At 73.1% G+C, this 49,418-nt stretch carries 44 protein-coding genes and 1 pseudogene (1 of these 45 only partly in view); 20 read left to right on the top strand and 25 right to left on the bottom strand.

Features of this window, described 5'->3' with window-relative positions:
* Positions 1 to 361 precede the first annotated feature (361 nt).
* The gene (locus tag ACFWUY_RS23715) at positions 362 to 631 is read left to right on the top strand and encodes a hypothetical protein (RefSeq protein ID WP_384112248.1); all 270 of its coding nucleotides are present in this window, start codon (positions 362 to 364) and stop codon (positions 629 to 631) included.
* On the opposite strand, the gene ACFWUY_RS23710 is transcribed toward ACFWUY_RS23715, so the two are convergent.
* Genes ACFWUY_RS23710 through ACFWUY_RS23700 form a run of 3 tightly spaced genes read right to left on the bottom strand, consistent with a single transcriptional unit; the run spans position 579 to position 6,895 of the window.
* Positions 579 to 1,346 (bottom strand): SDR family NAD(P)-dependent oxidoreductase, encoded by a 768-nt coding sequence (locus ACFWUY_RS23710; protein WP_384112245.1) that lies wholly within the window; start codon positions 1,344 to 1,346, stop codon positions 579 to 581. The two genes, ACFWUY_RS23715 and ACFWUY_RS23710, sit on opposite strands and share 53 nt — an antisense overlap.
* A 32-nt stretch (positions 1,347 to 1,378) precedes the next feature.
* Positions 1,379 to 2,185, bottom strand: coding sequence for a DNA-formamidopyrimidine glycosylase family protein (locus ACFWUY_RS23705; RefSeq protein WP_384112242.1), 807 nt, complete (start codon positions 2,183 to 2,185; stop codon positions 1,379 to 1,381).
* Positions 2,186 to 2,245: 60 nt separating this feature from the next.
* Positions 2,246 to 6,895, bottom strand: a complete 4,650-nt coding sequence (locus ACFWUY_RS23700) for a DEAD/DEAH box helicase (RefSeq protein WP_384112239.1) — start codon at positions 6,893 to 6,895, stop codon at positions 2,246 to 2,248.
* Positions 6,896 to 6,992: 97 nt separating this feature from the next.
* On the opposite strand from ACFWUY_RS23700, the gene ACFWUY_RS23695 reads away from it, so the two are divergent.
* From ACFWUY_RS23695 to ACFWUY_RS23685, 3 genes are all read left to right on the top strand, one after another.
* Positions 6,993 to 7,811 carry an AraC family transcriptional regulator gene (locus ACFWUY_RS23695; RefSeq protein WP_384112236.1) on the top strand — a complete coding sequence of 273 codons (819 nt, stop codon included), beginning with the start codon at positions 6,993 to 6,995 and terminating at the stop codon, positions 7,809 to 7,811.
* A gap of 125 nt (positions 7,812 to 7,936) precedes the next feature.
* Positions 7,937 to 8,677 carry an AzlC family ABC transporter permease gene (locus ACFWUY_RS23690; protein ID WP_384112233.1) on the top strand — a complete coding sequence of 247 codons (741 nt, stop codon included), beginning with the start codon at positions 7,937 to 7,939 and terminating at the stop codon, positions 8,675 to 8,677.
* On the top strand, positions 8,674 to 8,982 hold the full coding sequence (locus ACFWUY_RS23685; protein WP_384112230.1) for an AzlD domain-containing protein: 309 nt from the start codon (positions 8,674 to 8,676) through the stop codon (positions 8,980 to 8,982). Before ACFWUY_RS23690 ends, ACFWUY_RS23685 begins: the two co-directional genes overlap by 4 nt.
* A gap of 43 nt (positions 8,983 to 9,025) precedes the next feature.
* On the opposite strand, the gene ACFWUY_RS23680 is transcribed toward ACFWUY_RS23685, so the two are convergent.
* On the bottom strand, positions 9,026 to 9,955 hold the full coding sequence (locus ACFWUY_RS23680; protein WP_384112226.1) for a hypothetical protein: 930 nt from the start codon (positions 9,953 to 9,955) through the stop codon (positions 9,026 to 9,028).
* A 79-nt stretch (positions 9,956 to 10,034) separates the two neighbouring features.
* On the opposite strand from ACFWUY_RS23680, the gene ACFWUY_RS23675 reads away from it, so the two are divergent.
* On the top strand, positions 10,035 to 10,229 hold the full coding sequence (locus tag ACFWUY_RS23675) for a DUF3046 domain-containing protein (RefSeq protein ID WP_041662943.1): 195 nt from the start codon (positions 10,035 to 10,037) through the stop codon (positions 10,227 to 10,229).
* 280 nt (positions 10,230 to 10,509) lie between these two features.
* A complete protein-coding gene (locus ACFWUY_RS23670) occupies positions 10,510 to 11,643 on the top strand; it encodes an AI-2E family transporter (protein WP_384112273.1) in 1,134 nt (377 codons plus the stop codon).
* Between the two features lie 33 nt (positions 11,644 to 11,676).
* On the opposite strand, the gene ACFWUY_RS23665 is transcribed toward ACFWUY_RS23670, so the two are convergent.
* The 4 genes from ACFWUY_RS23665 to ACFWUY_RS23650 form a co-directional block, all read right to left on the bottom strand.
* Positions 11,677 to 12,456 (bottom strand): cytochrome d ubiquinol oxidase subunit II, encoded by a 780-nt coding sequence (locus tag ACFWUY_RS23665; RefSeq protein WP_384112217.1) that lies wholly within the window; start codon positions 12,454 to 12,456, stop codon positions 11,677 to 11,679.
* A 94-nt stretch (positions 12,457 to 12,550) separates the two neighbouring features.
* Entirely contained in the window at positions 12,551 to 13,852 is a 1,302-nt protein-coding gene (locus ACFWUY_RS23660) for a cytochrome ubiquinol oxidase subunit I (protein WP_384112214.1), read from the bottom strand.
* A gap of 134 nt (positions 13,853 to 13,986) precedes the next feature.
* Entirely contained in the window at positions 13,987 to 14,655 is a 669-nt protein-coding gene (locus ACFWUY_RS23655) for a response regulator (RefSeq protein ID WP_384112211.1), read from the bottom strand.
* Complete coding sequence (locus tag ACFWUY_RS23650) at positions 14,652 to 15,869, bottom strand: sensor histidine kinase (RefSeq protein ID WP_384112208.1); 1,218 nt, start codon at positions 15,867 to 15,869, stop codon at positions 14,652 to 14,654. The genes ACFWUY_RS23655 and ACFWUY_RS23650 overlap by 4 nt, the downstream gene beginning before the upstream one ends.
* Before the next feature lie 119 nt (positions 15,870 to 15,988).
* On the opposite strand from ACFWUY_RS23650, the gene ACFWUY_RS23645 reads away from it, so the two are divergent.
* A complete protein-coding gene (locus tag ACFWUY_RS23645) occupies positions 15,989 to 16,345 on the top strand; it encodes a hypothetical protein (protein WP_384112205.1) in 357 nt (118 codons plus the stop codon).
* Positions 16,346 to 16,360: 15 nt separating this feature from the next.
* On the opposite strand, the gene ACFWUY_RS23640 is transcribed toward ACFWUY_RS23645, so the two are convergent.
* A complete protein-coding gene (locus ACFWUY_RS23640; RefSeq protein WP_384112200.1) occupies positions 16,361 to 18,034 on the bottom strand; it encodes an IucA/IucC family protein in 1,674 nt (557 codons plus the stop codon).
* Between the two features lie 41 nt (positions 18,035 to 18,075).
* On the opposite strand from ACFWUY_RS23640, the gene ACFWUY_RS23635 reads away from it, so the two are divergent.
* Entirely contained in the window at positions 18,076 to 19,623 is a 1,548-nt protein-coding gene (locus tag ACFWUY_RS23635) for an IucA/IucC family protein (protein ID WP_384112192.1), read from the top strand.
* A 152-nt stretch (positions 19,624 to 19,775) separates the two neighbouring features.
* Here the strand turns inward: ACFWUY_RS23635 and ACFWUY_RS23630 are convergent, their stop codons facing one another.
* The gene (locus ACFWUY_RS23630; RefSeq protein WP_384112189.1) at positions 19,776 to 20,273 is read right to left on the bottom strand and encodes a hypothetical protein; all 498 of its coding nucleotides are present in this window, start codon (positions 20,271 to 20,273) and stop codon (positions 19,776 to 19,778) included.
* A gap of 306 nt (positions 20,274 to 20,579) precedes the next feature.
* Between ACFWUY_RS23630 and recA the strand changes: the two genes are divergently transcribed.
* Positions 20,580 to 21,725 (top strand): recombinase RecA, encoded by a 1,146-nt coding sequence (gene recA, locus ACFWUY_RS23625; protein ID WP_384112270.1) that lies wholly within the window; start codon positions 20,580 to 20,582, stop codon positions 21,723 to 21,725.
* Positions 21,613 to 22,296 (top strand): annotated as a pseudogene (recX, locus tag ACFWUY_RS23620) (recombination regulator RecX); the annotation flags it as partial. The gene recA and the pseudogene recX, both read left to right, overlap by 113 nt.
* 126 nt (positions 22,297 to 22,422) lie before the next feature.
* Here recX and ACFWUY_RS23615 read toward each other — a convergent pair.
* The 8 genes from ACFWUY_RS23615 to ACFWUY_RS23580 form a co-directional block, all read right to left on the bottom strand.
* Positions 22,423 to 22,830 carry a rhodanese-like domain-containing protein gene (locus ACFWUY_RS23615; protein ID WP_384112186.1) on the bottom strand — a complete coding sequence of 136 codons (408 nt, stop codon included), beginning with the start codon at positions 22,828 to 22,830 and terminating at the stop codon, positions 22,423 to 22,425.
* Entirely contained in the window at positions 22,827 to 23,423 is a 597-nt protein-coding gene (locus ACFWUY_RS23610; RefSeq protein ID WP_384112183.1) for a cysteine dioxygenase, read from the bottom strand. The genes ACFWUY_RS23615 and ACFWUY_RS23610 overlap by 4 nt, the downstream gene beginning before the upstream one ends.
* A gap of 97 nt (positions 23,424 to 23,520) precedes the next feature.
* Positions 23,521 to 23,592: a putative leader peptide gene (locus tag ACFWUY_RS23605; RefSeq protein ID WP_309544753.1), complete on the bottom strand. Its 72-nt coding sequence runs from the start codon at positions 23,590 to 23,592 to the stop codon at positions 23,521 to 23,523.
* Between the two features lie 48 nt (positions 23,593 to 23,640).
* Positions 23,641 to 25,365, bottom strand: coding sequence for an FAD-dependent monooxygenase (locus ACFWUY_RS23600; RefSeq protein ID WP_384112180.1), 1,725 nt, complete (start codon positions 25,363 to 25,365; stop codon positions 23,641 to 23,643).
* A 192-nt stretch (positions 25,366 to 25,557) separates the two neighbouring features.
* Positions 25,558 to 26,448: an amino acid ABC transporter permease gene (locus ACFWUY_RS23595; RefSeq protein WP_384112177.1), complete on the bottom strand. Its 891-nt coding sequence runs from the start codon at positions 26,446 to 26,448 to the stop codon at positions 25,558 to 25,560.
* Entirely contained in the window at positions 26,445 to 27,119 is a 675-nt protein-coding gene (locus ACFWUY_RS23590; protein WP_384112174.1) for an amino acid ABC transporter permease, read from the bottom strand. Before ACFWUY_RS23590 ends, ACFWUY_RS23595 begins: the two co-directional genes overlap by 4 nt.
* Positions 27,120 to 27,237: 118 nt before the next feature.
* Positions 27,238 to 28,059, bottom strand: a complete 822-nt coding sequence (locus ACFWUY_RS23585) for a glutamate ABC transporter substrate-binding protein (protein WP_384112171.1) — start codon at positions 28,057 to 28,059, stop codon at positions 27,238 to 27,240.
* Positions 28,060 to 28,112: 53 nt separating this feature from the next.
* Entirely contained in the window at positions 28,113 to 28,910 is a 798-nt protein-coding gene (locus tag ACFWUY_RS23580; RefSeq protein ID WP_384112168.1) for an amino acid ABC transporter ATP-binding protein, read from the bottom strand.
* Positions 28,911 to 29,214: 304 nt separating this feature from the next.
* Here ACFWUY_RS23580 and ACFWUY_RS23575 point away from each other — a divergent pair, with 304 nt between their 5' ends.
* Positions 29,215 to 29,928, top strand: a complete 714-nt coding sequence (locus ACFWUY_RS23575; protein ID WP_384112166.1) for a response regulator transcription factor — start codon at positions 29,215 to 29,217, stop codon at positions 29,926 to 29,928.
* Between the two features lie 18 nt (positions 29,929 to 29,946).
* Complete coding sequence (locus ACFWUY_RS23570) at positions 29,947 to 31,359, top strand: ATP-binding protein (protein ID WP_384112163.1); 1,413 nt, start codon at positions 29,947 to 29,949, stop codon at positions 31,357 to 31,359.
* A 93-nt stretch (positions 31,360 to 31,452) separates the two neighbouring features.
* Here the strand turns inward: ACFWUY_RS23570 and ACFWUY_RS23565 are convergent, their stop codons facing one another.
* From ACFWUY_RS23565 to ACFWUY_RS23550, 4 genes are all read right to left on the bottom strand, one after another.
* Positions 31,453 to 32,451, bottom strand: a complete 999-nt coding sequence (locus ACFWUY_RS23565; RefSeq protein ID WP_384112267.1) for a TAXI family TRAP transporter solute-binding subunit — start codon at positions 32,449 to 32,451, stop codon at positions 31,453 to 31,455.
* 796 nt (positions 32,452 to 33,247) lie between these two features.
* A complete protein-coding gene (locus ACFWUY_RS23560) occupies positions 33,248 to 33,892 on the bottom strand; it encodes a response regulator (protein ID WP_384112160.1) in 645 nt (214 codons plus the stop codon).
* Positions 33,877 to 35,121: a sensor histidine kinase gene (locus ACFWUY_RS23555; RefSeq protein WP_384112157.1), complete on the bottom strand. Its 1,245-nt coding sequence runs from the start codon at positions 35,119 to 35,121 to the stop codon at positions 33,877 to 33,879. Before ACFWUY_RS23555 ends, ACFWUY_RS23560 begins: the two co-directional genes overlap by 16 nt.
* Positions 35,122 to 35,213: 92 nt before the next feature.
* The gene (locus tag ACFWUY_RS23550; protein WP_384112154.1) at positions 35,214 to 35,876 is read right to left on the bottom strand and encodes a DedA family protein; all 663 of its coding nucleotides are present in this window, start codon (positions 35,874 to 35,876) and stop codon (positions 35,214 to 35,216) included.
* A 234-nt stretch (positions 35,877 to 36,110) separates the two neighbouring features.
* On the opposite strand from ACFWUY_RS23550, the gene miaB reads away from it, so the two are divergent.
* Positions 36,111 to 37,640 carry a tRNA (N6-isopentenyl adenosine(37)-C2)-methylthiotransferase MiaB gene (gene miaB, locus ACFWUY_RS23545; protein WP_384112151.1) on the top strand — a complete coding sequence of 510 codons (1,530 nt, stop codon included), beginning with the start codon at positions 36,111 to 36,113 and terminating at the stop codon, positions 37,638 to 37,640.
* A gap of 334 nt (positions 37,641 to 37,974) precedes the next feature.
* Entirely contained in the window at positions 37,975 to 38,727 is a 753-nt protein-coding gene (locus ACFWUY_RS23540; protein WP_384112149.1) for a class III extradiol dioxygenase subunit B-like domain-containing protein, read from the top strand.
* A gap of 88 nt (positions 38,728 to 38,815) precedes the next feature.
* On the opposite strand, the gene ACFWUY_RS23535 is transcribed toward ACFWUY_RS23540, so the two are convergent.
* Both ACFWUY_RS23535 and ACFWUY_RS23530 read right to left on the bottom strand, forming a co-directional pair.
* Positions 38,816 to 39,226 carry an antitoxin gene (locus ACFWUY_RS23535; protein WP_384112146.1) on the bottom strand — a complete coding sequence of 137 codons (411 nt, stop codon included), beginning with the start codon at positions 39,224 to 39,226 and terminating at the stop codon, positions 38,816 to 38,818.
* 69 nt (positions 39,227 to 39,295) lie between these two features.
* Positions 39,296 to 39,661 carry a hypothetical protein gene (locus ACFWUY_RS23530; RefSeq protein ID WP_384112143.1) on the bottom strand — a complete coding sequence of 122 codons (366 nt, stop codon included), beginning with the start codon at positions 39,659 to 39,661 and terminating at the stop codon, positions 39,296 to 39,298.
* A 139-nt stretch (positions 39,662 to 39,800) separates the two neighbouring features.
* On the opposite strand from ACFWUY_RS23530, the gene miaA reads away from it, so the two are divergent.
* The 6 genes from miaA (at position 39,801) to hflX (ending at position 48,298) form a co-directional block, all read left to right on the top strand.
* Positions 39,801 to 40,739 carry a tRNA (adenosine(37)-N6)-dimethylallyltransferase MiaA gene (gene miaA, locus ACFWUY_RS23525; protein WP_384112140.1) on the top strand — a complete coding sequence of 313 codons (939 nt, stop codon included), beginning with the start codon at positions 39,801 to 39,803 and terminating at the stop codon, positions 40,737 to 40,739.
* 108 nt (positions 40,740 to 40,847) lie between these two features.
* A complete protein-coding gene (locus ACFWUY_RS23520; RefSeq protein WP_384112264.1) occupies positions 40,848 to 41,354 on the top strand; it encodes a hypothetical protein in 507 nt (168 codons plus the stop codon).
* A 97-nt stretch (positions 41,355 to 41,451) separates the two neighbouring features.
* Entirely contained in the window at positions 41,452 to 42,360 is a 909-nt protein-coding gene (gene dapF, locus ACFWUY_RS23515; protein ID WP_384112136.1) for a diaminopimelate epimerase, read from the top strand.
* Positions 42,361 to 42,500: 140 nt separating this feature from the next.
* Positions 42,501 to 45,017, top strand: coding sequence for an HD domain-containing protein (locus ACFWUY_RS23510; protein WP_384112133.1), 2,517 nt, complete (start codon positions 42,501 to 42,503; stop codon positions 45,015 to 45,017).
* Between the two features lie 163 nt (positions 45,018 to 45,180).
* Entirely contained in the window at positions 45,181 to 46,671 is a 1,491-nt protein-coding gene (locus tag ACFWUY_RS23505; protein WP_384112130.1) for a M1 family metallopeptidase, read from the top strand.
* A gap of 133 nt (positions 46,672 to 46,804) precedes the next feature.
* On the top strand, positions 46,805 to 48,298 hold the full coding sequence (gene hflX / locus ACFWUY_RS23500) for a GTPase HflX (RefSeq protein ID WP_384112127.1): 1,494 nt from the start codon (positions 46,805 to 46,807) through the stop codon (positions 48,296 to 48,298).
* Positions 48,299 to 48,443: 145 nt separating this feature from the next.
* On the opposite strand, the gene ACFWUY_RS23495 is transcribed toward hflX, so the two are convergent.
* Positions 48,444 to 49,418: the 3' portion of a trypsin-like serine peptidase gene (locus ACFWUY_RS23495; RefSeq protein ID WP_384112124.1), read on the bottom strand. Its footprint extends 192 nt past the window's final position; 975 of the gene's 1,167 nt are visible here — the last part of the coding sequence; its start codon lies beyond the right edge, outside the window — the gene reads right to left on this strand; it ends in the stop codon at positions 48,444 to 48,446.

The following is a 49,418-nucleotide window of genomic DNA, read 5'->3' as shown; positions in this document are numbered from 1 at the left end:
AGGGCGGAAGGATTCCGGAATCCAGGAGGTCTCAGGGTGTATTGCGGCAGGTCAGAGGCTAGTCCGGGACAACACGCGTGGATGTTCACCGCGGAAAGCGCGTAGGGGTGTGCCCGTGACGGTCCCGGTGGTGGTGAGGGCGGTCGCGGTGAGGGCGGCGTCGGCGGCCCGGGTCGCGGACGAGGCGGCGCGGGCCGCGGCGGAGCTGGGGTCCGTCGCGGACGAGGTGACGCCGGTCGTGGCGTCCGCGGTTCCTGTAGTGCCTGGTGAGGCGATACGTACGGTGTGCGCCGGGTCTGCCTCCGGTGCGCCCTCCCGCAGGGTGATCCTGCCGGTCTAGCGTCGACGGCAGGAGGCGGCCATGGTACGGCGACGGGTACCGCCGGCGACGCTCGCGCTCATCGCGATCGGGCTGGCGGCCGGGGGGCTCTGGTGGTGGGCGGTGCTGCGCCTGGTGCTGGTACCGGGGGAGACCGGGCCGGTCGAGGGCGCGGTCGCCGCCGGAGGCTGGGGGCTGAGCCTGCTGCCGGTGCACGTGGCCGCCTCTTCGGGGCGGCCGGGCCTGGTGGTCCGGCGCGTCACCAGGGCATCGCGACGCCGCCGTTGGGGCGCAGGATCTGGCCGGTCGTGAACGCCGAGGCGTCCGACGCGAGGTGCAGGACCGCGTGGGCGACGTCCCCGGCCTCCCCGACCCGCCCCAGCGGTGAGTGACGGATCATCGCCGCCTCCGCCTGCTGCTGGGCGGCCGGCTCGTGGCGGTCCGTCATGGGGGTGCGGATCCAGCCCGGGGCGACCGCGTTCACCCGGATGCCGTACCGGCCGGCCTCCGTCGCCAGGGTCTTCGTCAGTTGGACGACCGCCGCCTTCGTGACGCTGTAACAGAGCAGTCCGGGGCTCGCCGCGTCCATCGCGCCCGAGGCCATCGTCACGATGGAGCCGGGGACGCCGGCGGCGATCATCGAACGGGCCGCCTCCTGGCAGGCGTACAGGACACCCTTGAAGTTGACGGCGAGGACACGGTCGAAATCCTCGTCCCGTGTCTCCAGGACCGAACTCGTGTGCATCACCCCGGCGACCGCGGCCATCACGTGGAGGGGGCCCGCCGCGCGGACGGCGGAGGCGAGGGCGGTCCGGTCGGTGACGTCGAGGGTGTGCGCGTGTGCGGTGCCTCCCTCTCGGGTGATCAGGGCCGCGGTCTCCTCGACGCCGTGCCCGTCCCGGTCCGCGCAGTGCGTCGTGGCGCCGGCCTGGGCGAGGAGGACGGCCGTCGCGCGGCCGATACCGCCGGCGGCGCCGGTGACGAACGCGGTGCGGCCGGTGAGGTCGTACGCCGGGAGAGTCGGCATGACCGGACCGTACGACCGGATCTGATGGGTCGTCAATCAGTGGGAGTCGTCTTGTCGTCAGGGCCGCGCTGACAGCCGGGGCACCAGTAGGTGACCCGGTCGCCGAGCTCCGCCTTGCGGATCCGGGCGCCGCAGCGCAGACAGGGATGTCCCCCGCGGCCGTAGACGTGCAACGGTGTGCCGGGGCGGCGCGTGGTGGTCGTGCGCCGGTCGGGGCGGTCCTTGTTCGCCTCCAGGAGGCGGTGCGCGGTCACGACCAGGCGGGCCGGGACGCCGGGATCGAGGTCGCCGACCGGCAGCCAGGGGGTGACGCCGGCCAGGAAGGCCAGCTCCGACTTGTACACGTTGCCGATACCGGCCAGGTTCCGCTGGTCGAGCAGGGCCTCGCCGAGCGTCCTGGCCGGGTCGGCGGTGAGCCGGCGTACGGCCTCCTCCGGGTCCCAGTCCTGGCCGAGCAGGTCCGGGCCGAGATGACCCACCACGTCGGGCTCGTCTGCGGTGCGGATCAGCTCGAGGACCGGGAGGCGGTAGCCGTACGCGGTGGACTCCGCGTTTCCGAGGATCGCCCGGATCTGGTGCTCGGGGCCGCCGCGCGGACGCTCCCCGGTGGCGTACACCCGCCATGCGCCGTCCATCCGCAGGTGCGAGTGGAGGGTGAGGCCGCCCTCGATCCGGGCGAGGAGGTGCTTGCCGCGCGGGGTGACGTCGAGGAGTGTCCGGCCGGTGAGGTCGGCGGTGGCGAAACGGGGCACCCGGAGATCCGAGCGGGTCAGGATCCGCCCGGCGAGTGCGGTGTGCAGGCGGTGGGCGGCCTGCCAGATGGTGTCGCCTTCGGGCACGGGTCCATTCTGCCGGGTCCCGGCGGCGGGTGCGGGGCCGCGGCGGATGTCGGACAGGTCCTATGGGCGGAGGCGGAGGCCTCTGGGGGTGGCCAGGAAGCCCGCCGCTTCCAGGGGGCGGGCCAGGGGGGACGTCAGGGCTGTCGCGCCGTTGATCCGCTCCACCGTGACCGTGCCCAGGGTGCCCGCCCGGGCCGACCCGGCCAGGGCCTCGGCCGCCGCCGTCAGCGCGGGGTCGTCCGGCTCCGTCGGCCAGCAAAGGAGCGTCTTGCCGCCACGCTCCATGTACAGCGCGAGCTCGCCGTCGACCAGGACCACCAGCGCGCCCGCCTTGCGCCCCGGTTTGTGTCCGGCGTCCGTCGGCGGTTCGGGCCAGGACAGGGCCGCCCCGTACGCGTTCGCCGGGTCGGCCGCCGCGAGGACCAGCGCGCGGGGGCCGGTCGCCGCCTCCACGCCCCGGTCGCGGGCGGTCGCCGCGGCCCGCAGCCGGTCCACCGCGCCGTCCATCGCGAACTGGGCCGCGCCGAGGCCCTCCACGACATAGCCGCGGCGGGCCTGACCGCTGTCCTCGAAGGCGGCCAGGATCCGGTACGTGGCCGAGAAACCGCCCTCCACGCCCTCTGCGGCGACCGCGCCCCGGGTGACCACCCCGTGCCGGTCGAGGAGAGTACGGGCCAGGGCGTGCGCCCGGTGCGTCGGTTCCGGTTCGAGCGGGGGCAGCAGCGACCAGCGGCCGGAGACCGTGGGCGGGCCCGTGCGGGAGGCGGGGCGGGCGGCCGCCGTCAGCGTGCCGTACCGGCCGCGCGGGACCGTGCGCCGCGCGCGGTGGGCGGTCGATCCGGCCGTACGGCCCGAGCCGAGGAGCGAGCGCAGCGGCGCCAGGGTGTCGTTGGTGAGCCGGCCCGACCAGGCGAGCTCCCAGACGGCGTCGGCGAGCTGCGGGTCGGTCGCGTCCGGGTGGGTGGTGACCCGGATCTGATCGGCGATCTGGCGGAAGAACAGCCCGTACCCGCCGGAGAGGGCGGTGAGCACCGACTCGTGCAGTGCCGACAGCTCCAGCGGATGCGGTGGCGGGAGGAGCAGCGGCGCCGCGTCCGCGAGGTACAGGGAGATCCAGCCGTCCTTGCCGGGCAGTGAGCCCGCGCCCGCCCAGACCACCTCGCCGGTGGTCGTCAGCTCGTCGAGGAGCCCCGGGGCGTAGTCCCGGACCCGGGACGGCAGGATCAGCTTCTCCAGGGCCGAGGCGGGGACGGGCGCGCCCTGGAGCTGCTCGATCGCGCGGGCGAGGCCGTCGATCCCGCGCAGGCTGTTGCCTCCCAGGTGCTGCCACTGCGGCAGGAAGGTGGCGAGCGCCGCCGGGGGCACCGGCTCCAGCTCGTGGCGCAGGGCGGCGAGGGAGCGACGGCGCAGCCGGCGCAGGACGGTGGCGTCGCACCACTCCTGGCCGATGCCCGAGGGATGGAACTCGCCCTGGACGACCCGGCCGGAGGCGGCGAGCCGCTGGAGCGCGCCGTCGGTGACGGCCGTGCCCAGACCGAAGCGGGCGGCGGCCTGGGAGGAGGTGAACGGGCCGTGCGTGCGCGCGTACCGCGCGAGCAGGTCGCCCAGCGGGTCCTTGACCGGTTCGGTGAAGGCCTCCGGCACGCCGACCGGCAGGGCCGTGCCCAGGGCGTCCCTGAGCCGGCCCGCGTCCTCGACGGCCGCCCAGTGCTCCCGGCCGCCGATCCGCACCCGGATCGCGCGGCGCGCGGCCCCGAGCTCGGGCGCCCAGCCGGCCTCGGCGCCGCGCTCGGCCAGCTCGGCGTCGGTCAGCGGACCCAGGACCCGCAGCAGGTCGGCGACGCCCTCCACGTCCTTGATCCGCCGGTCCTCGGTCAGCCACTGGAGCTCCCGCTCCAGCTCCGTCAGGACGTCCGCGTCGAGCAGCTCGCGCAGCTCCGCCTGGCCGAGCAGCTCCGCGAGCAGCCGGGAGTCCAGGGAGAGCGCGGCCGCCCGCCGCTCGGCGAGCGGGGAGTCGCCCTCGTACAGGAACTGCGCGACGTAGCCGAAGAGCAGGGAGCGGGCGAAGGGGGACGGCTCGGTGGTGGTGACCTCGACCAGGCGGACCCGGCGGGACTCGATGTCCCCCATCAGCTCCGTCAGGCCGGGGAGGTCGAAGACGTCCTGGAGGCACTCGCGGACGGCTTCGAGGACGATCGGGAAGGAGCCGAACTCGCTCGCCACCTGGAGGAGCTGGGACGCGCGCTGCCGCTGCTGCCAGAGCGGGGTGCGCTTGCCGGGGTTCCGCTTGGGCAGCAGCAGGGCGCGTGCGGCGCACTCGCGGAAGCGGGAGGCGAACAGCGCCGAGCCGCCCACCTGGTCGGTGACGATCTGTCCGATCTCGCCCTTGTCGAAGAGGGCGTCGGCGGCGCCGACGGGAGCCTTGTCGGCGTCGTACGCGGTGTCGAGGTGTCGGCCGGGGACGACCGGTTCGTGGTCGAGGAGGTCGAGGCCCATGTCCAGGCCCATCAGGTCGGCGTCCGGGAGGCGCAGCACGATGCCGTCGTCCGCGTGCATCACCTGCGCGTCCATGCCGTACCGCTCGGAGAGTCGCGCGCCGAGCGCCAGCGCCCAGGGGGCGTGCACCTGCGCGCCGAACGGGGAGTGGATGACGACCCGCCAGTCCCCGAGCTCGTCCCGGAAGCGCTCGACCAGGATCGTCCGGTCGTCCGGCACGTGGCCGCAGGCCTCGCGCTGCTCCTTGAGGTACGCCAGGACGTTGTCCGCGGCCCAGGCGTCCAGGCCGGCGGCGAGCAGCCGCAGCCGTGCGTCGTCGTCGGCGAGGGCGCCGACCTCGCGGAGGAACGCGCCCACCGCACGCCCCAGTTCGAGCGGGCGGCCCAGCTGGTCGCCCTTCCAGAACGGCAGCCTGCCCGGCGCCCCGGGGGCGGGGGAGACGAGCACCCGGTCCCTGGTGATGTCCTCGATCCGCCAGGAGGTGGTGCCCAGCGTGAACACGTCGCCGACCCGCGACTCGTACACCATCTCCTCGTCGAGTTCTCCGACCCTGCCCCCGCCCTTCTTGGGGTCCGAGCCCACGAGGAACACGCCGAACAGACCCCGGTCGGGGATCGTGCCGCCCGAGGTGACCGCGAGCCGCTGCGCGCCCGGCCGTCCCGTGACCGTCCCGGCGACCCGGTCCCAGACCACGCGCGGGCGCAGTTCGGCGAAGGCGTCCGACGGGTAACGGCCCGCGAGCATGTCGAGCACCCCCGTGAACGCCGATTCGGGCAGCGAGGCGAAGGGCGCCGCCCGGCGCACCAGGGCGAGGAGGTCGTCCACCGGCCAGGTGTCGAGGGCGACCATGGCGACCAGCTGCTGCGCGAGGACGTCCAGCGGATTGGCGGGGATCCGCATCGACTCGATCGCCCCCGAACGCATCCGCTCGGTGACCACGGCCGCCTGCACCAGGTCGCCGCGGTACTTGGGGAAGACCACGCCCGTCGACACCGCGCCGACCTGGTGCCCGGCGCGGCCCACGCGCTGGAGCCCGGAGGCGACCGACGGCGGCGACTCGACCTGCACGACGAGGTCGACGGCGCCCATGTCGATGCCCAGCTCCAGGCTGGAGGTGGCCACCACGGCGGGCAGCCGGCCCGCTTTCAGGTCCTCCTCCACCTGGGCGCGCTGCTCCTTCGACACCGAGCCGTGGTGGGCGCGGGCGAGCAGTGCCGGGGCGCCCTGCGCCGCCCCCGACTGGGCCATGATCTCGGCCGGGGGAATGGTGTCGGGCAGGGGCTCGCCGGTCGCCCGCTCGTACGCGATCTCGTTGAGCCGGTTGCAGAGGCGCTCGGCGAGACGGCGGGAGTTGGCGAAGACGATCGTGGAGCGGTGGGCCTGGACGAGATCGGCGATCCGCTCCTCGACGTGCGGCCAGATCGACGGCTTGTCGCCGCCGTCCCTGCCCTCGGAGGCGGGGGAGCCGCCCAGCTCGCCCATGTCCTCGACGGGGACGACGACGGAGAGGTCGAACTCCTTCCCCGACGGCGGCTGGACGATCTCCACGGCGCGCCCCGGCGACAGATAGCGGGCCACCTCGTCCACCGGGCGGACCGTGGCCGACAGGCCGATCCGGCGCGCGGGACGGGGCAGCAGCTCGTCGAGCCGCTCCAGGGACAGGGCCAGGTGCGCGCCCCGCTTCGTGCCCGCGACCGCGTGGACCTCGTCCAGGATGACCGTCTCGACGCCCGCGAGGGCCTCGCGGGCGGCGGAGGTCAGCATCAGGAACAGCGACTCGGGCGTGGTGATCAGGATGTCCGGGGGCCGGGTCGCGAGCGACCGGCGCTCGGCGGGCGGGGTGTCACCGGACCGGATGCCGACCCGCACGTCCGGCTCGGGCAGCCCCAGCCGGATCGACTCCTGGCGGATACCGGTCAGCGGCGAGCGCAGGTTCCGCTCGACGTCCACGGCGAGCGCCTTCAGCGGTGACACGTACAGCACGCGGCAGCGCTTCCTCGGCTCGGCCGGCGGGGGCGCGGAGGCCAGCCGGTCCAGGGAGGCGAGGAAGGCGGCCAGCGTCTTGCCCGAGCCGGTCGGAGCCACGACGAGGACGTCGGAGCCCGCGCCGATGGCCTGCCAGGCGCCCTCCTGCGCGGCCGTGGGCGCGGTGAAGGCCCCGGTGAACCAACCACGGGTCGCGGGGGAGAACGAGTCGAGCGCGGACCTGACCATGCCCCCCATCGTGCACCCGGCCACTGACAACCGCCCGGACCTGGGGAGATCCGATCCGGCGGCGGCGCCGCCGGGAGCCCTGTCGCAGAATGGAGGCATGGCGAGCGGGGAGCGGGCACGGTACTGGCAGTACGCCGAGCTGCCCGGGGTCGACCTGCTGCACGCCCGCTACATCCGGAAGGCCTTCGCCCGGCACACTCACGAGACCTTCGTCTTCGCCGCGATCACCGAAGGCGTCGAGGCCTTCCACTACCGCGACGAACTCGTCCACGCGGCCCCCGGGCAGATCGCCCTGGTCAACCCCGACACCCCGCACACCGGCCACGCGGGCGTGCCCGAGGGCTGGACGTACCGGACGATCTACCCCGACGCGGAGATCGTCCGGTCCATCGCCGCCGACACCCTCGCCCTGCGCGGCTCGGTCGGTTTCACCACGCCCGTCGTCGACGACCCGTACGCCGCCCGGCTCGTCGTCGGCGTCCACCGGGCCGCCGAGGAGGGCAACGCGCTCGCGGCCGACAGCCTGCTCCGGCTGGTCACGGCCCGCATGCTGCGCAGCCACGGCGGGATCGTCACCCCGCTCCCGGCCCGCTCGGCGGGCGCCCGGAACGCGGCACGCGCGCGTGCCGTCCTGGAGGACCGCATGGTCGAGCCGCCGACCCTGGAGCGGCTCGCCGGCGACCTCGGCACCAGCCCCTTCGCCCTGCTCCGGGCTTTCAGGAACGCGTACGGGATGCCCCCGCACACCTGGCTCACCGACGCGCGCGTACGGCGGGCCAAGCAGCTCCTCGACGCCGGCACGCCCCCGGCGGACGCGGCCGCCGCCGTCGGCTTCACCGACCAGTCGCACCTCAACCGGCACTTCACCCGCAGCGTCGGGGTGCCGCCGGGGGCGTACCAGCGCGCGCGGCGATAGGGAACGGTGGGGCAGGAACGCAGACGCGGGAACGGCGGCGCAGGGTGGCGGTGCGGGAACGGCGGCGCAAGGTGGCGCAAGAACGTACAAGACCGGGCCGCCGGCGCCGTCGTAACGTCCCTGACGTGGCAGAACAGACAGCAACCCCCGTCATACGCGACGGCACACCGGCCAAACCCGACGCGGCCGTCGTCCGCGACGCCCTCGGTGTCGGCGTGGCCGTCGGCCTCTCCGGCTTCGCCTTCGGCGTGACCTCGGCGGGCTCAGGGCTCAGCGTCCTCCAGACCTGCGTGCTCAGCCTGCTCGTCTTCACCGGCGCCTCACAGTTCGCGCTGGTCGGAGCGCTCGCCGCGGGCGGCAACCCGTTCACGGCGGCGGCCGGCGCCTTCTTCCTCGGCACCCGCAACGCCTTCTACGGTCTGCGGCTCTCCCAGCTCCTCGCCGTACCGAAGGCCGTCCGGCCGTTCGCCGCCCACTGGGTGATCGACGAGACCACGGCGGTCGCCCTCGCCCAGCCGTCCCGCCGGGCCGCCCGCGTCGGCTTCACCGTCACCGGACTCACGCTGTACGTCCTGTGGAACGCGACCACACTGCTCGGGGCGCTCGGCGCCGAGGCGATCGGCGACACCGCGGCCTGGGGGCTCGACGCGGCCGGTCCCGCCGTCTTCCTGGCCCTGCTCGCCCCCATGCTGAAGTCGGCGACCGAACGGGCCACCGCCGGGATCGCCGTCCTGCTCGGCCTCGGGCTGCTGCCCGTGCTGCCGGCGGGGGTCCCGGTCCTCGCGGCGGCCCTCGCCGCGCCCGTGGTGCTCTGGCTCCGGGGCCGCCGCGCGGCCCCGGCCGGACGAGAGGAGGACTCCCGATGAACGTCTGGATCGCGATCGGCCTGACCGCCGCCGGATGCTACCTCGTCAAACTGATCGGCCTGCTCGTACCCGCCGGAGCCCTTGAGCGGCCGCTCGTCCAGCGGCTCGCCGCCCTGCTTCCCGTGGCGCTGCTCGCCGCGCTCACCGCCCAGCAGACGTTCGGCGCGGGCAGCACCGTCGTCCTGGACGCCCGTGCCGCCGGACTCGCGGCGGCGGCCGTCGCGCTCGTCCTGCGGGCACCGTTCCTGGTCGTCGTGGGCGCCGCCGTCGCCGTCACGGCGGGAGTACGGGCCCTCGGCTGGTGACGGCCGCCCGCCGGGCCCCCGTCGTGGGCAGGAGGCCCGGCGTTCAGCCGACGGGGCGGCCGTGGGCGCGCAGGGTGCGCAGGGCCTCGACGGTGACGATCGGCCGCCACTCCAGGGCCGAGCCGGGGGCCCAGGCGCGCCAGCGGATCGGCCAGCCGCCGTCCTCCTCCTGGTCGGCCGCGAGCCGGTCGAGGGAACGGGCCATCTCCTCCGCCGTGAACCAGCGAGCGGCCAGCGAGTCCGGTACGCGCGCGTAGTCGTGCGGGAAGTGGAACTCGCCGGGCGCGTAGCCGTCGGCCAGGGGGTAGTCCTCCTGCCGGTCCGGGTCGAGGACGGCGAGCCGCTGTTCACGGACCAGGCGCCCGAGGCGGTCGGCGGCCGCCTCCGCCCGCGAGCGGTCGGGGGCCCCGTCCAGGAAGGCAACGGCGGCCTGGATCTCGTACGGATGGGACTTCTCCAGCGACTCCACCGCCGACCAGCAGAACTCGGTGGCCCGGAACAGCCACGCGTGCCACACCTGGTTGCGGTGCAGCAGCCCGACCACCGGGCCGGTCGTGAGCAGCGCGCTCGGCGGGGAGTCGACGACCGGGACGAACGGGGCGGACGGGTACGCGCGCTGGGACGGGTGGATCGCCGGGAGCGCTCCGTCATGCGTGGACACCTCGGTGAGGTACCGGCAGATCCGTTCCACGCGCAGCCCGCCGCAGCGGCCGATGGAATCCAGGACCCGCAGCGCGTGCGCGGTGTGCAGGGGCTGGCTGACCGGGCCGCGCAGATCGGGTTCGAGCGCGTGGCCGTAGCCGCCGTCCTCGTCGAGGTACGCCGCGAGGGCCGTTTCCACCTGATCCGCGCCACCGCGCAGGAAGTGGTAGGCGAACCTGCGCTGTTCGAGGACACGGGCCGTCAGCCAGACGAAACGCTCGGCTCGGGCCAGGGGGGTCGGGGGCGGGGAGGAGAGGGGTTTTTCGGCCATGCTCCGACGGTAGGGCGGAAAGACGCGGTGACAAGACCTTCGGAGCGGGCTGCACTCTTGGGAGCGGGATACTGGGGTCATGCGGTTGACGATTTTCTGGGAGCGGATGGCGGACCACTTCGGTGCGTCCTATGCCGAGTCCTTCGCGCGGGACCATGTGATGGCGGAGCTCGGGGGCCGGACGGTACGCGAGGCGCTGGACGCCGGCTGGGAGGCGAAGGACGTGTGGCGGGCCGTCTGCGCGGCCGTCGACGTACCCGCCGACAAGCGGTGACCGGCCGGCGCGGGGCGGAGTGACCGGAGGGGATGTGCGGGGTCCCGGGTGGAATGTCCGTGCGGTGCGCGAGACTGGCGGGGTGGCCCCGACTGACGACACCGAGACGACCGAGACAACGGACACGACCGAGACCTCGGCGACGACCGCCGCGACCGCATCGCGCGCTTCCGCCGCCGCGACCGCGCCGGCCGCTTCCACGGCCCCGGCCGGCGGAGGTGACGGCGATGGCGACGGCCCGGCGCCCGTACCCGCCGCCGAGGCCGCCCCGGACGCCAGGATGCCGCGCTGGCTGCCCCGCGCGCTGGTCCTCGCCCTCGCGCTCTACGCCTGTTTCCTGCTCGGCAGCTGGGCCTTCCACCAGCTCGTCGGCCTTCTCGTCAACATCCTGCTCGCCTTCTTCCTCGCCCTCGCCATCGAACCGGCGGTCGGCCGGATGGCGGCGCGCGGGATGCGCCGCGGCCTCGCCACCTTCCTCGTCTTCATCGCCGTCCTGATCTTCGGCGTCGGCTTCGTCGTGCTCCTGGGTTCGATGCTCGCCGGCCAGATCGTGGACATGGTCGAGAACTTCCCCCAGTACCTCGACTCGGTGATCAAGTGGATCAACCAGACCTTCCACACGGACCTGTCGCGGGTCGAGGTCCAGGACAGCCTCCTGAGCTCCGACTGGCTGCAGAAGTACGTGCAGAACAGCGCGTCCGGTGTGCTCGACGTCTCCGCCACCGTCCTCGGCGGCCTCTTCCGGCTCCTGACGATCTTCCTGTTCTCGTTCTACTTCGCCGCCGACGGGCCCCGGCTCCGGCGCGCGCTCTGCTCCGTCCTGCCGCCCGCCCGGCAGGCCGAGGTGCTGCGGGCCTGGGAGATCGCGGTCGACAAGACCGGCGGCTACCTCTACTCGCGCGGTCTCATGGCTCTCATCTCGGGTCTCGCGCACTTCGTGCTCCTCGAGATCCTGGACGTGCCGTACGCGCCCGCGCTCGCGGTGTGGGTCGGTCTGGTCTCGCAGTTCATCCCGACCATCGGCACCTATCTGGCCGGCGCGCTGCCGATGCTGATCGCCTTCACCGTCAACCCCTGGTACGCGCTGTGGGTGCTCTGCTTCGTCGTGGTCTACCAGCAGTTCGAGAACTACGTGCTCCAGCCGAAGGTCACCTCCAAGACCGTGGACATCCACCCGGCGGTCGCCTTCGGCTCGGTCATCGCGGGGACGGCGCTGCTCGGTGCCGTCGGCGCGCTGATCGCCATCCCGGCCGTCGCCACCCTTCAGGCCTTCCTCGGCGCCTACGTGAAGCGGTACGACGTGACGGACGACCCGCGCGTCCACGGCCACCGCAGATACGGCGAGGCGGTCGTGGCCCGGTTGCAGAAGGCCCTGCACCACAAGAAGGAGACCGGCGCGCCCGAGGATTCCTGAGCCCGCGGCCCAGAGGATTCCCGGGTCCCCGGCTCAGAGGTACGAGGGCCGGGTGACGCGGTGCCGGAAGGCGTGCCAGGTCCACGCCTGCACGGCCACGAGCAGCGGGGTGACGCACAGCAGGGCGGGTACGAGCAGACCGAGCGTGGAAGGGACGGCCGCCCGTTCGGCGAGCGGAAGCGCGGTCCCCGCCCAGAGCGGCAGCCCGCCCATCAGGACCGCGGTGAGCGCGAAGGACTGCCAGGGACGCCCGGAGTGTCCGACGAGTCGGCGGGCACGCTCGTACGGCGGTCCCGTGAGCCGGAGCGCGGCGAAACCCAGCCCGTGCGCGGCGAACAGGGCGGCCACGGCGAGCGCGGTGAGGACGCCCGTGGGGCCGGTCGCCGGCGCGTACGGCCGCCCGGTGAGGAGGGCCGCGAGCAGCCATCCCCAGGAGAGCGCGACGGTCCAGCTCCCGCAGGCCACGGCCCCGTCACAGGCCGCGCGCCAGCGCGGACCCGGGCCGCGGCCACGTGACCAGAGTCCCGCGTCCCGGACGATCCAGCCGGTCAGCAGGGCCACGAGGACGGGGAACTGGCCGCTCAGCAGGTCTCCTTCGAGGGCCGGGAAGCAGCCGACGAGGACGCCGACGGTGGCGACGAGCCAGACCTCGTTGCCCAGGAAGAAGGGCGCGAACGAGGCGAGGACGAGCCTCCGCTCGCGGTCGCTCCGGCCGAGCCAGGGGGTGAGCATGCCGGTGCCGATGTCCGCGCCGGCGAGGACGAACCAGCCCGCCGCGAAGAAGGCGAGCAGGGCGATGGCCAGAATCTCCACGGGGGCTCCTCGGGCTTCCTCGGGCGGGGTGCGAGCGGTGTGGGTGGGTGCGGGCGGTGCGGGCGTGGCAGGGGGCACGGGGGCGTGCGGGGGTTCAGTAGCGGGGTGCGGGGAGCGCGGCGGCCGGGTCGGGCGCGCCGCCCTCCTCCCCCTCGGCGGGGCGTTCGTCGTGGCCGAGGCCCGACTCGACGGGCCCCCGGCGGGCGTGCCGGGCGAGGAGCCAGGCGTTGAGGAGGGCGAGCAGGACGAAGACCGTGGTGAAGACGGTGAGGGAGAGGCGCATGGTGCCGACGGAGAGGTCCGAGACGGCGTCCTCCGTCTTCAGGAGCCCGTACACCACCCAGGGCTGCCGCCCCGATTCGCGGAAGACCCAGCCGCTGATCATCGCGAGGTACGGCAACGGCACGGCCGCCATCAGGACGAGATGCCAGAGCCGGAACCGGAAGACGACCTTCCTGAAGGAGGCGAGGATCACCCCGGCGAAGCACAGGTACATCATCAGGGCGAAGCTGATGAGCATCAGCAGCGCGCCGCCCCGGGTCCACGCCTCCGAAGGCACGTAGTCACCAGGGCCGAAGCGCTCCGTCAGCTCCGCCTGGACCCGCGCGATCTCGGCGGCCTTCCCGCTGAAAACGGCCGACTTCATCGGCTGGAAGGCGTCCAGGACGGCGAACTGCACTCCGCCGAAGACGGCGGTCACCATCAGCGCGGGCGCCGAGAGGAACACCCCGATCCGCAGGCTCCGGCCGAAGAACTCCCACTCGGGACCGCGCCGGAAGAGGTGGTACGCGCTCACCCCGGCCATGAAGAAGCCCGCCGTGAGCAGCGCCCCCGCCAGGACGTGCCCGAAGGCGAGCAGCGCGGAGGGGTTCGTCAGCACCGCGACCGGGTCGTCGAGGACCAGCTCGCCGTGCTCGGAGCCGTACCCCACGGGGTGGTTGAGGAAGCCGTTGGAGACGAGGATCCAGTACGCCGACAGGTAGGCGGTCAGGACGACGATCCAGATCGCGGCCAGATGGGCCCAGCGGTTGAGCCGGTTCCAGCCGAAGATCCACAGGCCGAGGAAGGTCGACTCGACGAAGAACGCCACGATCGTCTCGACGGCGAGCGAGGCACCGAGGACGTTCCCCGCCTCGTGGGTGAGTCCGCTCCAGGCCATGCCGAACTGGAACTCCATCACGAGACCCGTGACGATCCCGACCGCGTAGTTGATCACGTACAGCTGGCCCCAGAAACGCACCATGCGCGCGTCCAGCGGCTTCCGGCCGAACGTGGCCTTCGTCTGGAGCACGGCGACGACCGTCGCAAGGCCCAGCGTCAGGGCGACGAAGAGGAAGTGGCCGCCCGCCGTGAGGGCGAACTGCAGCCGCGCGAGATCGAGTACGTCCTGGTTCACCCGTTCAGCGTCGGCGTACGGTCAGCGGTCCGGCGTCATCCCCCGGTGGACACCCGACGTACCCCACCGGTCGCGCGGGTCCACGCGCGCGTACCCCAGGAGTTGTCCCCGCCGGGTCCCGCCCCTCAGGGGGGTCAGGCCAGCCAGCCCGGCGTGATCATCCCGGACTCGTACGCCAGGATCACCAGCTGCGCCCGGTCCCGTACCGCCAGCTTGGTCATGATCCGGCTGACATGGGTCTTCGCGGTCGCGGGCGAGAGCACGAGGCGGCCGGCGATCTCGTCGTTGGAGAGCCCGGCCCCCACCAGGCCGAAGACCTCGCGCTCCCGTTCGGTGAGGACGTTCAGCCGGGGGCTCGGATCCGGCTGCCGCCCCGCCCGGCCGGCGAACTCGGCGATCAGCCGGCGCGTCACGGCCGGGGCGATCAGGGCGTCACCGCGCGCCACGACCCGCAGCGCGTGCAGCAGTTCCATCGGCTCGGTGTCCTTCAGGAGGAAGCCCGACGCGCCCGCGCGCAGCGCCCCGTACACATGGTCGTCCGCGTCGAAGGTGGTCAGGATGACCACCCGTACCCCTTCGAGCCGCTCGTCGGCGGTGATGCGGCGGGTGGCTTCGAGGCCGTCGAGCACCGGCATGCGGATGTCCATCAGGACCACGTCCGGGCGTAGTTCGCGGGCGAGTCCGATCGCCCGCTCCCCGTCCCCGGCCTCCCCGACGACCTCGATGTCCTCCTCGTCGGAGAGGATCGACCGGAAGCCGGCCCGGACCAGGGTCTGGTCGTCGGCGAGCACGACACGGATCATCGGGAGTCCCCCTCGGACACGGTGGGTACGGAGAGCGGCAGCCGGGCGTCCACCAGGAAACCGCCGCCCTCCACATTCTCGGCGGTCAGCTCGCCGCCGAACGCGCGGGCCCGCTCGGCCATGCCCCGGATGCCGCTGCCCGGCGGCCGCCCCTCCGGCGCGCCCCCGCCGTCGTCCTCGATCCGCAGCCGTACCGCGTCCGCTCCCCAGTCGAGGGTGATGCGGACGGTCCTCGCGCCCGCGTGGCGGGTCACGTTCGTCAGCGACTCCTGCACGATCCGGTACGCGGCGAGGTCGACGGGAGGCGGCAGGGGCACGGGCGTGCCCGTGGTCTCCGTACGGACGTCGACACCGGCACTCCGGGCACGCCCGGCGAGGTCGCCGAGGAGCGCGAGGCCGGAGGAGGGGGCGGTCGGCGTGGGCTCGTCGGCGCGGCGCAGCACCCCGAGGGTCGCCCGCAGCTCGCGCAGCGCGTCCTTGCTGGTGGCCTTCACCGCCTCCAGGGTCTCGGTGGCGGTGGCGAGCCCGGCCTCGGGGGCGGGCCCCTTGCCGAGCCGGTGCAGCGCCGCACCGGACTGGACGTTGATCAGCGAGATGCTGTGACCGAGCACGTCGTGCACCTCGCGGGCGATCCGCAGCCGCTCCTCGGTGGCGCTCTGCCGGGCGCGGGCCTCCTGCTCCCGCTCGGCGGCGAGAGCCCGCTGCTCCACCTCGTGCAGATAGGCGATCCGGGTGCGCTGGGCCCGGCCCACCGCGACCAGGCTGATCAGCCAGCCCGCCAGCATCGCGAGCGAGGTGTCGTCGATCTGCCGGTGTCCCGGCTGCTGCCGGATCTCACCGAGCCCCACCGCGAGCAGGGTGACGGCGGCGAGCGCGACGGCGGCGGCGAACCGGCCCTCGGCCGCGGTCGTGTACAGCGCGAGCGCGAACGCGATCATGAGCGGGCCGTCCTGGGCGGACAGCGGGTAGTAGACGACACAGGCGAGCAGCGTGACGACGGCGACCGCGACCGGCTGCCGCCGCCGGAAGTACAGGGCCCCGCACCCGACCAGGACGAGCGCCCAGCCGAGCACCGTACGGACCACCGGCTCGCTCGCGTACCGCGCCGAGACGAGCGTCCACACGGCGACGACGGCCAGGACGGCACCCGCCACCAGGGCGTCGGCGGCCCGTGGCGAAAGACGTCCGCCGGGGGAACGGAGGGGGAGGGACATGCGTCGAAGGATAGGCGGAGGGCTGCAGCGGGGCGGTGCGCGCGGGAGGCTTCCCCGGCCGCGCGGGAGGCTTCCCCCGGGCGGGGGCGCGGGACAGGGACGGGCTCAGGGGGGCTTCGATGATGTTCGGGACATCGGACGAATGGTGGGTGCTGTTCCTCTTCCCCGCGGTGCTGTGGGTGCCGTGCGGGCCCTTTCTCATGGGGGCCATGGGGGTGTGGTGCGCCCGGCGGCCGGGCCGGTGGCCCCGGTGGTGGTCCGTGCTCCTGCCGCTCGTTCCGGTCGTGGCCTCCTCGATCGTCGTGATCATGCCCCTGGAGTCCTGGGACCGGCCCGGCAAAGTCGACGACGTCGTGGGCCATGTCCTCGTGTACGTCCTCGGCCTCACGGTGCTGCCCTGGCTGCTGGGGTACGGCGGTACGCGCGCGGTACGGGCCGTACGCGCGCGTCGTACCCGGCCTCGTACGGAACCCTAGGTCCGGGGCCCGGACCTATGGGAGGCGCTGGGCCCGGGCGTCCGTGAGGGGGTTGGGTACGGGGAGGTAGTGCGGGGCCGTCGCCTCCGCGCCGACCCAGCGGGAGAGCAGGTTGGCCTTGCCGGGGAGCGTGGGGGAGTCGAGCAGGCCCTTGACGTCGGGGAACGCCGGCAGCCTGCCGCTCCGCTCGAACTCGGCGCGGGCCAGGGCCCACAGGGCGGGCCCGGCGCTCCGGAAGCGGTGGGTGAGGGCGCCGGCGATCTCGGAGAGGTTGTTGACGACGAGGCAGTAGACGAGCCTCCGCCAGGCCTCCGCCCGGGGCATCCGGGGGACCGTCCTGGCGCCCTCCGCGTCGCGGAAGACGGACTGGACGGGGGTGCCCCGCCCGTCCACCGCGACCAGCGTGTTCTGCAGGTGGCACTCCACGACGACGCCGAAGCGGGCGAACGCCTCCAGGACGGGCGCCACGACACACCGCAGATAGGCCGACCACCAGGGCAGGGGATCGTCGATCCGGTCGAGGGGGTTGCCGTGGAAGCCCTCGGCGAGCGCGGCGGCGAGGACGGCGGTCGTACCGGGGGCCAGATGCCGGTCGAGGCCGTCGCGGACGACGACGGCACAGGTCTCGAAGAGGCCGTCCACCGTGCGGTAGCCGTGGTCGCTGAGCCAGGCCGCGGGGCCGTCCATCGCCGTGAAGGCGGCGGTGACGAGCGGATCGGTGCGGCGCACGTGGAGCAGTTCGTGCCGTCGCATCCGGCGGATGTCGTTGGTGATCCGGACGTCGAGGCTGAACTTCAGGAACAGGTCCCCGCCGTCCCGGGAGCCGTCCCCCGGGACGTGCAGCGTGCGCACCGAAGCCGTCGGCCGTGCGGGCCGGGGCGTGACGCCCAGGTGGACGAGGCGGCCCTCGGCGAAGGCGGCACGCACGCGCGTGGCCCGGTCGGACAGGGCGAGCTGCCAGGGGTGGGCGGGAAGCAGACGGTAGCCGGGCGGGGCCTCGCCGAGGGCGTCGAGGGCCCGGGTGTCGCCGTCCTCGACGACCGCGTCCTCGCGTACGCCGAGCAGGACGAGCGGGAACTGGGCGTACGCCTCGGGGGCGTAGCGCAGCCAGGCGGCAGGGGGACCGCCGCTGGTACGGGCCTTGGGGGCCGGGTGGCAGGGGTGGCCCATGACCAGTGCCTGTTCGGAGCGCAGCCAGGGGTCCTCGGGCGGTGCCGTGCGGGCGCGTGCGGCGAGCACGGCCCGCACGGCGGTACGGCTCGCGGCCATCTCGGCGGCCAGGGCGGGGTTGGTCCGCCCGGTGGAGGCGTGCATCTCGCGGACGGCGAGGTCGACGAGCCCGGCGTGGCGCAGAGGCCGCCAGGCGCGCCCCGTCCACAGTTCGGCGTCGGAGGAGCGGTGGCCGGGGCGGACGCGCAGGAGCCGGCCGCTGACGCGCAGGCGGTGGACGGCGTACGCGGGGGCGTGGTCGGGGGCGTGGTCCTCGGACCGGCCGGTGGCCTGCTGCGCGGTCGGGTCCACAGCCCGGTCCTCGACCGGATCCATCGTCCGGTCCGCTCCTGCCGCCGCGGTCGTCGGGCCCGCTGTCGCCGGGTCCACCGCAGGATCCGCCGCCTCGCGGAGCAGGCAGTTCAGCAGGGGCGTCACCGCCAGCGCGTCGGCGGTCCGCGTGAGTCTGTTCATCGACATCAGTATGTGTGGATTGCGTTCGAATGCGATAGAACATCCGCATGTGCCGAACTGCCGCGGAGCGCACCCTCGCCGCCGAGCTGGACGCGGTCCGGCCGGGGCTGACGGCCGCGTACGCCGCGGAGCTCCCCGGTGCCAGGGCCGCGGTGCTGACCCGGCTGTGGCGCGGTCTCGTCCACGAGCCGCTTCCCTGGGTCGCCACGCGCGCGGCCGGACGTGAGGGCGTCACCCTGCACCTGGCCGACGGGCGGCGCCTGCGAGGTCCGCTCTCGGACCCCTGGGCGACGGCGGCCTCGGTGACGGGGCTCGGTCTGGACGGGATCCGGTACGACCATCCGGCTGAACTGGTGGCCGCCCTGGCCGTACCCGGCGGCGGCCGGCTGGCCGCCGAACTCGACCACAGTGTCGCGTCGCTGGCCCTCTCCCGCACCGCGCCCCGGCGCATGGCCTCGCCGGTCCACCCGTGGGAGTGGGAGCAGGGGGAGACCGACGGACATCCGTACCATCCGGGCTGCCGCTCCCGGCCCGGTTTCTCCGCCGCCGAGCAGCTGGCGTACGCGCCGGAACACCGGCCCGTGGTCGCGCTGCGGCTCGCCGTGGTCGAGGGGGCGGCGGTGTCGGGGGAGTGGCCCCGCGAGCTTCGCGACGGCGCCTCCGTGCTGATCCCCGTCCACCCCTGGCAGGCCCGGCACGTCCTGTCCGGCCGGCCGCTGCGGCCCGGTCCGGCCGCGCACCCCCTGCTGTCCCTGCGCACGCTCGACATCGGCGGCGACACGCACGTCAAGACGTCGCTGAGCACGCGGCTCACCTCGACCGTGCGGGACATCTCGGAGTACACCGTCAGCAACGCCGTCACGACGTCCGACTTCGTCGAGCGGCTCGCCCGGCGTCTCGACGGGCGCCTGCACATCGCCCGCAACCTCGCGGCGGCCGGGGCGGGTACGGCCGACCTGGCGGCGCTCCTGCGCGAGTCACCACACGTCCACGCGGACGCGGCGGCCGGGGAGCGGGTCGTTCCGGTGGCGGCCCTCCCCGCGCTTCTCGCGTCACGCGCGCCCGGAGAACGGCTCGACCGGGCCGTCGGGTTCGCGCGGCTCGCCCTCGGCGTCTGCCTGGAGCTGCTGGACCTCGGGGTGGCCCTGGAGGCGCACGGTCAGAACCTGCTCGCCGTCGTCGACACCGAGGACCGGGTCAGGCGCCTCGTCTACCGGGACCTCGCCGACATCCGCATCAGCCCCGCCCGGCTGGCCCGGCACGGGATCCCGGCACCGCCGGTGGGCGGCCGGCTCCTGAACGACGACCCGGCCGTGCTCCGCCGCAAGGTCCTCGGCAGCCTGGTCACGGGGGCGCTCGGCCCGCTGGCGGGTGACGCGCCGACCCTCGGCGCGATCCTGGAGGCGGCCGCCCGGGATCTCGCCCCCACGGCCGACCTGTACGCCCTGCGGACGGAACCCCTCCCGGCGAAGGCCCTCACCCTGATGCGCCTGGACCCGAACGGTGGCGGTGACCTGTGGACGCGGCTTCCACATCCCGGCCCGACCGGCCCGACCGGCCGTGACCGGGCGGCACGGGAGGCGCAGCACGGCTGAGGGGCGGCGCCGTCGCGGAGGTGGCGCCGTCGCGCGTGAGGGCCGTCGCGGAGCGGGAGACGTCGTGGAGTGGAAGCCGTCGCGGGGTGGGGCCGGAATCGCGCCTTCGGCAGGCCGTACGTCCTCGGTGTGGTGCGTCGGGACCGGGTCGCTCAGTCGTCGGCGATCTGCAGGGCCAGCGCGAAGTGCTCTCCGTCCGTCCCCGCGAGGAGGCTGTCGAACAGCGGGGTGAGTCCGTTCACCGCGCCGCAGCGGGTGTCGTGGTTGGTCCACCAGTCGGCCTCCGGTCCGAGCAGGGACACCACACGGTCCGCCGCGCGCTCGGCGGCCTCGACGGGCAGGTGCAGGTGGCGCGGCCAGACCAGGTCGACGGCCGCGAGCTGGGCGAGGAACGCGGCGGCTTCGTGCGTCTCCACCGGTTCCAGGGCGCCGCAGATCCGGGGGACGGACGGAGGGGCGTACCCGGGCAGGAAGCGCCGCCAGGCCTCGTCCACCGCGACCTCGGCCAGCAGCGCGCGGACGCGGGCCGCCAGCTCCGGCAGGTCGGGACCCGGCGCGGTGAACCGCCCGGTCGCCACGTACACCCGCGTCGGCGTCGACAGCTCCGCCATGCCGGCTTCCAGCGCGGTCAGGACCTCCAGGGACGTCATGACTGGATCCTGCCGTACGCCCCCGCCCGGTCTCCGACCCGCCCGCTCTCTTTCTCTCCCTCCCCTCCCCCCGCCCGGTCGACCGGAACCGCTCGGCGGACGAGGAGAACGCCCCGTCACACCGGCCCGCGCCCTGGGCGTGGTGCGCTTGACACTGAAATCGAACATCCATTCTCATGAAAGTCCGGCCCTGGGAATCACGGGCTTGTCGACGAGTTGTCCACAGGCCGGAGGGGACGCCGGGGCCCATTGTCAGTGGCAGGGGTTAGCGTCTTTCACATGAAGCGATCGACTCAAGCAAACCGGGTGGAACCCATGGCAGGAACCGACCGCGAGAAGGCGCTCGACGCCGCACTCGCACAGATTGAACGCCAATTCGGCAAGGGCGCCGTGATGCGCATGGGCGACCGCGTCCAGGAGCCGATCGAGGTGATCTCCACCGGATCGACCGCCCTCGACATCGCGCTCGGTGTCGGCGGCCTGCCGCGCGGCCGTGTCGTGGAGGTCTACGGACCGGAGTCCTCCGGCAAGACGACCCTGACCCTGCACGCCGTGGCCAACGCGCAGAAGGCCGGCGGCCAGGTGGCGTTCGTCGACGCCGAGCACGCCCTCGACCCCGAGTACGCCAAGAAGCTCGGCGTCGACATCGACAACCTCATCCTGTCCCAGCCGGACAACGGCGAGCAGGCCCTCGAGATCGTCGACATGCTGGTCCGCTCCGGCGCCCTCGACCTGATCGTCATCGACTCCGTCGCCGCGCTGGTGCCGCGTGCGGAGATCGAGGGCGAGATGGGCGACTCGCACGTCGGTCTCCAGGCCCGACTGATGAGCCAGGCGCTCCGGAAGATCACCAGCGCGCTCAACCAGTCCAAGACCACCGCGATCTTCATCAACCAGCTCCGCGAGAAGATCGGCGTGATGTTCGGCTCGCCGGAGACCACGACCGGTGGCCGCGCCCTGAAGTTCTACGCGTCGGTCCGCCTCGACATCCGCCGTATCGAGACCCTCAAGGACGGCACGGACGCGGTCGGCAACCGCACCCGCGTCAAGGTCGTCAAGAACAAGGTCGCGCCCCCGTTCAAGCAGGCCGAGTTCGACATCCTCTACGGCCAGGGCATCAGCCGCGAGGGCGGTCTGATCGACATGGGCGTGGAGCACGGCTTCGTGCGCAAGGCCGGTGCCTGGTACACGTACGAGGGCGACCAGCTCGGCCAGGGCAAGGAGAACGCCCGCAACTTCCTGAAGGACAATCCCGACCTCGCCGACGAGATCGAGAAGAAGATCAAGGAGAAGCTCGGCGTCGGCGTCCGGCCCGAGGCCGCGAAGGCCGAACCGGGGACGGACGCGGCGGCCGTCGCCGACGCGGCCGGCGCGGACGAGGCCGCCAAGAGCGTCCCGGCACCCGCGAGCAAGACCGCGAAGGCGACCAAGGCCACCGCGGTCAAGAGCTGAACCGGTGACCGGTCGCACCGAATGGCCGGGTGACAGCTCCGACTCGTCGAGGGCCGAGCAGGAGCTGTCACCCCAGGATCCGGCCGAGCGGGCGCGGGCGATCTGTCTGCGCCTGCTCACCGGTTCCCCCCGCACGCGCAAGCAGCTCGCCGACGCACTGCGCAAGCGGGAGATCCCCGACGAGGTGGCGGAGGAGGTCCTCTCCCGTTTCGAGGACGTGGGGCTCATCGACGACGCCGCCTTCGCGGGGGCCTGGGTGGAGTCCCGCCACCACGGCCGGGGGCTCGCCCGCCGGGCTCTCGCCCGCGAGCTGCGCACGAAGGGCGTCGAGCCGTCCCTCATCCAGGAGGCGGTGGAGCAGCTCGACTCCGACCGGGAGGAGGCCACGGCGCGTGAGCTCGTGGCCCGCAAGCTGCGCGCCACCCGCGGTCTCGACCGCGACCGGCGTCTGCGCCGGCTCGCCGGGATGCTCGCTCGCAAGGGGTATCCCGAGGGCATGGCCCTCCGTGTCGTCCGCCAGGCGCTGGAGGCCGAGGGCGAGGACACGGACGGGCTCGACGAGCCCTTCTGACCCCCCTGGGGGGAGGGTTCAGAAGGGCTCGTCACCCGCACCGCATCCGCACCCGCATCCGCGTCCACATCGCATACGCTCCCGCGTCCGCTTCCGGTCGGGAACGGACCGTCGGCGGGCCCTGCCTCAGCCGCCCGTGGCCGGGAGGAGGACCGGTAGGCCCTCGGCCTTCCAGGCCTGGAAGCCGCCGATCAGGTCCGTAGCCCGGTGGAGGCCCAGCCGGCGCAGGGACTCGGCCGCGAGGGAGGAGGCGTAGCCCTCGTTGCAGAGCACCACCACCCGCAGATCGTGGCTGTCCGCCTCCGGCGCCCGGTGGCTGCCCCGGGGGTCGAGCCGCCATTCCAGTTCGTTGCGCTCCACCACCAGCGCACCCGGGATCAGCCCGTCCCGTTCGCGCAGGGCCGCGTACCGGGTGTCCACCAGGAGCGCGTCACCCGCCTCGTACGCCTCGTGGACAGCCCGGGGCGTGATCCGGTCGAGGCCCGCCCTGACCTGCTCAAGGAGTTCGTCGATGCCCACGTGTCCGTCGCTCACTGCCAGTCCTCCGGGCGCTCGACCTGCTCAAGACGGAGTACCGCGCCCGTCCGGCTGAACCGCCGGATCAGCGGGAGCGGCGGATAGTAGGCGTGCACCGACACCGCGTGGGTGTCCGGTGACCCGTTGAGCACCTCGTGCACATGGTGGGTGCCGAAGGCGCGGCTCCCGCCCTCCCCGAGATGGCGGGAGCGGTCGAGTCCGTCGGCCAGTTCCAGGGTCTTCCAGCCGCTCGCCGGCAGCCGGACCGCGAGCGCGTTCTCGGTCAGCGTCCCGCGTGCGGTGGCGAAGGCGCCCAGGGACTCGGCGTGGTCGTGCCAGCCGGTGCCGGTGCCGGGCGGCCAGCCGATCAGCCAGGCCTCGCTGCCGCCGGGGCCTTCGAGGCGCACCCAGGTACGGCCCTCGGGGTCGAGCGGCAGGGAGTCGACCAGTTCCCGGTCCGCCGCCGCGCGGCGGACGAAGTCGAGCAGATCAGCGGCCGTCGGAGCGCTCGAGGAAGCGACGGAAGCCGTGGGAACGGCGGGATCGGTGAGAGCGGTGGAAGCAGCGGCCGAGGAGGGGGAGGGGGTGGGCGCGGGGGTGTGTGGAGACACGGGTGACCGTCCTGTGGTTCGCGAAGAGCGCGCGGCCGCACACGGCACACGGACGCGGGCACGTCGGCGGCGGGGCGCGCGCGGGGAGAAGGCGAGATCAGCAGGACGGGCGACACACGCAGCCCGCGTAGCGGACGAGGTCCATATGGACCCTCCGCCACAGGCGCACATCGGTGTCGGTCACGTTCCGGAGTACACCATGCGCGCCCGGGAGGAATCAATGCATGTCCGCCGTGCGGTCCCTCTTGGCGGACACCGGGGCCGGCACTTCGGCATCCACGGTCGTGCCCGGCCTACCGCCCGGCTCGTCCCTCGAACCGTCGGCCGCCTCGTCGGTCGCCGAGCCGCCGCGGGCCGCGTCCGCCGCCGCGTACAGCTCCTCGGGGCGGACCCCGGAGAAGGCGGCGACGAGGTGCCCGTCGGGCCGTACGAGCAGGACGGCGTGGGCCGGAGCGCCCGGGTACGCCTCGGTCACCAGGATCTCCGCCTTCGCCGGGAGGGCGCGCACCGCCTCGTCGAGCCGGGGCATCAACCCCGCGCCCTGCCAGTGCCGTCGGTCCCACACCCCGGTGCCGGGTGCGACCAGGAGGACCAGCAGGCGGCCCTGACCGAGCCGGTCCCTGAGCCGTACGGTCGTGCCGTCGGGGGCGGTCACGCGAACGTCCTCGACGGGGGCGCCCACCGGGGTGCTCACGGGGGTCAGGCCCTCGGCGTACGGGGGTGCGAGGGGGGAGTGCGGGTACGCGGGGGGCGCGCCGAGCGGGCCGCGCCCCACATGGCCGTCGGTGAGGAGGGCGTCGTGGCCGCGCGTGGCCCCCGGGAGGTACGTCCGCAGCCCGCCGCCGCCGCGCAGGACCGGCAGCGACTGGTCCGCCGCGCGCAGCCGGTGGGCGACGGCCGAGCGGCGCTCGCTCTGGTAGCTGTCGAGGAGCCGGTCCGGGGCGCCGTGGTGCCAGGTGAGGGCGAGCTTCCAGGCGAGGTTGTCGACGTCCCTGAGCCCCTCGTCGAGGCCCTGGGTGCCGACCGCGCCGAGCAGATGGGCCGCGTCCCCGGCGAGGAGTACCCGGTCGACCCGCCAGCGCCGGGCGAGCCGGTGGTGCAGGGTGTGCACGCCGGTGTCGATGAGCTCGTACGGCGGTGTCACCCCGTCGCACCAGCCGGCCAGGGTCTCGCGGATCCGCGCGACCAGCACGTCCGGGGTGACGAGGTCGCCCCGGGGCGGCAGCAGCCAGTCGATCCGCCACACCCCGTCGGGCAGCGGACGGGCGGCGATCTCGTCGGAGGCGCCCCGCCACGGGGGCTGACGGTGCAGCAGGGCCTCGCCGGGCCAGGGGAGTTCGGTGCGCAGCGCGGCGACCGCGTGCCGTTCCACCGCGGTACGGCCGGGGAAGCGGATGCCGAGGAGCTTGCGTACGGTCGAGCGGGCTCCGTCGCAGCCGACGAGATGGCTGCCGCGCCACCAGGTGCCCGCCGGTCCCCGGGTGTGGGCGACGACCCCGTCGCGGTCCTGCTCGATGGTGTCGAGCCTGGCCTCGGTGACGATCTGGACGAGCTTCTGGTGGGCGATGGCGTCGCGCAGTCCGCGCGCGAGGGCGTGCTGGGGGATGTGCAGCGGCGCGGCAGGGGCGGAGGGCGAGGCCGGGTCCTCGGACCACTCCTCCGTACCGCCGAGTCCCAGGTCGAGCGCGAGGTGGCGCACCTGCTGGCGGCGGCGCATACCGCGCCAGCCGACCCAGCGGACGCCCTCGTCACGGAGGGTGGTGCAGCCCAGCCGCTCCACCATGGCGGCCATGTCGGCGCGCAGGACGACGCTCCGCGCGGGGCGGAGCTCCTCCTTGCCGGAGCCCTCGTCGAGGACGACGCTGGGCACGCCCTGCGCGGCGAGCGCGAGGGAGAGCGCGAGGCCGACCGGCCCCGCGCCCACGATGATCACCGGGTCCACGGCGCGGCTCCTGAAGGCCGGACGGACATGAGGGCAGCACAGCTGAGTGTGGCACGATCCCGGTGCTTGATCACAGACCGTATGCAACCCACTGAGGGTGCTTGCGTCAAGCGACGGGGTGGGCGCGGTGCGGCCGACCTGAAGTCGGTGCCGCTCCGGCCCACCCCTGTTGTCCCACGGACCCCGTCGGGGTCAGGCGTCGCTGACCGTCTTCGTCGGCACTTCGGGGGCTCCCGCCTGGGCGGGGAGCGTCACGGCGGGGGACTTCTTGCCCCGGCGGAGGCGCTTCTCCAGCCAGCTCGCGAAGCTGGTCAGGGCGAAGTTCAGGACGATGTAGATCAGCGCGATGACCACGAGGGTGGCGATCGTGTTGGCGCCGTAGTTGGCCGTGATCTGCCGGTTCTGACTGAGCAGCTCCGAGAAGCCGAGCAGGGCGCCGCCGAGCGCGGTGTCCTTGACGATCACGACGAGCTGGCTGACCAGGGCCGGGAGCATCACCGTCACGGCCTGCGGCAGCAGGACGTACAGCATGGTCTGGCCCTTGCGCATGCCGAGCGCCACGGCCGCGTCGCCCTGGCCGCGGGGCAGCGAGAGCACACCGGCGCGGACGACCTCGGCGATCACGGAGGCGTTGTAGAGCACCAGGCCGGTGACGACCGCGTAGAGCGGGCGGTAGTCGGAGCTCACGCCCGTGAACTCCCGGTAGACCTGGTTGGCGAACACCATCAGGAGGAGTACCGGGATGGCGCGGAAGAACTCCACGACCGCGCCGACGGGCACCCGTACCCAGCGGTGGTCGGAGAGCCGGCCGATGCCGAGGACGGCGCCGAGGGGCAGCGCGATCAGGATGGAGAGCGCGGCGGCCTTGAGGGTCTCCACGAGGCCGGGCAGCAGGTACGTCGTCCAGACCTTGGAGTCGGTGACGAACGGGCTCCACTTGTCCGCGTCCAGCTGGTTCTTCTCGTCCAGGGCGGCCAGCACCCACCAGCCCACCAGGACGAGGACCACCAGGAAGGCGATCGTGTAGAGGACGTTCCGCCGCTTGGCGCGCGGTCCGGGGGTGTCGTACAGGACGGAACTCATCGCTTCACCGCCAGTCGCTTGGCCGCCCAGCCCAGGAACAGGCCGGTGGGAAGGGTGAGAACGACGAAGCCGAAGGCGAAGATGCCGAAGACCACGAAGAGGGCGTCGGCCTCGTTCTCGATCATCTCCCTCATCAGGACCGCCGCCTCGGCGGCGCCGATGGCCGCCGCGACGGTGGTGTTCTTGGTGAGGGCGATCAGGACGTTGGCGAGCGGGGTCACCGCGGCGCGGAACGCCTGCGGGAGGACCACGAACGTGAGGACCTGAGTGAAGGTGAGACCCAGTGCGCGAGCGGCCTCGGCCTGACCCGGCGGGACGGTGTTGATGCCCGAGCGCAGTGCCTCGCAGACGAAGGTGCCGGTGTACGCCACGAGTCCGAGGATCGCGAGCCGGAAGCCGACGTCCTCCGAGCGGTCCCCGCCGAGCGTGATGAGCAGGGTCTGGTTGAGGCCCAGCAGGCAGGCGACGATGACCACCGTCAGCGGGGTGTTCCGGACGAGGTTGACGTACGCGGTGGCGAAGCCGCGCATGATCGGGACCGGGCTGACCCGCATCGCGACCAGGGCCGTGCCCCAGATCAGCGAGCCGATGGCCGAGTAGAGGGCGAGCTTCGCCGTCACCCAGAAGGCGCCGAGCAGGTCGTACTGCCCGGAATCAAGAAAGTCGAACACGATGCCCCGCGCTCTCCCCTGGTGGTCGGTCGGTGTGGAGGCCGTGCGTGGGCAGCGGCCGGTGCCGGTGTGACGGCCGCCCCGAGCGGGGCGGCCGTCACGGACCGGGCGGGACGGGTCAGCCGGCGATCTTCGGCGCGGGGTCGTTCTTGTAGCCCGACGGGCCGAAGTGCTCCTTGACGAGCTTGTCCCAGCTGCCGTCGGAGACCATCTTCTTCAGGGCCTCGTTGATCTTGCCCTTGAGCTCGGCGTCGCCCTTCTTGAGGCCGATGCCGTAGTTCTCGTCGCTCATGGAGAGGCCCGCGAGCTTGAACTTGCCCTGGTGCTCCTTCTGCGCGGCGTAGCCCGCGAGGATGGAGGCGTCCGTGGTCAGGGCGTCGACGGCCTTGTTCTCCAGGCCGGTCAGGCACTCGGAGTAGCCGCCGAGCTGCTGGAGGTCGGCCTTCGGGGCCAGCTTGTCCTTGACGTTCTGCGCGGAGGTCGAGCCCGTGACCGAGCAGAGCTTCTTGGAGTTGAGGTCCGCGACCTTGGTGATCGAGCTGTCGTCGGCGCGTACCAGGAGGTCCTGGTGCGTCACGAAGTACGGACCGGCGAAATCGACCTCCTTGAGGCGCTTCTCGTTGATCGAGTAGCTGGCGACGACGAACTTCACGTCACCGTTTTTGATCAGGTTCTCGCGCTCGGCGCTCGGCGCCTGCTTCCAGTTGATCTTGTCCTCGGCGTAGCCGAGTTCCTTGGCGACGTATCGGGCGACGTCGACGTCGAAGCCGGCGTACTTGCCGTCGGGCGTCTTCAGGCCCAGGCCGGGCTGGTCGAACTTGATGCCGATGTTGATCTTGTCGCCGTTGCTGCCGGAGTCCGAGCCGCCGCCGCAGGCCGTGGCGGTCAGGGCGAGGACGACGGCGGCCGCGGCGGCCGCGGAGGTGGTGCGAAGCTTCATGGAGGAATGTCCCTTTACTAGGCGTGAGTTGGGAAGAATAGGCCCGAACTCGCTCAGTGGTGAAGGATCTTGGAGAGGAAGTCCTTGGCACGGTCGCTGCGCGGGTTGCTGAAGAACTCCTCGGGCGTCGCCCGCTCGACGATCCGTCCGTCGGCCATGAAGACGACCCGGTTGGCGGCGGAGCGCGCGAAGCCCATCTCGTGGGTGACGACCACCATCGTCATGCCGTCCCGGGCCAGCTGCTGCATGACCTCCAGGACCTCGTTGATCATCTCGGGGTCGAGGGCCGAGGTGGGCTCGTCGAACAGCATGACCTTCGGGTCCATCGCCAGCGCGCGGGCGATCGCCACGCGCTGCTGCTGGCCGCCGGAGAGCTGCGCCGGGTACTTGTCCGCCTGGGTGCCGACGCCGACCCGGTCCAGCAGGGCGCGGGCCTTGGTCTCGGCGGCCTTCTTCTCCGTCCTGCGGACCTTGATCTGTCCCAGCATCACGTTCTCGAGCACCGTCTTGTGCGCGAAGAGGTTGAACGACTGGAACACCATGCCGACGTCGGACCGCAGCCGGGCGAGCTCCTTGCCCTCCGCGGGCAGCGGCTTGCCGTCGATGGTGATGGAGCCGGAGTCGATGCTCTCCAGCCGGTTGATCGTGCGGCACAGCGTCGACTTGCCGGACCCGGAGGGTCCGATGACGACCACGACCTCGCCGCGGCTGATCGTCAGGTCGATGTCCTGGAGGACATGCAGTGCGCCGAAGTGCTTGTTCACGCCGGACAGTACGACCAGGTCGTCCGCGGCGTGCGGGGTGTCCTCGGGCCCCTTGGGCACTGACTGGGACACAGACTCTCCGCTCATCGGGCTCTTGCTCCGTCCTCCTCGGTTGGGGAGGACACTAGAGACCCACTGTGATGACCGTCATCACATCTGAGCGGAAATTGAGGATAACGATCCGGCCGCAACCGGACACAGTGGGTGAAGAGGGCACCCCGGGCCGTACCGGCTGCATAACGGAAACGCCGACGTCACAGGGGGACACTTGACTGTGACGCCGAAGATCGGTGTTCATGCCCTGGTACCACCTGGTACACAGGGAGCCGCTACCGGCACGTCACCACATCACCCATCACCACGTCACCACATCACCACGGAGGAGGTACGTATGCGACTGCTGCTCGTCGAGGACGACGACCATGTCGCCGCCGCCCTCTCCGCGATCCTCGCCAAGCACGGCTTCACGGTCACGCACGCCCGCAACGGCGAGGAGGCGCTCCAGGCCGTCCTGCCCACCGCGCAGGGCGAGCGCCCGTCCTACGGGGTGATCCTGCTCGACCTCGGCCTCCCCGACCAGGACGGCTACCAGGTCTGCGGCCGCATCAGGAAGCTCACCACCACCCCGGTGATCATGGTGACCGCGCGCGGCGACGTACGCTCCCGCATCCACGGGCTCAACCTCGGCGCCGACGACTACGTCGTCAAGCCCTACGACCCCGGTGAGCTCCTCGCCCGGATCCACGCCGTCAGCCGACGCCACTCCGGCGCCGAGGAGGCGGCCGGGACCGGCACCACCTCCGACGGCACCCTGCTGCGGCTCGGAGCCGTCACCATCGAGCTGCCCACCCGCCGGGTCAGCGTCGACGGCGAGAGCGTCCCCCTCACCCGCAAGGAGTTCGACCTCCTCGCCCTCCTCGCCCAGCGCCCCGGAGTCGTCTTCCGCCGCGAACAGATCATCAGCGAGGTCTGGCGAACCAGTTGGGAAGGGACCGGTCGCACCCTGGAGGTGCACGTCGCCTCCCTGCGCTCCAAGCTGCGCATGCCCGCCCTGATCGAGACCGTGCGGGGTGTCGGCTACCGCCTGGTCACCCCCTCCGCGTAACCGCCGGACGGCCCCTTCGTGCGCACCCGCCTCCTCCCGCTGCTCATCATCCTGATGGCGGGCGTCCTGCTCGCCCTCGGCTTCCCGCTCGCCGCCAGCCTCGCCGCCTCCGAACAGCAGCGGGTCGTCGTCGACCGGCTCGACGACGCCGCGCGCTTCGCCGCGCTCGCCCAGTTCGTCAGCGAGACCAACCCCGGCACCGACGAACGGCAGGCCACGCTCGGCGGTGAACTCGCCAGCTACCACGACGTGTACGGCATCCGCGCCGGCATCTTCTACCGCAACAACCGCGCCATGGCCGCCGCGCCCGAGGACTGGGTCGTCCCGTACGAGGGAGAGGGCCGCCGCGCCTTCCGCGAGGCGCTCCTCGGCCGCCGCAGCCACGACCCGCCCCAGGTGTGGCCCTGGCAGCCGCACGCGAGGCTCACCATCGCCTCCCCGGTCGTCCGCGACGGGGACGTCGTCGCGGTCGTCGTCACCGACTCGCCCACCGGGCAGCTCCGCTCCCGCATCCTGCGCGGCTGGCTGCTGATCTTCGCGGGCGAGTCCGCCGCCATGCTGCTCGCCGTCGGCGCCGCCTTCCGGCTCACCGGCTGGGTCCTGCGGCCGGTCCGCGTCCTCGACTCCGTCACCCACGACATCGCCACCGGACGGATGAACTCCCGCGTCGCCGCGACCGGCGGGCCGCCCGAACTGCGGCGGCTCGCACTCTCGTTCAACGAGATGGCCGACAACGTCGAGGAGGCTCTCGAGCAGCAGCGGGCGTTCGTCGCCGACGCCTCCCACCAGCTGCGCAACCCGCTGGCCGCGCTGCTCCTGCGGATCGAGCTGCTCGCCATGGAGCTGCCCGAGGGCAACGAGGAGATCGCCTCCGTACGGACCGAGGGCAAGCGCCTCTCGCAGGTCCTCGACGATCTCCTCGACCTGGCGCTCGCCGAGCACGCGGCGGCCGAGCTCCGGCTCATCGACGTCGGCGCGCTCACCGCCGAGCGGGTCGTGTCCTGGCGGCCGGTCGCCGAGGACAAGGGCGTCCTGCTCACCGGGGAGTGCGGGGCGGTCACGGCCTGGGCGGACCCGGTGGCCCTCTCCAGCGCCCTGGACGCGGTGATCGACAACGCGCTGAAGTTCACGCCGGCGGGGGAGGGGGTCGCCGTCACGGTCTCCGTGCCCCCGGGCGGGGAGACCGTCTCCGTCGTCGTCGCCGACCGGGGGCCCGGCCTCACGGAGGACGAGCTGGCCCGGGTCGGCGACCGCTTCTGGCGCTCCGGGCGGCACCAGAACGTCAAGGGCTCGGGGCTCGGCCTGTCCATCACGCGTGTCCTGCTGACGGCGGGCGGCGGGAGCCTCACGTTCGCCCCGAACGAACCGCACGGGCTGCGGGTGACGGTCACCGTCCCCCGGCACGCGCCGGACCGGGGCCCGACGCGGTAGGAACGTGGTGGGAACCTCTTCGGCGCCGGGCCGGGGTCGGACGTGGTGGGAACCTCTTCGGCGCCGGGCCGGGGTCCGACGCGGTGGGAACCCTTACGGCTTCACCGAGCGGTAGTAGCGGCGGGCGCCTTCGTGGAGGGGCAGGGGTTCCGTGTAGACGGCGGTCCGCAGGTCCACCAGCTGGGCCGGGTGGACCTGGCTGCCGATCCGGTCCCGGCTCCTGATCACCGTACGCGTGAAGCCCTCCACCAGGCCCACGTCGGCCTCCTCGGTGGTGACCAGGAGGTTCGCCACGGCGAGGGTCTCGATCCGCCGGCCGTCCTGCGCCTTGGCGTACGCGTCGGCGGGAATCACCGCCGACCGGTAGTGGCGGGTCGAGTCGCCGACGTCGTGGAGCCGGTCCACCAGGGCCGCGTCGAGCGGCAGCAGCCGGACCTCGAAGCGCTCGGACAGCTTCTGTACCGCCTCGGTGGGCAGGCCGCCCGACCAGAAGAACGCGTCGAGCCTGCCCCGCTCCAGGAGACCCGGCATGGTGTCGATGCCCACCGAGACCGGCTCGATGTCGCGTACGGGCGCGAGGCCCGCCGCCGCGAGGACCCGGTCCGCTATCAGTCGGACGCCCGACCCGTCCTGGCCGACGCCGACCCGGAGACCGCGCAGGTCCCGCACGCTCTGCAGGGACGAACCCTTGCGCACCACGAGCTGTACGTAGTCGTCGTAGAGCCGGGCGCAGCCGCGCAGCCGCTCGAAGCCGGGCCGGCGCTCACGCTGGTACTGGGCCACCGCGTCGGCCGTCGCGATGGTGAAATCGGCCTCGCCCGAGGCCACCCGGGCCAGGTTCTGCTGGGAGCCCTCACTGTCCTTGAGCGTTATCGAGACCTCGGGGAGGTCCTGGGCGAGGGCCTGCTTCAGCAGCTTGCCGTACCGCTGGTAGACGCCGCTGGGGACACCCGTACTGAAGGTGACCGAGCCGCTCGGCACGGGTGGGCCGAAGGGCATCAGCCACCACACCAGCATCCCGCACACCGCGAGCAGCGCGGCCGAGACCGCGAGGACACGGCGGCGGGCGGCACGGGAGAGGGAGGCGAACATGCCGCGATCCTGCCAGGTCACCGCCGTCCCTGGCCAGGATCGGCGGTGTGAGGTGCCCGCCTGCGGGCCGGCGAGGGCCTGCGCGCGGAGCCCGGTGGCAGGTGCCGTCAGCAGGCGAAGCCGGACCTGCCCGTCTTCGTGGTGGTGAGGTGGGTGAGGGCGCTGCCCGGCGGGAGCCGGCCGCGGGTCATGCGAACACGGCGTGCCGGACCCTTGGGCACGGGACGGCCACGGCCGGGTACGGCGGCCGGGACGGGGCGCTGGGCACATCGGCAGAGTGTCCGAAAACGATCACCGCGGCGAGCTGTGAAGCGCCGAAGCACTCACTTGCCGGATCCCGTTCGAGGGGGGCGGTCCGGGCGCGTCCGAGAGGTTCCCGGCGGGCCGCCGGGCGGCGGTGACCGGAGAAGTGCCCCCCGGCCGCCCCCGAGCCCGCCCCCCGGCCGCCCCCGAGCCCGCCCCTCCGAGCGGCCTCGAGTGCGCTCCGCCGAAGTGATGAGCGCACTCCGGGTGCGCGCCGCGCCGTGTGTCGCGCCGGAGCGTCGGGGCCCCGGCGGCTAGCGTCACCTTGCGTTCGGTGATCTTGAGGACAGTCCCCTGTCCGCCCCTGGCGTCCCCACCCGAGATCGCCAACTCACCTTTGTCCCCACGGAGTTCCCATGCCCGCAGTGAAGATGCCGTTCTCGCTGGCGGACCGGCTGAGGAGCGGTCCGAGACGCCATGGCGATCGGATCGTGGCCGGCCAGTACCGACCCGTACCGGGCCCCTGCCCCGTATCGACGCGCGCCCCGCCCGCCTACGACTCCAGGTAGCGGAGCACCGCCAGGATCCGCCGGCTGTAGCCGGTGGTCCGGGACAGCTCCAGCTTGTCGAAGACGGCGTTGAGGTTCTTCTCCACCGCGCTCACGGAGATGTGCAGCTTCCCCGCGATGGCCGTGTTCGTGTGGCCCTGCGCCAGTGCCTCCAGGACCGTGCGCTCCCGGGGCGTAAGGCGTGCCAGCGGGTCCCCGTGCGTGGTCCGTACGACCAGCTGCCGTACGACCTCCGGATCGATCGCCGCCCCACCGGCGTGGATCCGCTCAAGGGCGTCGAGGAACTCCTCGACGTGCGCCACCCGGTCCTTGAGGAGGTAGCCGACCCGTTCGGCGCCGGACGCGAGGAGCTGGGCCGCGTAGGCGCGCTCGGTGTGCTGCGAGAGGACCAGCACACCGACTTCGGGGAAACGCTCCCGGATCTCGACGGCCGCCCGCAGTCCCTCGTCCGTGTGGGTCGGCGGCATCCGGATGTCGGCGACGAGGATGTCGGGCCGCTGCTCCTCGACCTCCTCGAGCAGGGTCACCGCGTCCCCCAGCGCCGCCAGGACCTCATGGCCCTCCTCGACGAGCAGCCTCACCAGGCCCTCGCGCAGCAGGGTCGAGTCCTCGGTCAGGATGACGCGCACGGCAGCTCCGCTGTGATGGTGGTCGGTCCCCCGAGGGGGCTGTGGACGTGCAGTACGCCGTCGAGCGCGGCGACCCGGCTGCGCAGTCCGGTCAGCCCGCCACCGGTCTCGTTCGCACCGCCCGTGCCGTCGTCCTCGACCCGTACGGTGAGCCGCGCACCGTCGAGCGCCACCGCCACCGAGACCGCCGAGGCCGAGGAGTGCTTGACCGCGTTCGTCACGGACTCCGACACCACGAAGTAGGCGGCGGTCTCCACCGGACGCGGCAGCGGGGCGCCGACCTCGAAGCGGGTCCGCAGCGCGATGCCGCTCCGCTCGGCGACCCCGCCGATCGCCTCTTCGAGCCCGAGGGTGTCGAGCGCCGACGGGTACACCCGCCAGGCCACCTCGCGGAGTTCGGTCAGCACGCCCCGGGCCTCCTCGTGCGCCTGGAGCAGCAGCGCGTCGGTCCGCCCGGGGTCGCGGCCCCGGCGCGCCCGGCCGATCAGCATGGCGAGGGCCACCAGACGCTGCTGCACCCCGTCGTGCAGATCGCGCTCGATGCGCCGCCGCTCGGCGTCCACGGCCTCGACGACCGCTGCCCGGCTGGTGGCGAGTTCGTCGATACGGCGCCGGAGCAGCTCCCGCTCGGAGGGGCCGAAACACTCGCGGGCGGTACGGGCGTCCAGGGCGGCCAGCGAGTACAGGCCCTGGACGTCGAGGAAGAGCAGTACGCCGCCGAGCAGGACCTGGGTGAGCAGCTCGTACCGGTCGAGCGTGCCCCGGACCACGCCGTGGACCAGGAGGCCGGCCAGGACGGCGCCGAAGGCGAGGAGTCCGATGACCACGGCGCAGAGCAGTCCGCTGTAACTGCGGACCGCGAGGTAGCGCAGGATCTTCCGGTCGGACGCCTCGTAGTGCTCGGGGAAGAGGTCGCCGTAGAAAGCGGAGCGCCGGACCCGTTCGAGGGCGACCAGGCGCCGGGCGCCGCCCATCAGGATCTCCAGGGCGTCGGCCCGGGTACGCGGCCAGAGCAGGAACGGGCCGAGGAACGCGCCGACGGCGAGGAAGTAGAGGGCGCCGACCAGAGCGGTCGCGCAGCCGAGGAGGGTCCCGAGGCCGCGCCACGGCCAGGACGGGGTGGTCGTACGGCCGTCGGTCCCGCCGTCGCGGTTTCCGTCGCTCCCGTCGTCCCCGCCGGACTCGGTCGGCGGCCGGCCGGACGCGGTGCCCGCCAAGTCCCCCTGCACGGGGCCCGAGACTAGTGCGGTCGTACGGCCCGGACAAGATCGCCCGGACGGTACGGGGAGCGGGGCCGTACCGCCCGGGCGGGCACCGGCGGTCACGAGGCGCGCCGGTGCTGGGCCTCGGGCCGCCTGCGCAGCCGGACCGCCACGTAGGCCGCGACGGCCACCACGACGAGGGCCAGGACGGCCTTCGACAGGACGCCGACGTAGGTCTCCACGACGTCCCACTGGTCGCCCAGCCAGTAACCGGCCAGCACCAGGACGCTGTTCCATACGAGGCTGCCGAGCGTGGTGAGCATGATGAACAGGGGCATCGGCATCCGCTCGACCCCGGCCGGCACCGAGACGAGGCTCCGGAAGATCGGCACCATCCTGCCGAGGAAGACCGCCTTGGTGCCGTGCCTGGCGAACCACTCCTCGGTACGGACCAGGTCCGAGGCCTTCACCAGGGGCAGCTTCCCCCAGATCCTGTGCATCCGCTCCCGGCCGAAGAGCACCCCGATCCAGTAGAGCGCCACCGCGCCGGCCACCGAGCCGAGGGTCGTCCAGAACAGTGCCGAGGCCAGGCTCAGCACGCCCTGACCGGCGGCGAAGCCGGTCAGCGGCAGGATGACCTCGCTGGGCAGCGGCGGGAAGAGGTTCTCCAGGGCGATGGCCAGACCGGCTCCCGGACCGCCCATCGTGTCGACGAGACCGGCGGCCCAGCCGGCGACGCCGTCCGCGGGCCGTTGGGCGAGCGCCATGGTCGTGAGGTTCATGAGGGACTCCGAACGAGCGGTGGGAGCGACGCGGGCGGGCGCCCAGCGCTTCGGCCTCCACGCTAGGAACCGCTGCTCAGCGCCGGTATGAGGATGGCCGTCTACCCCGTTGACGTTCTCCGCACCCCGCTCCCTGCGGAAAACCGCAGGACGCGACGTGCCCGGACCTCCGCCGATCACCGGCCGTCCCCGTCCCGGGCGGAGACCCTTCCCGGACCGCCTACCCTTGGACGCATGACGAGCAGCAGCGACCGGAGCACCGCAGTGAGCGTTGACGGCACCAAGACCTACGAGATCCGCACCTACGGGTGCCAGATGAACGTCCACGACTCCGAGCGGCTCTCCGGTCTGCTGGAAGAGGCGGGTTACGTCAGGGCCCCCAAGGGCTCCGACGGAGACGCCGACGTCGTCGTCTTCAACACCTGCGCGGTCCGCGAGAACGCCGACAACAAGCTGTACGGCAACCTCGGCCGGCTCGCCCCCATGAAGACCACGCGCCCCGGCATGCAGATCGCCGTCGGCGGCTGTCTCGCCCAGAAGGACCGGGACACCATCGTCACGAAGGCCCCCTGGGTCGACGTCGTCTTCGGCACGCACAACATCGGCAAGCTGCCCGTCCTCCTGGAGCGCGCCCGCGTCCAGGAGGAGGCCCAGATCGAGATCGCCGAGTCGCTCGAGGCCTTCCCCTCCACGCTGCCGACCCGCCGCGAGTCCGCGTACGCCGCCTGGGTCTCGATCTCCGTCGGCTGCAACAACACCTGCACCTTCTGCATCGTCCCCGCCCTGCGCGGCAAGGAGGAGGACCGCCGGCCCGGCGACATCCTCGCCGAGATCGAGGCGCTGGTCGCCGAGGGCGTCTCCGAGATCACCCTGCTCGGCCAGAACGTCAACGCGTACGGCTCCGACCTCGGCGACCGCGAGGCGTTCTCCAAGCTGCTGCGCGCCTGCGGACAGATCGAGGGCCTGGAGCGGGTCCGCTTCACCTCCCCGCACCCCCGCGACTTCACCGACGACGTGATCGCGGCGATGGCGGAGACGCCGAACGTCATGCCGCAGCTGCACATGCCGCTCCAGTCCGGCTCGGACTCGATCCTCCGGGCGATGCGCCGTTCCTACCGGCAGGAGCGTTTCCTCGGCATCATCGAGAAGGTCCGCGCGGCCATCCCGCACGCCGCCATCTCCACCGACATCATCGTGGGCTTCCCCGGCGAGACCGAGGAGGACTTCGAGCAGACGATGCACACCGTCCGCGAGGCCCGCTTCGCCAACGCCTTCACCTTCCAGTACTCCAAGCGCCCCGGGACCCCGGCGGCCGACATGGAGAACCAGATCCCCAAGGAGGTCGTGCAGGAGCGCTACATGCGGCTCGTCGCCCTCCAGGAGGAGATCTCCTGGGAGGAGAACAAGAAGCAGGTCGGCCGCACCATCGAGGTCATGGTCGCCGAGGGCGAGGGCCGCAAGGACGGCGCCACGGACCGCCTCTCGGGCCGCGCCCCCGACAACCGGCTCGTCCACTTCACCAAGCCGGCCGAGGAGGTCCGCCCCGGCGACGTGGTGACCGTCGGGATCACCTACGCGGCCCCGCACCACCTGCTCGCCGAGGGCCCCGTCGCGTCGGTACGCCGCACCCGCGCCGGTGACGCCTGGGAGAAGCGCACCGCAGCGGCCGCCGCGAAGCCGGCGGGAGTACTCCTCGGACTGCCGAAGATCGGGGTCCCGGAGCCGCTCCCGGCGGCCGAGGTCCCGGCCTGCGGAAGCCACTGACCTGAACGGAACCTGATCACCGGCGCCCCCCGGACGGGGCGAGCGCCGGTGGCCTGGCGCGTGGGTACGCGGGCACACCGGTAGACGGACATGTCGGTGTGTCGACACGCCGATGCGCGGTCGGTACGCGGGTGGCGCCGGGAGGACCGGCGTTCCGGCGTTCCGGCGTTCCGCGCGAGAGTGCCCTGGGCGCCGTGGGCGCCAGGTACGGGGTTGCGCCGGGGCCGGCGTCGCGCGAGTGCGCCGACGGGAGCGCGCGGTGCGTGGGTACGCCGGAGGCGACCGGTGCGTCAGTGAAGCCACTCCGCCGGAGCGGCGCAGTAGGCTGCGGATCATGCTTGTCGCCGCAGCAGTCTGCCCCTGCCCGCCGCTCCTCGTGCCCGAGGTCGCGACCGGCGCCGCCCCCGAACTGGACGCCGCGCGAACGGCCTGCGCGGACGCCGTCGGGCTGCTCGCCGCCGCCCGCCCGGACCGGCTGTACGTCGTGGGGCCCGCGCCCGAGGGCGCGCACGGCGTCTTCCCCGCAGGTTCGGAGGGCTCCTTCGCCGGATTCGGCGTGGACCTCTCCGTACGGCTCGGCGAGACCCCGGCCGGAGACCGCCCGGCCGGCGAAGAACCGGCCGGTGACGCGCCGACTCCCGAACGTCCCCTGCCCGCCTCCCTCGCCGTCGGGGCCTGGCTCCTCGGCCGGGCCGGCTGGGCCGACGCGCCGATCGAGGGCCTGGGCGTCGACGAGGCGGCCACGCCCGGCGTCTGCGCCGGGCTCGGCCGCGGCCTGGCCGCTTCCGCCGAGCGGGTCGCCCTTCTGGTGATGGGCGACGGCAGCGCCTGCCGGACGGTGAAGGCCCCCGGCTACCTGGACGAGCGGGCCGAGGGCTTCGACGCGGAGGCCGCCCGTGCGCTGGGCACGGCTGACGCGGCCGCGCTGCTGGCCCTGGACCCGGAGCTCGCGTACGAGCTGAAGGTGGCGGGCCGCGCCCCCTGGCAGGTCCTCGCGGGCGCCGCCGAGAACGCGGGACTCGACGGCCGGCTGCTCTTCGAGGACGCGCCGTACGGGGTGGGGTACTTCGTCGCGGCCTGGTCCTGAGGGAGCCGGGGCAGAACGACGGACGGCCGCGGAGCGAGGTGCTCCGCGGCCGTCCGCCGTGCGGAGGACTGTCGGGTGACGCCGGCCGTCAGGCGGCGGGCGGCGGTGTCGCACCGCCACTTCCGGGCGCACCGGGCGCACCAGACGTGCCTCCGGCTCCGGGAATGCCACCGGCTCCGGGCGTACCAGGAGTGCCACCGGCTCCGGGCGCACCCGTGGCCCCGGGCGCACCTCCCGCCCCGGGGGCGCCCCCGGCCCCCGGCGTACCGCCGCTTCCGGGGGTGCCGTCGTCCTTGTGACCGATCCGGTCAAGGGCGTCCTTGGCCTTGCCCGTACCGGAATGGATCTTGTCGCTGTACTTGCCCTTGGTCTTCTCGTCGACCAGCTTCGCCGCCCTGTCCAGGCCGTGGTCGATCTTCTCCCCGTGCTGCTGCGCGAGGTCCGCGACCTTGTCCTTGGCCGGGTTGAGCTTGGCCTTGAGCGAATCCAGGAGACCCATGGAGCACCTTCCCTCCGCGGACCCCCGTGGGGTCCGAGTTCCGTGTCCTGCCCCCAGGACCCCGGGGGCCTAGCGACGGGCGTGATCGCCCGCCTCGTTGTCGGCGGCGGCCTCGGCCGACTGCTGCTTCGGGATCTCCACGGACGCCGTGGCGGCCGACCCTGCCACCGCCCCGTCCGCCTCGTCCGCGCCGACGCGCTCGGTGTCCTCCGCACCGTCCGCGCTTTCCGCCACCTCCGCGACCCCGGTCGTCGCCCCGGCCCCGGTCGTGCCTTCCGCCTCCGCCGCTTCGGACGCGACCGCGGCCTCCGGGACGCCCGGCCCGGACTCCGCGTCGCCGTCCTCCGCCGAAGCGACGGTCCCGGCTTCCTCCGACTCCGGCGAGGCCGCCACTACGTCCTTCTTCTTACGACGAAACATTGCAAAAACGCCCATATTCACTCCATAGCGTACTCGGATGGGAGGGATTCCGTGGCGATCGACGGCTGGAACCTCGCAACAGGCAACGAAGTCGATGAGGGGCCGTCACGTAGCTCATTCGGGGACGGGCCGGGAGGTTTGCGAGACTGGGGAGGTGAGAAGCGCAGCTCCCGCCCCGCGGGTCATCGCCGTTGTCGGTCCCACAGCGGCCGGAAAGTCCGATCTGGGTGTATTCCTGGCCCAGCAGCTCGGGGGCGAGGTCGTCAACGCAGACTCGATGCAGCTCTACCGGGGGATGGACATCGGGACGGCCAAACTGGCGCCGGAGGAACGCGGCGGCATCCCGCACCACCTCCTCGACATCTGGGACGTCACCGAGGCCGCCAGCGTCGCCGAGTACCAGCGGCTCGCCCGCGCCGAGATCGACCGGCTGCTCGCCGCCGGCCGCACGCCCGTTCTCGTCGGCGGCTCCGGTCTGTACGTACGGGGGGCCGTCGACGCCCTGGAGTTCCCCGGCACCGACCCGGCCGTCCGGGCGCGCCTGGAGGCCGAGCTGGAGGAGCGCGGCTCCGGCGTCCTGCACGCCCGGCTCGCCGACGCCGACCCCGAGGCGGCCCGCGCGATCCTGCCCAGCAACGGGCGCCGTATCGTCCGGGCCCTCGAGGTGATCGAGATCACCGGCAAGCCGTTCACCGCCAATCTGCCGGGTCCGGACTCCGTCTACGACACCGTGCAGATCGGCGTCGACGTGGCCCGCCCCGAGCTGGACGAGCGGATCGCCACGCGCGTGGACCGGATGTGGGAGGCCGGCCTCGTCGACGAGGTCCGCGCCCTGGAGGCGCGGGGCCTGCGCGAGGGACGCACGGCGGCCCGCGCCCTCGGCTACCAGCAGGTCCTCGCGGCGCTCGCGGGGGAGTGCACCGAGGACGACGCGCGCGCGGAGACCGTGCGTGCGACGAAGCGCTTCGCCCGCCGCCAGGACTCGTGGTTCCGCCGCGACCCGCGCGTCCACTGGCTCAGCGGAGCCGCCGATCACCGGGGGGAACTCCCGGGAGAGGCGCTGTCGTTGGTCGAACGAGCGGTTACAGCCTGATCACGTGATGGCATCGGGACGCCCTGCCCGTCATTCCGGCGGTCAGGAGCGTGCCATCATCGAGCATCGATCGACCAAGTGGAGTCCGAGTGGGGAGGGCGCGTGGCGATGGAGGCCGGCCCTCGCGACAGAGAACAGCACGAAGCGGCGCTCGGTGACCCGACGGGTGAGACGCCGGGCCGCCGTCCGATGGACGGCGACTTCCCGGCCGGCACCCCCGGACTGACCCCCGACGGCCCCGACGACGTGGCGGGCACCGCCGTGGAGGTCGACGCCGACGAGGTCGAGGTCGAGCTTCGTCCCCAGCGCAGGCTGCGGATCTGGCAGCTCGCCCCGATCGTGGGTCTGGCCGCCGTCGGCTCGCTGATGTTCGCGTTCCCGCTCGCCTTCGGCTCGGGGGACGGCGGAGCCGTCCTCGCCATGCTGGGACTGCTGATCAGCTCCTGCGCGGCGGGCTGGGGCATGATGGCCGCCCGCAAGGTCGGCTACACCTGGCCGGGACTTCCGCAGCGAGGCTCGGGCGAGCGCCCGAACTGGCGGTACCTCGCCCTGTACGTGTCGACGACCGCGGCCCTGGTCGCCCTGGCGGTCTGGCGCGTCGCCCGCCTCCGCTGAGAGCGCGGCGAGCACGAGTCCGCCGGCGGCGCCGGTCCGCCGGAGAGCGGGTGGACGCCCAGGCCGCCGGTCGGTGCCACCCCGTACAGTTGATCTCGTGACCAGCGCGCAGACCTCGCCGATCCCCTTCCTCAAGGGCCACGGCACCGAGAACGACTTCGTGATCGTCCCCGACGCGGAGAACGCCGTCGACCTGCCCCCCGCCGCCGTCGCGCGGCTCTGCGACCGGCGGGCCGGCATCGGCGGCGACGGACTGCTGCACGTCGTGCGCAGCGCCGTCCACCCGGACGCCCGGCACCTGGCCGACGAGGCCGAGTGGTTCATGGACTACCGGAACGCCGACGGCTCGGTCGCCGAGATGTGCGGGAACGGAGTCCGGGTCTTCGCCCGCTACCTGCAGCACGCCGGGCACGTCACGGCCGGCGAGGTGGCCGTCGCCACCCGCGGTGGTGTCAAGCGCGTCCACCTCGACAAGGACGGCTCCGTCACCGTCGCCATGGGCCGCGCGGTCCTCCCCGAGGCCGGGGTCACCGTCACCGTCGACGGCCGTAGCTGGCCCGCGCGGAACGTGAACATGGGCAATCCGCACGCGGTCGCCTTCGTCGAGGACCTCGACCACGCCGGCAACCTGTACACCGAGCCGCCGTACGCGCCCGCCGCCGTCTACCCGGACGGTGTGAACATCGAGTTCGTCGTCGACCGCGGACCCCGCCACGTCGCCATGCGGGTCCACGAGCGAGGCGCCGCCGAGACGCGCTCCTGCGGCACGGGCGCGTGCGCCGTCGCCGTCGCCTCCGCCCGCCGGGACGGCGCCGACCCCGCCGAAACCGGCACCCCCGTCACGTACACCGTCGACGTACTCGGCGGGACCCTGATCATCACCGAGCACCCCGACGGACAGATCGACATGACGGGCCCCGCCGTGATCGTCGCCGAGGGCACCGTCGACCCGGCCTGGCTCGCCGGATTCGAAGGAAGCGAAGAAATCGAAACAGTCAACGACTGATTTATCGCTCGAACGGGTGATCCGCTTCACGCTGAGCGAGAGGGCGACTGCGCCACGTGGTGGGGTCGGTAGCATCAAGCACCGGCCCCCCGGGCACGCCTGGCCCGCCCACCGCCGGTCGACGTTGCCGGAGGTGCCCCATGAGCGCAGAGGCCACCAACCCTGTGAGCGCGGCGGAAGCCGCCGTCACCGACACGACTGTCCGCAGACGCGGACGTGCCAGGATCGACCTGCGCCGACTGGGCCGCGCGGCCCTGCTCGGCGCCACCGCCGGGCCCGCGCCCCGCGACCGGCTGCCCGACGCCATCAGCCATGTCGCCGAGGCCCACCGCGCCCACCACCCCGAGGCCGACCTCACGGTGCTGCGGCGGGCGTACGTACTCGCCGAGTCCTCGCACCGGGGCCAGTTCCGCAAGAGCGGCGAGCCGTACATCACCCACCCGCTCGCGGTGACCCTCATCCTCGCCGAACTCGGCGCGGAAACCACCACCTTGACCGCCTCCCTCCTCCACGACACCGTCGAGGACACCGAGGTGACGCTCGATCAGGTACGCCGCGAGTTCGGCGACGAGGTCGCCTACATCGTCGACGGCGTCACCAAGGTGGAGAAGATCGACTACGGCGCCGCCGCCGAACCCGAGACCTTTCGCAAGATGCTCGTCGCCACCGGCAACGACGTCCGGGTGATGTCGATCAAGCTCGCCGACCGGCTCCACAACATGCGCACCCTCGGAGTGATGCGGCCCGAGAAACAGGCCAGGATCGCCAAGGTCACCCGCGACGTCCTCATCCCGCTCGCCGAACGGCTCGGCGTCCAGGCCCTCAAGACCGAGCTGGAGGACCTCGTCTTCGCCATCCTCCACCCCGAGGAGTACGAGACCACCCGCGCGCTCATCGCCGGCACCCCGCACGCGGCCGACGCGCTCGGCGCCGTCGCGGAACAGGCGTCGGCGGTCCTGCGCGAGGCCGGCATCGACGCCGAAGTCCTCGTCCGCCCACGGCACTTCGTCTCCGTCCACCGGGTCCGTCTCAAGCGCGGCGAGCTGCGCGGCTGCGACTTCGGACGGCTCCTCGTCCTGGTCGGCGAGGACGCGGACTGTTACGCGGTCCTCGGCGAGCTCCACACCTGTTTCACCCCGGTGATCTCGGAGTTCAAGGACTTCATCGCGACGCCCAAGTTCAACCTGTACCAGTCCCTGCACACGGCGATCGCCGCCCCCGACGGTGCCGTCGCCGAGGTCCTCATCCGGACCCACCAGATGCACAAGGTCGCGGAGGCGGGGGTCGTCGCCCTCGGCAATCCGTACGTCGGCCAGGAAGCGGCGGGGCAGCCGGGCGGTACCGGCCCGTCGGACACGGCGGGCCGGCCGGCCGCCGCCGCGGACGGGAATGCCGCGCTCGCACCGGCCCGGCGGCCGGGCACCGCGCCTCAGCCGGGCACCCCGCATCGGCCCGTCACGACCGACGGGTCCGTCACGCCCCACGCGTCCGGCACCACCGACCGGTCCGGCTCCCCGGCCGACCGGTCCGGCACCACCGACCGACCTGACTCCACCGCCCGGCAACCCTCCATCACCCAGCAGGTCGCTGCCCCTCATCAGCCTCCCGCCGACCAGCAGAACGCCGCCCCCCACCAGCCCCCCACCACGCAGCGGGACGCCGCCGCCCCGCAGGACACCGCCGTGCCCCCGGCCGAGGACGGCGAGCGTGCGGACCCCACCCGCCCCGGCTGGCTCTCCCGGCTCCTCGACTGGCAGCAGTCCGCCCCCGACCCGGACACGTTCTGGAGCTCGCTCCGCGCCGACCTCGCGGAGGACGACGAGATCACCGTCTTCCGTGCCGACGGCGGCGCCCCCGGAACGATCAGCCTGCCCGCCGGCGCCAGCTGCGTCGACGCCGCCTACGCACAGCACGGCGAAGCCGCCCACGGCTGCCTCGGTGCGCGCGTCAACGGACGCCTCGCTCCGCTGAGCACCGTCCTCGGCGACGGGGACACCGTGCAACTGCTGCTCGCCCAGGACGCCGTGTCCGGACCGTCCCCCGAGTGGCTCGACCACGCCCGTACCCCGGCCGCCCGGATCGCGATCACCCGCTGGCTCCAGGCGCACCCGGAGAGCAGCACGCCCCCCGCCGCCACCACCGGCCCCCGCCCGCCGGCCCACGTCACCGCCGACCGCCGCACCGGCGCGGAGCTCCACGCCGACCTGGAGGGGGAGCCGCGCGCGACCGTCCGTCCGGCCGGCTGCTGCACCCCCGTACCGCCGGACGAGATCACCGGCTTCCGGGTGCGCGGTGGGTCGGTCACGGTCCACCGGACGGGCTGCGCGGCCGTCGACACCATGCGCGGGCTCGGCCGTGATCCCGTCGCCGTCCGCTGGGGCGACACGGCCCAGGGCAGGGTCACCCTGATCGCGGAGTCCTTCGGACGGCCCGGCCTGCTCGCCGACCTCACCGAGGCCATCGCGGTCGCCGGGGCCGCCGTCGTCTCCGCGACCGTCGAGCCGCCGAGCGAGCAGCGGGTCCGTCACACGTACACCCTCCATCTGCCCGACGTGGCCCGGCTCGCGGCCCTGATGCGGGCGATGCGGGACGTGCCGGGCGTCTACGACGTGTCGCGCGCCCGGCACAGGACGTCCGCCGAGCCGCGCCGGGCCTGAGGCGGCGCGCGGGAGCGGGCCCGCCGACCGCCCCCGGCGCACGGGCGCATCACGCGCGCCCCCCCGAGCCGTGACCCCTTCGGGTGGGGTACGAGCGCGCCGCCCGGGGGAGCGGACGGAGCCCTGGTAGCCGTAGGGCCAGTCCTCCGGAAAGGCCTGGTCCATGCCGCTCGTCCGAACCCCCCTGCCCCGCGTGCGGTGGCTCCGCTCCGCCGTCCTGGTCGCCGCGTCGGCGGGGCTCGTCGCCGCCGCGCTGCCCGCCCCGGCGCCGCTCGGCATCGGGGACCCGCTCTTCCCGCACCTCGGCAACCCGGGCTACGACGTCCTCGCGTACGACGTCGACCTCACCTACCGCGGGGTCAACACCGAGCCGCTGGCCGCCGTCACCCGGATCGAGGCGCTCGCCACCGACGACCTGGAACGGCTCAATCTCGACTTCACCCACGGCACGGTCTCCGCCGTCACCGTCGACGACCTGCCCGCCGCGTACACCGGCAGCGGCGAGGACCTGGTCATCACCCCCGCCGTGCCGATCGACGCCGGCGAGCCGATCGAGATCACCGTCACCCACACCAGCGACCCCAGCGGCCCCGCCGACACCGGCGGCTGGGTCCGTACCGGCGACGGGCTCGCCCTGGCCAACCAGGCCGACGCCGCCCACCGCGTCTTCCCGTCCAACGACCACCCGGCGGACAAGGCCCGCTTCACCTTCAGGATCACCGCCCCCAGCGAGCTCACCGCCGTCGCCAACGGACTGCCCGCCGGCCGCGTCACCCACGGCGCCACCACCACCTGGACGTACCGCACCCGCCATCCCATGGCCACCGAGCTCGCCCAGGTCTCCATCGGCCGCTCCACCGTCGTGCACCGGTCAGGACCGCACGGCCTGCCCGTACGGGACGTGGTGCGCACCGCCGACCGGGAGCTCATGGAACCCTGGCTGCGCCGGACCCCCGGACACCTGGAGTGGATGGAGCGGCAGGTCGGCCCGTACCCCTTCGAGACGTACGGGGTGCTCGTCGCGGACGCCGACACGGGCTTCGAGCTGGAGACCCAGACCCTCTCGCTCTTCGAGCGCGGTCTCTTCACGGAACCGGCGTATCCGGAGTGGTACGTCGACTCGATCATGGTGCACGAGCTGGCCCACCAGTGGTTCGGCGACAGCGTCTCGCCCCGGACCTGGTCCGACCTGTGGCTCAACGAGGGGCACGCCAGCTGGTACGAGGCGCTGTACGCCGAGGAGACCGCCGGGAGGTCCCTGGAGGCGCGCATGAAGGCCGCCTACGCCGCCTCGGACGAGTGGCGGGCCGACGGCGGCCCCCCGGCGGCCCCCGAGCCCCCCTCTCCCACCCACAAGATCAGCCTCTTCCGGCCCGTCGTCTACGACGGCAGCGCCCTCGTCCTCTACGCGCTCCGCCAGGAGATCGGCACCGAGGCCTTCGGGCGCCTCGAGCGCCGCTGGGTCGCCGACCACCGGGACGGCAACGCCACGACCGCCGACTTCGTCGCCCTGGCCTCCGAGATCGCGGGACGGGACCTCACCGCCTTCCTCCACGCCTGGCTGTACGAGGCGAGGACACCGGCGATGCCCGGGCACCCGGACTGGCGCAGCCGCCCGGCCGGGGCCGCGAAGACCGCCCCGAAACCCGGATGACGGGCCCGGCGGGGCCGTGTCACCATCGTCGGGTCGGCGACGCGGCCGACCGCCCGGGAATCTTCCGGCGGTCGCACGCGTTGTGACGACATCAGACTCATCGCTTCATCGAAGCAATCGACGTAAGGACCAAATGACCTCCTCTTCTTCCCCTTCCCAGGACGAGCAGAGCTTCGCGGAGACGAGCCGTACCGAGAGCCTTCGGGCCGATGCCCTGATGGAAGAGGACGTCGCCTGGAGCCACGAGATCGACGGGGATCGGGACGGCGACCAGTTCGACCGCTCCGAGCGCGCGGCCCTCCGCCGCGTCGCCGGCCTCTCCACCGAGCTCGAGGACGTCACCGAGGTCGAGTACCGCCAGCTGCGCCTTGAGCGTGTCGTGCTGGTCGGCGTATGGACCTCGGGGACCGTCCAGGACGCGGAGAACTCCCTCGCGGAACTCGCGGCCCTCGCCGAGACGGCGGGTGCCCTCGTACTCGACGGCGTGATCCAGCGCCGTGACAAGCCGGACCCGGCGACCTTCATCGGCTCCGGCAAGGCACGCGAACTGCGCGACATCGTGGTCGAGACCGGCGCCGACACCGTCGTCTGCGACGGCGAGCTCAGCCCAGGCCAGCTCATCGCCCTCGAAGACGTCGTCAAGGTCAAGGTGGTCGACCGGACCGCCCTGATCCTCGACATCTTCGCCCAGCACGCCAAGTCCCGAGAGGGCAAGGCGCAGGTCGCGCTCGCGCAGATGCAGTACATGCTGCCGCGCCTGCGCGGCTGGGGTCAGTCGCTCTCCCGGCAGATGGGTGGCGGCGGCGGTGGCGGCATGGCCACCCGTGGTCCCGGTGAGACCAAGATCGAGACCGACCGGCGCCGCATCCGCGAGAAGATGGCGAAGATGCGCCGGGAGATCGCGGAGATGAAGACCGGCCGCGACATCAAGCGACAGGAACGGCGCCGCAACAAGGTGCCGTCGGTCGCCATCGCCGGCTACACCAACGCGGGCAAGTCGTCCCTGCTCAACCGGCTCACCGGCGCGGGCGTGCTCGTGGAGAACGCGCTGTTCGCCACGCTCGACCCGACCGTCCGCCGGGCCGAGACGCCCACCGGCCGGATCTACACCCTGGCCGACACCGTCGGCTTCGTCCGGCACCTGCCGCACCACCTGGTCGAGGCGTTCCGCTCCACCATGGAGGAGGTCGGCGACTCCGACCTCATCCTGCACGTGGTGGACGGCTCGCACCCGGCCCCGGAGGAGCAGCTGGCCGCCGTGCGCGAGGTCTTCCGGGACGTCGGCGCGGTGAACGTCAAGGAGATCGTCGTCGTCAACAAGGCGGACGCCGCGGACCCGCTGGTGCTCCAGCGTCTGCTGCGGATGGAGAAGCACTCCATCGTGGTCTCGGCCCGCTCGGGCCAGGGCATCGAGGAGCTGCTCGCGCTCATCGACTCCGAGCTTCCCCGCCCGCAGGTCGAGCTCGAAGCCCTCGTGCCGTACACGCACGGCGGGCTGGTCTCACGGGTGCACGCCGAGGGCGAGGTCGAGTCCGAGGAGCACACCCCGGAGGGCACCCTGCTCAAGGCCCGGGTGCACGAGGAGCTCGCGGCGATGCTCGCGCCGTACGTTCCCGCCGCGCACTGACCCACGGCCGAACTGAACGACGAGGGCGCTGTCCTCCTCCCGTCACGGGAGGAGGACAGCGCCCTCGGTCATGTGCCGTGGACCAGTCCCGCCGCCACCAGTCCCGTGGATTCGGCGCTGTGGACGGGTGCCGTGGAGCCGTGCGTCAGCGGGCGAACTTCTTGCTGACCATCTCGTGGGCCGCCTTGGCGCCCCGGCCCAACTGCGGTCCGGCAAGCCAGCCGCTGCTGCCGGCCGGGCCGATCGAGGTGTTCGACACGAGCGCCGTCCTGCCGTTCGGCATCACGCGGAACCAGCCGCCGCCCGAGGAGCCGGCGGTCATCGTGCACCCGATCCGGTACATCGTCGGAGTGGCCGGAGCCGTCGTCAACCGCGTCGCCCGGTCGAGACACTTGTGCATGATCATGCCGTTGAACGGCGGCGCCGCCGGGTAGCCCCAGGCGCCCACCGTCCCGGCGCCCGCGGGCGCCGGCGCGGAGAAGTCGACCGGCAGCGCGGCGCCGACGGTCTCCTCCAGGGACTTGCCGCCCCGCTGCGGCTTCACGTGCAGCACGGCGTAGTCGTACGGCCAGGCCTGGTTGGAACCGCCCGACTTGATCCACTCACCCGAGGTCACGGCCCAGTCCGCCCAGTACTGGCCGTACGGGTACACCTCGTGCGGCTTGGCGCTGTTGAGCGCCGCCGGGGACTTGCCCAGGTCGTTGAAGGCCGGGACGAAGGTGATGTTGCGGTACCAGCCGCCGCGCTTGCCCGCGTGGACACAGTGGCCCGCCGTCCAGACCAGGTTGGACTTCCCGGGCCGGCGCGGGTCCTTCACGATGGTGCCGGAGCAGACCATGTGGCCCTGGGGAGAGTCGAAGAAGATCTTTCCGACCGGGGCCGCGTTGCGGTGGTACGGCGTCTTCTCGCGCTGTGCCTTGACGGGGCGGGGCGTCGGGTCGCTGCCGCCGCCTCCGGCCTGCACGGTGATCGTCGGGTCCGGGCTCTTCGCCGACTGCATGCGCGCCGGGTCCCAGAGGTCCTCGATCACCGGGTTGACGAAGTCCTCGGCCTCACGGAGCCAGGTCTCCGTGTTCCAGTTCTTCCATTCGCCGTCCTTCCACTTGCCCAGGTCGACGCC

It is taken from the genome of Streptomyces sp. NPDC058664 (assembly GCF_042716635.1).
In the GTDB taxonomy this organism is placed as follows: domain Bacteria; phylum Actinomycetota; class Actinomycetes; order Streptomycetales; family Streptomycetaceae; genus Streptomyces.
This window is presented reverse-complemented; position numbering and strand designations above follow the sequence as displayed.

Excerpts from the sequence above, each read along its gene's own strand:
- ACFWUY_RS23540 (WP_384112149.1), top strand. The coding sequence starts at position 37,975 with ATGCTTGTCGCCGCAGCAGTCTGCCCCTGCCCGCCGCTCCTCGTGCCC.
- ACFWUY_RS23680 (WP_384112226.1), bottom strand. The coding sequence starts at position 9,955 with ATGGCCGAAAAACCCCTCTCCTCCCCGCCCCCGACCCCCCTGGCCCGA.
- ACFWUY_RS23650 (WP_384112208.1), bottom strand. The coding sequence starts at position 15,869 with ATGTCCCTCCCCCTCCGTTCCCCCGGCGGACGTCTTTCGCCACGGGCC.
- ACFWUY_RS23710 (WP_384112245.1), bottom strand. The coding sequence starts at position 1,346 with ATGCCGACTCTCCCGGCGTACGACCTCACCGGCCGCACCGCGTTCGTC.
- ACFWUY_RS23505 (WP_384112130.1), top strand. The coding sequence starts at position 45,181 with ATGCCGCTCGTCCGAACCCCCCTGCCCCGCGTGCGGTGGCTCCGCTCC.
- ACFWUY_RS23575 (WP_384112166.1), top strand. The coding sequence starts at position 29,215 with ATGCGACTGCTGCTCGTCGAGGACGACGACCATGTCGCCGCCGCCCTC.
- ACFWUY_RS23580 (WP_384112168.1), bottom strand. The coding sequence starts at position 28,910 with ATGAGCGGAGAGTCTGTGTCCCAGTCAGTGCCCAAGGGGCCCGAGGAC.
- ACFWUY_RS23695 (WP_384112236.1), top strand. The coding sequence starts at position 6,993 with ATGGCGAGCGGGGAGCGGGCACGGTACTGGCAGTACGCCGAGCTGCCC.
- ACFWUY_RS23585 (WP_384112171.1), bottom strand. The coding sequence starts at position 28,059 with ATGAAGCTTCGCACCACCTCCGCGGCCGCCGCGGCCGCCGTCGTCCTC.
- ACFWUY_RS23675 (WP_041662943.1), top strand. The coding sequence starts at position 10,035 with ATGCGGTTGACGATTTTCTGGGAGCGGATGGCGGACCACTTCGGTGCG.
- ACFWUY_RS23535 (WP_384112146.1), bottom strand. The coding sequence starts at position 39,226 with ATGGGTCTCCTGGATTCGCTCAAGGCCAAGCTCAACCCGGCCAAGGAC.
- ACFWUY_RS23700 (WP_384112239.1), bottom strand. The coding sequence starts at position 6,895 with ATGGTCAGGTCCGCGCTCGACTCGTTCTCCCCCGCGACCCGTGGTTGG.
- ACFWUY_RS23685 (WP_384112230.1), top strand. The coding sequence starts at position 8,674 with ATGAACGTCTGGATCGCGATCGGCCTGACCGCCGCCGGATGCTACCTC.
- ACFWUY_RS23510 (WP_384112133.1), top strand. The coding sequence starts at position 42,501 with ATGAGCGCAGAGGCCACCAACCCTGTGAGCGCGGCGGAAGCCGCCGTC.
- ACFWUY_RS23530 (WP_384112143.1), bottom strand. The coding sequence starts at position 39,661 with ATGGGCGTTTTTGCAATGTTTCGTCGTAAGAAGAAGGACGTAGTGGCG.
- ACFWUY_RS23645 (WP_384112205.1), top strand. The coding sequence starts at position 15,989 with ATGATGTTCGGGACATCGGACGAATGGTGGGTGCTGTTCCTCTTCCCC.
- ACFWUY_RS23635 (WP_384112192.1), top strand. The coding sequence starts at position 18,076 with ATGTGCCGAACTGCCGCGGAGCGCACCCTCGCCGCCGAGCTGGACGCG.
- ACFWUY_RS23630 (WP_384112189.1), bottom strand. The coding sequence starts at position 20,273 with ATGACGTCCCTGGAGGTCCTGACCGCGCTGGAAGCCGGCATGGCGGAG.
- ACFWUY_RS23670 (WP_384112273.1), top strand. The coding sequence starts at position 10,510 with ATGCCGCGCTGGCTGCCCCGCGCGCTGGTCCTCGCCCTCGCGCTCTAC.
- hflX (WP_384112127.1), top strand. The coding sequence starts at position 46,805 with ATGACCTCCTCTTCTTCCCCTTCCCAGGACGAGCAGAGCTTCGCGGAG.
- ACFWUY_RS23550 (WP_384112154.1), bottom strand. The coding sequence starts at position 35,876 with ATGAACCTCACGACCATGGCGCTCGCCCAACGGCCCGCGGACGGCGTC.
- miaB (WP_384112151.1), top strand. The coding sequence starts at position 36,111 with ATGACGAGCAGCAGCGACCGGAGCACCGCAGTGAGCGTTGACGGCACC.
- ACFWUY_RS23565 (WP_384112267.1), bottom strand. The coding sequence starts at position 32,451 with ATGTTCGCCTCCCTCTCCCGTGCCGCCCGCCGCCGTGTCCTCGCGGTC.
- ACFWUY_RS23520 (WP_384112264.1), top strand. The coding sequence starts at position 40,848 with ATGGAGGCCGGCCCTCGCGACAGAGAACAGCACGAAGCGGCGCTCGGT.
- ACFWUY_RS23715 (WP_384112248.1), top strand. The coding sequence starts at position 362 with ATGGTACGGCGACGGGTACCGCCGGCGACGCTCGCGCTCATCGCGATC.
- ACFWUY_RS23655 (WP_384112211.1), bottom strand. The coding sequence starts at position 14,655 with ATGATCCGTGTCGTGCTCGCCGACGACCAGACCCTGGTCCGGGCCGGC.
- ACFWUY_RS23640 (WP_384112200.1), bottom strand. The coding sequence starts at position 18,034 with ATGTCGATGAACAGACTCACGCGGACCGCCGACGCGCTGGCGGTGACG.
- ACFWUY_RS23595 (WP_384112177.1), bottom strand. The coding sequence starts at position 26,448 with ATGAGTTCCGTCCTGTACGACACCCCCGGACCGCGCGCCAAGCGGCGG.